Genomic DNA, 57,671 nt, shown 5'->3' with positions numbered 1-57,671 from the left:
TTCCTACAGCATTATCTAATCTATTATCTATCCAATTAGAGCTCATCTGTTTCCCATCATTTGTCATGCCAAGCTTTGAACTACCATACTTTGCTTCACTAATAACATATGGAGGATGACCATCTGGATTATAATAAACTCCATCTATTCCTTGATGTGTAACATCATCTAACCCAGAGACCTTATCCAAGCTTATTCTTTCATAACCTCGTTGTTTGTAGTAACTATCCATCTTCATTTCTCCGTAGTTACCCTTTTGTATATTATTAGTCAGCTTTATATCACCTTTTTCTACTCCATTAATAATATCATCAACAGAGTTCTTAGCTCCACTAGTTCCTCTAGTAGTAGTACTAGATAAATCATCTATTTTATTACTTGCTTGATTTACAATATCATCAACTACATTTATATTAGATGATTTTTTACTTGATATCAATCCTTTAGTAGCTTTAGTTATTTTATCTATACCTTTAGTACCAGCTACCATACCAACAACATATCCAGTTGAATAGCATACTCCTTTTTGGTCTACTGTATCAGATACTTCTTGAGATATTCCTTCAACAATTATCATAGGGTCATTAAGTATATTCTCTATTAAGTTGTTTGTATTATTAAAATAATCCTTAGCCCAACTTGGTGCATTTCCAAATGGAGCATTTACAAGTAAAACAACCGCACTTCCCAAATAACAAATAGTTCCTTTAACTAATGAAATTACACCTTTTGCTAAATCCAATAGTGAATTTACAAGTCCACTTACCGTATCACCAGCAAACTCTCCAAGGTTAGAAAAGAAATCTCCTACAATCTCGCCAAAACCAGCAATTTTAAAATAAGTTTCTTTTGCTTTTCCTCTAAATGCGTCATCAGTATTTTCAAAAGGTACAATCTTATTATTATAAATATTCCAAAGTTCATCAATCTTACTATTTAATTTATTTAACGTGTTGTTTACATCTGAATTAATTTCTTCAATAATTTCATAATTTGCTCTTTCATTTTTAACTTTATCTTCATCAAAAGTAAAACTACCTGCACAATTATTTCTACTATGTGCTATTGATTGAACAAATCCCATTACTGAATTTTCTATACTATGTAAGTTAGCCCAAACATCATTTCTGTCTACTTGCATTATACTACTTCTATAAACTGGTTGTATATATGAACCCATTTCATTTAAGTAATTTGACAATAATTGTCTAACTTCACTTAATTCAGATTTACAATCTTCTATATCATCTGTTAACTCATCGTAATTGGATGTTAAAGAATCTATTGATTTTCCCGTATTTTCTCCTAATATACGCTTTATATTCCTAAGAGAGGTATCAATATCAGAGAGAGCGTCATAATAATCAGATATATTCTTTATAACATCATCTATTACTCCAAAATTAATTTTTATATCCCTTTTCATATATTACCCTTTCAGCCTATTTTTTTTACTAATTATTCGCTCTTCTAATCTATTACACTCTGACTTCATTTGATCTATAATTTCTTTTATATCTTCATGAGCATAATTATTCTCTAAATCCATATCAGAAAAGTTTTTTGATATTTTATATTTAATATTTTCTATATCTTGTTGAAAATTATTAATTATCATTCTACCTTGTGATTCCGTACATCTTCCCATAACGCTCCCCCTATTTATTTATGCTACTTTTTATTTCATTATCAAGCTCTTTGAAGGAATCCGATATAACTTTTGTATCATTACAAATTGATTCTGTCTTTTTAATAATATTTTTAGCAGTATCATCACCTAAATGTTTAATAACACTATCAACTTTGCTAATAAAGTCAGAATTAAACCCTTCAAAACTTTCTCTCGTGTTTGAAATAAATGAATTAGTATAAGGACTTAACTTATCTATAGATGCTCTTAAATTACTTATTTGTGTTTCTAATTCGGTTATTTTAATTTTTATTTCATTCCCCAATATATCTAACCTCCTTCAATAATGAATTTAAGTTATCTCTATCAGTTTTAGACGCATAGCCAATAGAACAATAATTTTTGTCTATAATCAATTCTTTTTTCATCATGTAAATAAAGGCATCTTCTTTATCATCAGAATACCCTAAATGCACTACCTTATCTATTAATTCAGTTGTAAAATATAAATTTTTTGAAAATCCTAAACTTCCAACAGGATATGGAATACCTGTATATTGAAAATATGTTTTTATACCATCTACATATATAAATCTATTTATTATTACAAAAGTAGCTTCATTAATTTTATTGCCTTTACTTAGATTATTTAAATATTTAGTTTTCAAATTAACAACAGTTCCTAAAGGATAGATAGGTTCAATTAAATCAATTATATTAATAATAAGTAGACTAAAGTTTTTTAATGAAATATCGAAAGAACTTTCATTTAAATTTAATGTAACTGTATCTTTATTAAAAGCTATTATTAAATTACAGCTAGAGTTTTTATATAGTTTTTGTGCATTTACATGTTCTAGTATAAATTTTAAAGTAGATAAATTTCTTTCTGCTAACTCAATAAAGAAACTAATAATTTCTTGTCTAATTTTTAATTCTCTAGATTTTTTATCTTTAAAAGATAACTTTAATTGATTCTTAAAAATATTATCCATAATATCCCCCTTATTATATTTAACTTATTTTACATGTGTCTATCATTAAAGTTTTTTGTCATATATTCACCTCGCTTCATAGTTTTATGTAAATTATACCATATTAAATATAAAAACTTTGCCAATAAGAATTAAAATAATACAAATTATAGTCTTAAAATAAATTAAAAAAGAGAAAAAATAAATGTGAAAATTTATTTATTTTTATTAATCTATATATTTTTATATTTATCTGAGAATAGAATGTAAATCAATCTATAACATTCCATATTTTATTTCTGATATTAATTATAATTACATGATTTTTTTGAAATTTTACGGAATCTCGAGTACTATGTTCGTAATAATAATAGAAGGGTAAAAAGGAGTATTTTAATTTTACTTTAAAGTGAAAATTTTGTTAAAACTGTCCTAAAGGAGTATTTCTAACTGTAGTGGTGTATGAAAGGATGAATAATATTAAACTGAAAATTGTACTTTCCAAATGTGCCAAACTGGACGGACACGTCCCCAAGACGTGGAACGGACAGGTTGGTATATTTGGAAAGGGAACGCCGTTAGGCGTTCCATAGGGCGTATATGTAACACCGCCCTGCGCATACATGTAACACCGCCCTGCGCATACATGTCATAATTATTGAAAACCGCATGAATACTGGATAAAAAGCTATTTTTACCCCGCACAAAAATTGCATATAGAAAGGAGAAATATATTATCGCAAAACATGAATATTTAACCGTTAAAATTGATTATATAAGTATTGTATTTGATACAGCTAAGACAGAAGATGTTATCCGACATGTCTTGAATCTTCCTCCAGATATTTTTATTAGTTATCCTGCAAAAGTTAAATATAAAAGCTATCAGACACGTTGGCAAGTAGGAGATATTTATATATCTGGCAATGCACAAAAGACAGAGAACAACCCTTTAGGACTTGGATGTTACCTTGTTATTACGGGTAGAGGATGTGATGATATTTTCCGTATACTTGACAGTACAGGAAATACATTTGGAGATATGTTTAAAAAGTGTGAACGATACTTTAGTACAGAATTTCACTTTACAAGAATAGATATAGCCATTGATGATAGAAATGAAGTTCCATTCTTCACACCTGCACATATACGTAAGAAATGTGAAAAGGGAGAATATATATCAACTAGTGATTTTCATCGTTTCAATGATAGTAAATATGATGAACAGGAGTTAGCAAGAACGGTCTATATTGGTGCTGGAAAATCAGCTATATCCTATCGCTTTTATGATAAAGATAAAGAAGTGAGTGTAAAGTACAACAAGCCTATTGATGAGATTGGAAGTTGGAAACGTACAGAAATCCAACTACGTGGTGAAAAGGCTCATGCTTTTGCCATGTTATTTAAAGATAATCCGCTAGAATTAGGAAAACTTGCTTTTGGTCTACTATCTGACAATCTACGTTTTGTTATAGCCGATAAGAACGAAAGCAATAAAAGTCGTTGGAAAACTTGTTGCTTTTGGGAACGTTTTTTAGGTGCTGTAGAGCCTTTGAAATTGCATATCCAACGTACTCAAAACTCACTTGTAGGAACACAACAATGGCTCAAGGACGGTGGTGTACTATCAGCAGTCAAAGGATTTTACTTTTTAGAAGAACATAATGCTCTTGGCGAATTAGAATGTATTGATGATATGCTTTCTAAAGTACATTACAGTCCTTCTCTTGCAAGTAAACTTACGGCTCATTTACAACGTATAGAACGTGAAGAGCTAATACCTTATGTTCATTATAATGTGAAAAGATGATACAGGGAGGGATTCTATGAGTATTAAAAATGAAATTCCTGTATGGGAAAAATATACCCTTACCATTGAAGAAGCTTCAAAGTATTTTAATATCGGACAGAACAAACTTCGTAAATTGGTAGAAAGTAATAAACATGCCAACTGGTTTATTATGAATGGAAATCGTGTTCAGATTAAACGAAAACAATTTGAAGAAGTAATAAATAAATTAGATACAATTTAGTGAAAATGAGTCTTGTATATGATATTATTTTAATATGTCATATCAAGGCTCTTTCTATTGAAAGGAGCAGATATAATGTCGGAAAAAAGACGAGATAACAAAGGTCGTATTTTAAAAAATGGTGAGAGCCAAAGAAATGATGGAAGATACTTATATAAATATGTAGACGCATTAGGAGAAACACAGTGTGTATATTCTTGGAAGCTTGTTACAACAGATAGTGTTCCAAAAGGTAAACGTGATTGTTTATCTCTTAGAGAAAAAGAACAAGATATAAGAAAAGATATAGAAGATGGTATAGATACGATAGGTAAGAAGATGACACTTTGTCAACTTTATGCTAAACAAAACTCTCATAGAGCTAATGTAAAGAAAAGTACTCAATATCAACGCAAACAGCTCATGGAGCTACTAAAAGAAGATAAGCTAGGTTCAAGGAGTATTGATAGTATTAAGCCCTCAGACGCCAAAGAATGGGCTTTACGCATGAAAGAAAAGGATTATGCGTATAAAACTATCAATAACTATAAACGTTCTCTAAAAGCTTCATTTTATATTGCAATAGCAGATGATTATGTAAGGAAGAATCCTTTTGATTTTGTATTGAATACAGTTATAGAGGATAATTCTAATTCAAAACAAGCACTTACAGAAGAGCATGAAGAACAACTTTTATCTTTTGCGAAAACTGATAGAACATATCGTAAATATTATGATGAACTTGTGATACTGTTAAAGACGGGACTTCGTATTTCGGAATTATGTGGATTGACTAAGAATGATATAGATTTTGAAAATCAGCTTATCCATGTTAATCATCAGTTGTTGAGAAATAAGGAAGTTGGGTATTACATCGAAACTCCTAAGACAAAAAGTGGGATACGTGATATTCCTATGAGTGATGAGGTTTGTAAGGCGTTTGAACGTGTTATAGCAAGAGAGAAGAAAGTCAATTATATAGAGATTGATGGCTATAGCAATTTCTTATTTCTTAATGAAAAAGGATATCCTATGACTAACGCTTATTATACATCAACTTTTTCTAGCCTTACAAAGAAATATAACAAATACCATGAAAATAAAATACCCAAAATAACACCTCATATTTTACGTCATACATTCTGTACTAGATTGGCAAGTAAAAATATGAATCCCAAAAGCTTACAGTACATTATGGGACACTCAAATATTAATATTACTTTAAATCTATATACTCATGCTTCTATAGATGGAATAAAGAAAGAAATGAGAAATTTGATTATATAATTTTACTACGATTTATACCACGTTTGACAGTGAAAATATGAAAAGAAATATAAAAATATATAAGTATTAGCGGATAATATAAATGTCTGTAATCATTGAAAATAAAGGATGTACAGACATTTAAAAAGATATATAAAGATAATCAAAAATCTATATTTTATTTATGTTAAATAAAAAACAAAGAATATGATACAATATTTGCATCATATTCTTATTTAGCATTACATATGTTTTTTTGCTTCTATTAACATTTCATTAGCTTTTTGCATATATTCTATAGCTTTTTCTATATGATTAGCTGTTTCTTCTTTCCCTATTTCTCTAGCTTTTTCTACCCACTCTCTAAATCCTTCTTCATGAGTTTCATTATGGTTTACCCAGTGAAGTAATAATATTTTTAAAGTTTTCTCATCTTTATTTTCAACTTCTACTCCACGAGTGTGAGTATGTTCATGGCAATGATCGTGGTCATGGTCATGACCATGGTGATATCTTACAATATCTTTACTAAACATTATTTTAATCCCCCCATTATTTTATATTAAATTCCTTTTTTATAACCTTAACTGCATCCTTTATCAGTAAAGCTAATGGCTTATTTTCTAAGCCTACTAATTCAATATTTTCAGGCATTATTGGAAGTAATATCTTTAAAGCTTCGCTATCAACTATAGCTTCACTTATTTTACAGGTTACTTCTCCCATCATAGAATTTGGCATAGCCATAGATATTGGCGATACTACTATATTTGCCTTTTTTACGGATGTCACAATTGCATTTTCCCCAGTTGCCCCTTTATTGGCGTGAGCTTTCATCATTGCACTAGTTGCAATAGAGTTTGTACCTAGTGCATATATATCTATATATGTAGGTAATTCGTCTCTAAGAGTGGATACTATCTGAGATCCTATTCCTCCACCCATTCCATCTATAACTGCTATTATCATATGTTTATCCCCTAATATCTTGTTTTAGTTACTCTCTTTTATTATTATCTTATGATCCATTAATTTTATTTCTTTTATTTCACCATCGATTATCTTTTGTTCTCCTAATAAATCTGTTAAATAAACTTTACCTTCATATGGATCTACACTTACTACATTATCCATTACTCTTTCTAATCTTTCATTTCTTAACACATAAGCTGCTGATTCACACATATAAACCCCTCCCCAAAATGATTTTTTATTTGAACCAAAAAAAGTTTCTTCAGGTATTTCAATACACCGAAGAAACCTTCATGATTTCAAAATTTATATTATATTTTACTATTTTTTACTATATTTTGAGTATAGCACTTTGTTTTATATAAAGTCAATTAAATTTATCTCTTTTTATTGTGTTCATCTGAGTTATACTTTTCATATAACTTATTAGCTAAACTTAACTCATATTCGCTTAGTTCTTCTTCTAAAAATTCTACATTTAAATGACTTTCCATAGCCTTTATTAAATTTTCTTCCAATTCATTTATATCTATTTTTAATTTAGATTCATTTTCTATTCCACTAGCTTTTCTAGATGTAAATTTAATTAATCTCTCTTTTTTATCCTGATTTTCTGTTTTAATTAATTCAAATAATTTATCTACATCAAAATCTAATACTATAGACCCGTGTTGAAGTATTACACCGTGTTTTCTACTTTGAGCACTTCCTACTACCTTTTTATTATTCATTGTTATTTCATAAGAAGCGTGAGCATTAAAACATGCTGCTGATAAATTATCTCTACCTATTCTTTCTCCCTTACTTAAATTATCAGTATGTATATTACATAAGTTTAGACCTTTTACTAACCCTTCACTTATAAATTTGTAAGATAAGTTTATACTTTTATCCATTAATGAATTGTCCTCACCTACAATAACACTATAAGTTAGTTCATCCTCATGAAGAACTGCTCTTCCACCAGTAATCCTTCTAACACAGTCTACATTTAATTTTTTACAAGCTTCTAAGTCTATTTCATCTTCAAGCTTTTGGAAATATCCTATAGTTAAACATGCTGGTTCCCAAGTATAAAATCTTAATGTAGGTTTTACTTTTCCCTCTTTATAAGCAATTGTAATAGCCTCATCAATCGCCATATTCATAGCACCATTGTATGTTTTATTTCTTATTACTCTCCACTGATTCATAAAATTCTCCCCTAAGCTAAATTTATTTCTTTTGCAGCCAATTTTATCTCTTCTTCATTTAAACTTCTTGAGTAATTATAAATAGTACTTCCTGGCCTTTCATTATAATAAGGTCTATTACAATTTTTACAGCCTCTTATTTCAAAAGGATAACCTTTATTTATATCTTCTTTTATAACATCATCTAATTCAATATAAGTTACATACCCATTTTCAAATTTAAAACATTCTTTACTATATCCTCTATCTATCATATAAGTCATAAGTTGAACTCTTCTATAACTTTCAATATTAGGTTGACTTATATTTTCCATTTTAGTTCCTTTTACAGGTGTAAATGCAAATAAACTTACAGTTACCTTATTATCTCTTAAATATGTATATAAGTCATGTATATCTTTATGAGTTTCACCTAATCCAACTATAATATGAGTGCTTATTTTATCTTCGTACTTATTTGCCATATTAGTTATCAATTCTAACTTTTCTTTGTAGTTATTTCCCTTTATACTTTCATATAACTCTTCGTTACAAGCATCTATTGCTATTCCTATTTTATCTACTCCACATCTAAAAAATCTCTCTATATCTTTATCAGATTCAAGTTTTGCAGATAGAGAAATCGGATAATCAATTTCATCTTTTATATAAGATATAAATTCTTCAACTTCTTTATGAGCCTCATTACTTGCCATTGATTGAATACAAATTCTCTTTATATGCTCTCCGTTGTATGACTTTAGAGCTCTTAGTATATCTTCTTTTGAATACTCTGGCCAAATAACCCTTGATAGTTTGTCTTTTCTTGTACTACTTTCTGCTGATTGAGAACAAAATGTACATTTATTGCTACATTTATCACCAATCATTATATAAGCGGTTGTAGGGGGGATATCGCTAGCTTTATTTAATAATCCAAGCTCTATAGCACTGCCTAAGGATAATCTAATCATAATACGCAACACTCCCTACTCTCTAATATAGTCATATTCATTTGATTTGCTTTGTTTTTAGCATCTCTGGCTGGTAGAACTATTTTATTAACTCCACACATTAAGGCTAAACTATCTAATTCTTTTCTATACATTCCCCTAGGTCTCATACAACCTAAATTTATATGTGTATTTGGCATTTGAATTCTTGCCTCGCAAAGTACATCACAAACTTCATCTAAATTAGGTGGATTTACATTTTCATATTCGGTGTTTTTTGTTGGTATTAAAACTATGAATGTTAGTTTTTGGGGAGGATTTTTAGCTAGATAATTTATGATTTCATATTCTCCTTTTACTATACCACCTTTTAACCCTATACATATATGTGGTGATACTTCAGCATTTTGCTTTATTATTTCATATACATTTATATAATCTTTTTTATCTTTATCTATTTTATATACCTCTTTTATTGTTTCTTTATCAAATACTAAATCAAAAGAAACTACATCTAGATATTTACAAACATTTTCTATACTTTCTTTATCCATAAGGCCTAAATGGGCATTTAATTTATATCTATCTTTTTTTAGCTTCTTCAATGTGTCTATATGATTATTTATAGGAACATCTCCTTCAAAACTACATCCACCACTTAACAAGAAGCTGCTTACATTTTTACCTTTTATTTTAGATTTATACTCTTTTATAGGTGTCATATTCTTTAGATAGTGACCATTACAATGGGCACAACTTAGATTACAACTGTTATTAGTTGTACTAACAGCCAATGTTTCATTTGGATATGCAAATTCTATCTTATCACCAAAGTTTTCCTTTTTTATATTAAATGCTTTATTCATTTTATCTGATAAGTTCATAGTCTAATCCTCCAATAATCTTTTAACACTTGGGAATTGTTCTATATTTGTATGTGGTAAAAAGCATGCTGAAATAAATTCATCCATATATGTCGGATAAACACTTAATTCAACATAAGTCATTTCATCTCCTATTTCAATTAGCTTTTTCTTTGCATCTTTGCTTATTAGTGCTAGATATGAACCTACTAAGGAACTATTTCCTATATACTCAAATTTCTCTCTTTCTATATCTGGAAGTAATCCTATAAGAATTGAGTTTTCTATATTTAAGTTATTTCCTATTCCACCAGCTATATAAACTTTGTCTATTACACTAAAGTCCATGCCTAAACTTTCTATAAGAGTAGCCGCTCCTGAATATATAGCACCTTTGGCTCTAATAAAGTTATCTATATCAACCTCAGTTACCGTTATATCATTTTCTAAATTGTATTCTTCTTTAAAAGCTAATACATATTCTCCTATTTCATGTTCATTAAATCTAATTCTATCATTATTTATATCTCTATGTATTTTACCTCTTCTATCAATAACACCTTTAAGTAGCATCTGGCAAATTAAATCAATTATACCTGAACCACATATTCCTATTGGTTCACATTCACCTATTATTGATAAATTTGGATTTAAGCTTTCTTTATCTATACTAACTTTATCTATAGCACCATTTGACGCTCTCATTCCACAACTTATACCTCCACCTTCAAATGCAGGTCCAGCAGAGCAAGCACAACTCATCATATAATCTTTATTTCCAAATACTATCTCTCCGTTAGTTCCTAAATCTATAAATAATACATTGTCTTCACTTGCCCATACACCTGCTGATAATACCCCTGCTGTAATATCTCCTCCAACATAACTAGCTACAGATGGAGCAAGATAAACATAAGCACTATGATTTATATTTAGGCAAACATCTTCTCCCATAAGCCTTGGTGATTTTAAAAACGGAGGAATATATGGCTCTTGTCTTAAGTAGTCTGTATATACTCCTAAAAATAAACTAGACATCGTTGTATTTCCTGCCACGACAAGAGAAACTACATTATCCTTACTTATATTATTTTTTATATATATAGATTCTAATAATGGATTTATAGTTTCATCTATTATAGCTTTATTTAATTCTTCTAATCCATTTTTCTTTGTCGAATATATTATTCTGTTTATAACATCTGCTCCATATTTTATTTGAGCATTTCCTGATGATGCTTTATCTATTACTTCTTTAGTATATAAATCAACTAGACAAACTACTACAGATGTTGTTCCTATATCAATAGCTGCTCCGTATAATTGGTTTTGATTATTCCCTTTTTCTATATTTATTATAGTTATTTTATTTTTCTTTTTAACATAAGTTATTGTTACCTTAAAATCACTTTCTCTAAATACTATAGGCATTTTTCTAAGTAAGTCTAACTTAAAATCTATTTCACTAAACCCTAAGTGATTTCTAACATGTCTTTCTAGTCTATCTACATCACTTATGTTATCATCTAGATTTGGTTCTTCCATTTCTATATATGTTTTTTCTATATTAGTTTTAAAATCTAAATTATGAGTCTCTATTATATTTTTAGCTCTATCAAATATTTCTTTATCTTTCTTTTTATCGCTACCTTCTATCTTCATGCCATGCATAGATGATGATAGTTTAGAAGGAACTTCTATTTCTATATTATCAATTACTTTAGTGTTACAAGCTAATATGTACCCTTGTTCCCATTCCTCATCTTTTATATGTATTGTCTTTTCGCTATCAACATTCCCTTTTAATAACTTTACTTTACACTTTCCACAAGATACATTTCCACCACAAGGAGCATCTATAAATATATCCGCATTTCGTAAAACTTCTAATAGATTATCCCCTTTATTACAATATACCTCTTTGTTATGTGACTTAAAAATTACCTTTATCATAGCTCTCCCCCTTAATGCCTTTATCTAATATAATTTTAGCACATGTTAAGTTCCCAAGTTGTTTATTGTTAAAAAAAGAGTATAGATAGATTTGCGTGCACTCAAATCTATCTATACTCTTTCTAATGCTATTCTATTTCACTTTCATACATTTCAGCATCTAATAAACTATCAAGCTCATCAGTATCTGCTATTTTTATTTTTACAATCCATGCATCATATGGATCTTCATTTATATATTCAGGTTCATCTTCTAATTTTTCATTTATTTCAACAACTTCTCCAGATAAAGGAGCGACTAAGTCAGATGCAACTTTAGAAGATTCTACTACTCCGTAATCTTCATCTTTAGTTAATTCATCTTCAACTTCTGGCATCTCAACAAATAATACTTCTCCTAATTGATCTTGTGCAAAATCTGTTATTCCTATATAAGCATATTCACCTTCAACTCTTACCCACTCATGCTTACTAGTGTACTTCAAACTTGGTATAACTTTCATACTATTCCTCCTAATATGATAATTTACATTACACATTCCATAGATAATGCTGGATGACCTTTTTCCTCTAAGAATGCTAATACACCCTCAGAATCACTAGATATTGTTTCATCACAAATCATATCTGTAAAGTTTTCTATACCTGTTATTTCTTTTACTGTAGCATTTAATCTATCAGCTACATATTCTTTTAATTCTTTTGGCATCCAAACTATTCTCTCTGGCCCGCCTTCAGCAAAAGCAAACTTTTTAGAAGATATGAAGTGTCTTCCATGTCCCATGAATCCTGGAGTTTGAACCCCTCCTCCTGTCATAGAAGCAAGTTCTCCAAATGTCATACCAACTGGAGTTATATCCGAGAATTCTCTGTTTACTATAACAAATCCATTAGCTTCTGGCATTATACCGCATATACACTCGAAGCATCCGCAAGAAGTCATTGGGTCTTCAAGTATAGAGTATAATGTAACACTTTCAACAGCACCTTGAGATATTTCTCCTACTGTATTATCTACTGATTGCCATTTACCTAATCTATCATCTAAACATTCACCCTTTACTATTGGTTGACATGGTCCTGTTGGATCTAATTCTTTAGTAGCCTTAGCATCTAACCAACTAACTGCCCCACAAAGTCCAAGTCTTTCAGGAGTAACAACACAAACGTGAGCTGGTGCAAATGATTGACAAAGATTACAAGAATAGAATTCTTCAACACTTTCGTCAACTAATGAAGCTAATCTCTCATCTCTAGAATTGTATCTTACTTGTGCCTGAGATTTTAATTCTGAAACCTTTTCAGCGTCAGTTATTATAGTTATTTCACACTTATCAACAACAGATTCAAACTCATCTAACATTTTAGCATATAAAACTTCTCCAATATGTTCTAGTCTAAATCCTTTTTCAAATGCATCTTTAGATATTCTTATCCAAGACATATCTCTTTGACCAACATGCATTATACCTTCTATATAGTTTAAGAAGTAATGCAGACGTCTCTCTAAAACTGGTTCAAAGTCATCTTGCATTGCTTTACCAGCTATATTAACTATAATAGCAAGTGGTAATCTAACAACTCCATCTGTTTCTATTTCATCTATATTAGGACCTATAACCTCAATCTTATGGTCTTCAACTTCACTTAATTCTCTTTTTATAACAAGTTCCCAAGCTTCAGTTTTATTTCCACCAAACTCAGCAAACATGTCATTCTTTCTTATTCTTTCACCCTCAAATGCTGCTGCAAATGATACAGGTATTGGTATTTCAGTAATTTTTATCTTTATACCTCTAGCTTCTAATGAAGTAGCTACTATTTTATCATAATCTTTTTGAGTTAAAAGGTTCATTGGAACTTCAAGTACAGTTTGATCTGTTATAACTGGGAATCCTAGAGCTATTGCTCCTGCTCCAGCAGATACAACTAATTCACTAAGTGGTCCAAATGCATTAACAAACGCTGGAACTCTCTTAGCAGTGTACTCTAATAGACCGTTTAAATCTCCTGGAGTTAAACCTCCAAATATTAATGCTGCTCTTATTGCAACAGAGACTACATGTATAACAGAAGTTACATCATATCCTAAAGGTATAACCCTTAATTCAAGCCCCATCTTAACTCCAGCTTCTATAGCTTGGTCTATGACATTTCCAACTAAGAAAGTTAATAAACCTTTAGATTGGTAATCTTTTATAACTTTAGCAGCAGTTTCAGCATCTGGGCATTCTCCAAGTACAACTGCAACACCTGGTATATCTCCTGTTACTAATGGAACTCCTAGAGATCTTATTATTGGGTCAGTTATATGACCTGCACACGGCTCACTATACGGTGCATCCATAGTTGAATATTTTATAGCTTCAATTACTTCAGCAGCTAAAGCTGTAGCTAAACCAGAATTTAATGCATGTTCTAATAAATGAGTTCTATTTATTAAGCTCTCAACTATACCTAATGCTGCTTCTAAATCAGCAAGTGAGTTCATCTTTTGGCCTGTTGCTGCATAAATACATGGTAGCGAGTATGCAGTATCAGGAAATGCAACTTTATGTTCTCTTCCATTTTTCTCTATTGCCTCTGATAACATACCTTTAGCAACACTTAAAGCTTGCTCTGAACCTGTAAAAATTATATTATATAAATTCACTCTACTTCCCCCTTTTTAGCTTCTTATATATATTTTTATTTATCCGTTAAATGCAAATCCACCTTCACTTAACTCTAAGAAAGAATCTGCATATAAAGAAGCTCCATTTATTATGTCACAAGACTTTATAGTTCTCATTAACTCTTCATCACATGGATTTATTATAGCTGAGCTAAATCCATTTGCCATTGCCATAGCTAAGAAAGCACTATCAAGTATTGGTCTTATATGTTTAGGGCATCCATTAGATACGTTAGACAGTCCACCTGTAGTTAATAATCCCATCTCAGTCATCATTCTTATAGCTTCTAATACCTCTACTTGCTTTTCTTGCATTCCTTTTATAACTAAGCATAATGGGTCAAATAATATATCTGTTGGCTCCATCCCTAACATTAAGCCTTTTTCTAATATTTCTTGGCAGTATCCCATACGTTCATCATTATCTCTTGGTATACCTTCTTTAGCACATAAGCCTATAACCTTAGCTTCATATTCAGCTGCTAAATCTATTAATCCTATTCTAGATCCTGCATCTGCAGAGTTAATTATTGGCTTTGCATGTTCTCTATTATATACTTTAAGTCCTGCTTCTATAGCTTTTTGGTTAGCAGTATCTAAAGCTATTGGAACATTGTTAAATTCGTTTTGAAGTAATTGAACCCCCCAAGTCATTAACTCCTCTCCATCTCTTTCTGCTGGACCTATGTTAAAATCTATATAATGAGCCCCTGCTTCTAATTGTTCTTTTGCTCTTTTTAATATTGGAGCTGGGTCTTTTTCCGCTAAAGCTTTTCTTATTACTGGCGATATACAGTGTATTCTTTCACCTATAATCATAAATTTTTCCATTTAATTTATCCCCCTTAGTTTTAACTTTTAGGCATTCGCTAAAGTTTGATCATGTTTTTCTTTGTATTCTCTTAAGAATTTCGGTAATTCCATAGATTCTTCTGTACCTATAATTACATTCCATCCTGGTAAACTATCTTCTATATCTCCTTTAAGGACAGCTACCTTACCTGGTATTATTAAATCTCTATTCTTAGTTTTATCAGCTACACCGCACTCATTTATAAATTTAGCTATAGAATTTCCTCCAAATTTACCTGCAGCCCACGCTGTAAGAACTGAGTATCCACCAGCATCTGGTATAACTAGCCAAGTCGGTACTTTAGATCTTTCTATTTCTCCAGCTATTATAAAGTAAGTTAATGCGAAGTCAACAGTAACTAATACTGGTGAATTTTCATCTGGATTATTTATTGGATATACCTTAGTTTCAACTCTCATTGGTCTTTGTGGGTCAGTAAATATATTTTGTCTTAGAGCAAATAATGGTAATGCTTTTGAATAATTTATATCATCTAATACTATTATTGATCCGTATTTTATAGTAAACATTGATGATAATGCAACTTCCATATTTGGATTTTTATCTGATAATTTATTTGCAAATACTATTGAAGGGTATCCAAATGTTCTATCTTGTTCTTTAAGTGCTATTCTTCTAACTTGAACAGCATTAGCAAATGTATCTTTTATACTATCTCCAGTTACATCTAATATTAATTCTTTATATCCTGCCTTTTGAACTAATTCAACTGTAGAGTATAATTCTTCTAGGCTAGATGCTTTAACACCTAGAGGAAATTTATTTCCTTTAACTACTTCTATCATTTCTTTGTAGTTATCTTTATTTGCACCATATAATACTGGCTTTTTATCCTTTAATATTTCAACAGCTTCTTTAGCTACATCTGGGTCTTCACAATCTATTATGTATGCTAACTCTAATCCACTATCTTTAACTTTATTTATTAACTTTAAGAATCCATCTTTATTTTCGAAGTATTCTAAAAGGGCCATTTCAACTTTCATTTCTTCGCCTATTCTTATATAGTTAACATTTCTTATATTGTTTAGTTTTGCATCTATTTCTTCATCAGTCATACACTCACAGAAAGCTACTGCGTATCTGTTTCTGTTTACTAAAGTTTTTTCATGTCTAAATAATACAGTTTCCGCTCCTACTTCGTATTCAGCAGCTCCTGTTCCTATTTTTAAACCTTTCATTAAAGGTGCTGTTGCCTCTGATAATTGTGCTATAGCATCATCTGACATATGTGGACACTTGCTAACTTCTATCGCTCCTGAAGCAACCTTCATACTGAAGGCCATACAAGTTGGAAATCCACAATCCTTACAGTTTTTCTTTGGTGTTAATTTAAATATATCTAAAGCTTTTAGTGCCATTATTTTATCCCCCTAACCCTACAATTTATTAAGCTAACGCATTAACTAATTCTTTTACAGTTTCTATTGATTTTGGATGACGAAGTATAACTGCATTTGCTCCTCCAGCTAATGAACTTACAGCAGTTGAAATTTCCATGTTTATACCTCTTTCTTCTACACATCCCCAAGCTGGTTCATCTTCCTCGCTTGCTATAGATTCCTTAACATGCCATACTTCAGATGATACTGGAGTTATTATTGGCATTTGTAATGTTTTATCATTTTGACCAAATGCAGCAAGTCTAATTCTATCCATAGTAGATGCAACATATTCATATCCATAACCAACAGCAGAACATCCAACGTTCATAACTATACTTTCAGACTTAACGCCTAATTGAGTTAATAATACGTTTAATTGTTTAGCTAGGTTTATATCAACAGAAGATTCAGCTGAAACCTTATGACTATATGCCATAGCTGCTGCTGCCCCTACTGCTTTATAGTTTTCTTCAGTAGCTGATAAGAATAGACAGTTATGTCCATCTACCGCTTGAGCTACTTTTTCAAATAATTTTCCATCTTTATCGTGGTTTCCACATCCTGCTATAACTACAGGTATACTAACTGATTCAACTACTTTTTTAGCAGTTTCAGCACATTCTTCTACAGATTTATCTAATCCATTTGGATCTGCACTTTCTAATTTTAAACATATGAAATCTGCATCTGTATTTTCTTCTACATACTTAGCCCACTTAACAGGACAATCACAAACATCTTTATACATATCTTTAATTGAAGATATCCATGATTCTGGATAAGTATCAGATATTTCAATTCCTACTTTTTGAATATTTCCAGTATCTCCATCAAAACTATAAAATGGAAGAGTACTTTCTCCACCTATTTTTATTGCTTTTTCTCCTGTCCCTATTTCTACTTCTGATATCTTACCAGAATACTTTTGAACAGACATCTTGAATGCCATATGTTTTTCCCCCTTAAACCTATTTTAATTCTAACTTAGACATTATATCTCTTACTGCTGTTTTAGCTTCTGAATCTTCAGGTAATTTAACTAACGGTATTCCTGTAGAATCATATTCATATATTAAATTATCTAAAGGCACAACGCCTATAAGATTTAATTTATGCTTTTCAATTTCTTCGCATACACCTTCATTTAGTACTCCATTTGGTACTTTGTTAACTATTAATAGTATTTCTCCTACGCTTAATTTAAGTTCTCTAGCTAGATCCCTAATTCTAGCTACTGCCTGAATACTACGTCTTGAGCAATCACTAACTAATAGTAATTTATCTATATGTTTAGTTGTTTTTCTACTTAAGTGCTCCATTCCAGCTTCATTATCTATAACTAAGTATTCGTATGCATCTGATAGTTTATCAGTTTGTTCTCTTAGTATTCCATTTACATAACAGTAACATCCTTCACCTTCAGATCTTCCCATTACCATTAAGTCATATCCATCCCCTTCAGCTAAACAAGTATTTAATCTATATTGTAAATACTGAGCTTTAGTCATACCTCCAGGAAATGCATTACCTTGCTTTTCTCTTTGGCTAACTTCTTCTCTTATTTCACCGATAGTTGATTCTACCTCTATACCTAATACTTCATTTATGTTAGCATTAGCATCTGCATCTACAACTAATACTGATCCTTTATTATTCTTTGTAAGATTATTAATTAAAAGCCCTGTAAGACTTGTCTTACCAGTTCCACCTTTTCCTGCAACAGCTATATTATATCCCATATTAAGATTTCCCCCTTTGTTTAGTCAAAACAGAGCTTTAAAAGTTCACTCTGCTTTTTTCTATGCTTTTGCTAGTTTAGGAGCTGCATGAACACATTCTCCATGAACATCATGAAGAGCCTCCATTATACCCTCAGATAATGTTGGGTGTGCATGTATTACATCTCCTACTTGTTCTACTGTTAATCCTAAGTGAACAGCAAGTGATAATTCTGTTAATAAATCTGTCGCATGAGGTCCAACTATTGAAGCCCCTATTATTTTGTCGTTTTTGTCTGCTAATATTTTGATAAATCCTTGGAAATGTCCTATGGCTTGAGCCTTACCTAGTGCTCTAAAATCGAATTGTCCTATATGATACTCTTGTGCTTGAGCTTGAAGTTCTTTTTCTGTTTTACCTACTGCTGCCACTTCTGGTTCAGTATATACACATCTTGGTATAGCAGTGTAGTTAACTGTTTTAGATGTACCTAAAGCATTTTCTACTGCTACTATCCCTTCTTTTGAAGCAACATGTGCTAAGAATGGAGTATTTATTAAGTCTCCAATTGCATATATTCCTTCTATATTTGTTTCAAGATTTTCATTAACTACTATTTTGCCTCTTTCCAAATCTATTCCTAGTTCTTCTACCCCAGAATTTGAAAGGTTTGGCTTTCTACCAACGGCAACTAACCCGTATTGCGCTTTAATTTGTTTTCCATTTGAAAGTGTTGCAACTACTGCATTATCAACAACTTCACAAGTTTGAACACCAATACCTGTTAATACTTTAATTTTATCCTTTTTAAATTGTCTCTGCAACTGTTTTGCTACATCTTTATCTTCGAAAGGTAATAATTGTTCATTCATTTCAACTATCGTTACTTCAGTTCCTAAAGTTCTTAAAAATTGACCAATTTCACAGCCTATAACTCCTCCACCAACTATTAAAACTGACTCAGGAAGTTCTTTTAATCCTAGAACCTCATCACTAGTAATTACAATTTTTCCATCATATGGAAACATCGGTGGTACTATTGGAACTGAACCATTAGCTAAAATTATTTTATCAGCATTTATAATCTCTTTAGTTCCATTTTCCTTAGTAACTTCTATATTATTTTTGTCTAATAGTTTTCCAAATCCATTAACTAAACTTATTCCTCTTTTTTCAAATAAGAACTCTATTCCTGTTATTAGTTGATTAACTATTTTATCTTTTCTATTCATTATAGATGAAAAGTCAGCTTTAACTTCTCCATCTATACTTATTCCAAAATCTTTTGCTTCTTTTATATTCATCAACATTGAAGAAGACGCAAGTAGTGCTTTAGTTGGAATACATCCTACGTTTAAGCAAGTACCTCCTACCCTTCTTTTTTCTATAACTGTTACATCTGCTCCAAGCATTGCTGCTTTTAAAGCTGCAACATATCCTCCTGGACCTCCACCTATAACTGCTATTTTCATTTAGTTTCCCCCATATACATTAATAAATTATCGGAACAACGTGTAGACTAACTACTTGAACGGCATGAAGATTAACGTCCACGCAGCGGCTTAAACAAAGCAAATTTTTTATAACTGTGCAACATCTAATATTGATGGAACATTTTCTTCTGCTCCTATCGCCATTATATGTACACCATCACATAAATCCTCATCTATTAATTGTCTTATAAATTCTCCTGCCATCTTTATACCTTCAGATACCCAGTTTTCTTTTCCAGCTGCTCTTAATCTTTCTATTTGATCATCTGGAACAAATATACCAGGTACATTTGCAGTCATAAATTTAGCCATTCCTGGAGATTTTAAAGGAACTATACCAGCTAATACTTTACAATCCATATCTTTTGTTGCTTTTCTAAATGATCTCATTGTTTCTATATCATAAACCGCTTGAGTTTGGAAGAACTTAGCTCCAGCATTTATTTTCTTTTGCATTTTCATTAATTGTATTTCTATTGGAGCATATTCTGGAGTTACTGATGCTCCTAAATAAAAATCAGGTGATCCTTTTAATTCATTACCAACTAAATCTTTTCCTGACTTTAGTGTTTCAGCTGTTTGAAGTATCCCTATGCAATCTAAATCAAATACACCTTTAGCTTGTGGATGGTCTCCTACAACTGTATGATCTCCTGTTAAAGCTAACATATTACTTATTCCAAATACACCTGCTGATAACATTTCACCTTGTATTGCTATTCTATTTCTATCTCTACCAGTCATTTGTAAAACTGGCTCTAATCCAACATCTTTTAATAATTTACATGTAGCAAGAGAAGTTGTTCTCATTACCGCAGATTGGAAATCTGTTACATTTGCCGCATGTACCCTTCCTACTAATGGTTTGGCACACTCTAATAAATGAGAAAGGTCCGTTCCCTTTGGAGGTGCCATTTCTGTAGTAACTGCAAATTTTCCACTTTCTAATGTTTGTTTTAGTAAGCTCATAAAAAAATCCCCCTTTTTAACCTTTTAAAAGCTCTTAAGCATTAGTTGCTTCTTCTTTTTTCTTTAAACTTAAAGTTCTTGGATTATTTTGTTTAGAATAATCTTTCATCGGTCTTATTTCTAATAAATTTTCTAATTGGTCTATATCATTTAATCTTTCATATATCTTTATCCAAGCACATTCATTTTCTGGACTTACTTCACACTTACCATTTTTAGCTCCACCACATGCACCATTTATTAATCCTTTAGCACACATAGTTACTGGACATATTCCTCCTGTCCATCCAAGTTCACATTCCCCGCAAGCTTTACAAGCTTCTTCAAATTCTCCAACTCTCTTTGTTTCCCCGATAAACATAGTGTTGTTTCCTGGATATACAGGTGTCTTCTTTAAATTTTTAACTATAGTTTGTGTTCCGTCTCCACATGCTAAAGATAAAACAGCATCAGCTTCTTTTAATTCTTCTTTTAGAGCTTTTAGATCTTTTTTAGATTTTAATAGGTTACATGCTGGATCTAATATTGTATACCCTAAAACTTTTTTACCTTCAGATTCTAAATCTTCTTTCATCTTAACAACTTCTTCTTCTCCACCACTTTTACATGTAGCCGCACATTGATTACATCCAACTAAAACTACTTTCTCAGCATTTTTCAAAAATCCTAATACTTCTTCCATTGGTTTCTTTTCAGAAATTATCATCTCTATTCCCCCCTATAGCATCTATCTATTATTTATTATTTTGTAACTTACATGCTTTAACTATATGTTTTGCAAGTATTGATGTAGTTACAGAACCTACACCAGCAGGAACTGGAGTTATCATAGACGCTTTTTCAACTACTGCATTAGTATCAACATCACCACATAGCTTACCTTCTTCATCAACATTTATACCAACATCTATAACTACTGCGCCTTGTTTTACAAAGTCAGCTTTTACCATTTTAGCTCTACCTACAGCTGCTACTAATACATCAGCTTCAGATGTTATCTTTGCTAAATCTTTTGTTTTAGAGTGACATATAGTAACTGTAGCATTTTCATTTAATAAAAGCATTGCAGCTGGCTTTCCTACTACCATACTTCTTCCTAAAACTGCAACCTTAGCTCCATTTAAATTAACATCATAATGCTTTAATATTTCAACTACTGCTGTTGGTGTACATGGAGGGAATCCTGTAGTGTCTCCTTCCATAACCTTAGCAGTATTTATTGGACTAAAGCTATCTACATCTTTTTCTGGAGATATAACATATTTTATTTTTTCTTCGTTTAATTGTTTAGGAAGAGGTCTAAAACATAATATTCCGTGAACATTTTTATCATTATTTAATTTAGTTAATTCATTTATGTATTCTTCCTCCGTTATATCCTCTTTAAGCTCTAAAACTTCAGTTTGTATTCCTATAGTTTCGCATCTTTTTAATGCTCCTCTTTCATAAGCTAAGTCGTCTCCTCTAGCTCCAACTCTAACTATAGTTAACTTAGGATTTATACCCTCATTTACTAATTCATTAACTTCTTTTATTAAATTTTCACTTATTTTATCAGCCACTGGCTTACCTTTTATTATTTGACCGTTAGTTGCAACTACTTCCATATTCAATTGCCCCCCTGTATATATTTTTATTTTGTATTTATTTTCCTAGTGCTATTTCAACCTTAGCATATACTTCATCGCATATTCTAACGCCTTCTTTAACTAGTTCATCTACTTCATTTTTTACTTTATTAACATATTCTTCATCTTTTATAGAATTTATATTGATAACTACATTTAATTGACCGCTAAGTATAGCAGCTCTTAAACATTGGACTCCTACTCCTACATCACTTATAGCAAGCTTCGATCCTTTATCAACTAAATCTTCATGAAGCTTTATAGCCTCAAAACATACTCTAACTATATTTATAGGTACTTCACAAGCTACTTTTAAAGCTTTTTCCATAGTCTCTTCTTTTATTCTTAGTTCTTCCTCTGTGCTTTTAGGAAGTCCATAAGCTTTTGAAAGAGGCAAGAAGCACTCTGCATCTTTATCTATCATTTCTAGTAAATCTTTTTCTATTTTTCCCGCTTTATTTAATATATCTTTTACGCTTTCTTCATATTCAGCATACTTTTTCTTTCCTATAGTTAAGTTACATACCATGCTTCCTAGAGCCATTCCTATAGCACCTACTAGTGCCGCTGCTCCACCTCCACCTGGTACTGCTGATTTAGAAGCTAGAACATCTACAAATTCTATACATGTTTTCTCTGCTATTTTCATTATTTTCCCCCTAGTTTATATAAGGTTAATTATGTATCAGATAGTGTGCAAATACTACACACTATCTGTTTATATTCTGTTTTTACATTCTTTACTTTCTAGAATAATCCTGCTATTACTCCATTTTCATCAACATCTATTTTTTCAGCTGCTGGAACTTTTGGAAGCCCTGGCATCTTCATTATTTCTCCAGTAAGAGCAACTATAAATCCAGCACCTGCTGAAACTGTTGCCTGTCTTACAGTTATTCTAAATCCTGTTGGTCTTCCTAATTTAGTTTGGTCGTCAGTTAAAGAATATTGAGTTTTAGCCATACAGATTGGCATATTTCCAAATCCTAATTGCTCTAATTTATCAATTTCTTTTGCTGCTTGAGGCGTAAAATCTACACCATCAGCTCCATATATCTTAGTAGCTATAGCTTCTATTTTTTCTCTTATAGTTAAATCATCTTCATAACAGAATCTAAAGTTATTTTCTTCTTCATCTATTAGTCTTATAACTTCTTTAGCTACTGCTATTCCACCTTCTCCACCTTTTGCCCAAACTTCAGAAAGTGCAACGTTAACTCCTAATGCCTTACACTTATCTTCAACAAGTTTAAGCTCAGCTTCTGTATCAAGTGGGAATCTATTTATAGCAACAACTGCTGGTAATCCAAATACTTTAGTTATATTTTCAACATGCTTTAGTAAGTTTGGAAGTCCTGCTTCTAAGGCTTCTAGGTTTTCTTCATTTAAATCATTTTTAGCTACTCCACCGTTATATTTTAATGCTCTTACAGTAGCAACTATTATAACTGCATCTGGTTTTAAATCAGCCATTCTACATTTAATATCTAAGAATTTTTCAGCTCCTAAGTCAGCTCCAAATCCTCCTTCAGTTACTACATAGTCAGCAAAATGCATTGCCATTCTTGTAGCTATTACAGAGTTACATCCATGAGCTATATTTGCAAATGGTCCACCATGAACAAATGATGGAGTTCCCTCTAATGTTTGAACTAAGTTTGGCTTTAATGCATCTTTAAGTAAAGCTGCCATAGCTCCATTAGCTTTTAACTGAGCTGCTGTTACAGGCTCTCCGTTAAAGTTATATGCAACTATTATTCTTCCTAATCTATTTTTTAAATCTGAGATATCACTAGCTAAGCAAAATGCTGCCATTACTTCAGATGCAACTGTTATATCAAATCCATCTTCTCTCACAACACCATCTGCTCTTTTACCTAATCCATCAACAACATTTCTTAATTGTCTGTCGTTCATGTCTACACATCTTCTCCAAGTTACTTGTCTTGTATCTATTTGAAGTTCATTACCTTGGTGAATATGGTTATCTAACATTGCTGCTAGTAAGTTATTTGCCGCACCTATTGCATGGAAGTCACCTGTAAAGTGTAAGTTTATATCTTCCATAGGAACAACCTGAGCATATCCTCCACCAGCTGCTCCACCTTTAACACCGAATACCGGTCCTAATGATGGCTCCCTTAAAGCAACTAATACATTTTTACCTAGTTTCGCTAATCCATCTGCAACTCCTATTGTAGTAGTTGTTTTACCTTCTCCTGCTGGAGTTGGGTTTATAGCTGTAGTTAATATTAGCTTAGATTTTTTATCACTATTATCTCTTTTTAATAGGTTATAATCTACTTTAGCTTTATACTTACCATATAGCTCTATATCATCTTCGCCTAAACCTAATTTTTTTGCTATCTCTCTTATATCTTGAGGTTTTGCCTCTTGAGCTATTTCTATATCAGATTTGAATCCCATAACTAAATCTCCTCCAAAAATAAAATATTTTTTGCAAAATTATGTATATCTAAATTATTTTGCTAACAAAGAACATAGATATCTAATCTTGCAATAGCTAATATTATGCATTGCAAGTTTGCAGTTCCATTAACTTATCTTTTATTACTTTAACCTGCTTTCTTGTCTCTTCACTTACGTCATATGGAGATTGGTTAGATCTATCTGAATTTATAACGTCTTGATTGTAATAGATAAATCCTAATGATTCTCCATCTTCTAAATTACTCATTATAAATTCTTCATCTTCTTTGTTTCTTATCTTATTACCCACAACAAATACCCTTTTAACACCTATGTCTTTTCCTAATTTCTTGACTTTCCTATAGGTTTGTAGACTTCTTTCTCCTGGTTCTACAACTACTACAAAAGCGTCTACACCTTGAGCAGTACCTCTTCCTAAGTGTTCTATCCCTGCTTCCATATCCATAATAACTACATCTTTATTTTGTAGTATTAAATGAGAACATAATCTTTTTAGTAATACATGCTCTGGACAAACACATCCAGATCCACCTGAATCTACTGTTCCTAAAGTAAGTAGTCTTACTCCGTTATATTCCTTGCAGTAATTTTCAGGTATATCATCTACCTTAGGATTTAGTTTGAACATTTTATTAAATGATCCCGTATCTGCAGATGTTCTATCTGAAATTAAATTTTTCATTTCAGATATAGGAACTATTGAGTCATATGTGTCTTTAGGGAATCCTAATGCCAATGCTAGATTGGCATCTGGATCAGCATCCACAGCAACAACCCTATATCCGTCTTGGGAAAACATTCTAGACAACATTGAAGAAAAAGTTGTTTTACCTACTCCACCTTTACCTGTTATTGCTATTTTCATTATTATACCACCTTTTGTTATGCATAACTTAAAATACAGTTATTTATTTTATTTTTTAATGATTTTATTTGTTATTTTAGAAACTTTTTTAAATATTTGTATTGAAATCGTTTGCTTTATTCTTAACTATAGCTTTATTTTTACATCAAAATAAAACTATAGCGAGTTCTTCTATTGAACTAATTAAATCTAATACTAACTTTTCAAAGTTGTATGCTTAGTTTTCCTATATATATATTAATTTTGTTTTAAGCTTCTGCTGGTACGCTCATTTTTTCTTCTACTAAGTTTTCAAAATGAACACGTTTCTTTTCTATATCTGCTATTATTGTAGCTGCTAATTCTTGCGGATTATCATTAACTGTGAATTTAGCTCCTACCATATCTTGTAATTCTCCACATAGTATTTCTACAGCTCTTGATGAACCTGTAACTGGAGGCATTATACCTAAGTATGTGTCTATACCAGATGCTACAACATAAGTTCCTATAGCTACTGCTTTTTCAGACATCCATTCTGGTGCTACACCTGCTACCGGAAGGTCAGACATATCCATGTCTAAGAATTTAGCAGTTTCACCTACTACTTCTAATATACGGCTACAGTCAACACAAGAACCTAAGTGTAGTACTGGCGGTATATCTACTAATTCACAAACAGTTGCAAGACCTTTACCTGCAAGTTTTCTAGCTTCCTTAGTCATTAATCCAAATTTAGCTGCTGCTGATGCACCGCATCCTGTAGTAACTACAAGTATGTCATTTTTGATAAGTTCTTTCATTACTGTTACATGTGCTAAGTTTGAAACTCCTTTAGCATTATTACATCCAACTACACCTACTGCTCCTCTTAATACTCCTGATTTTAAGCAATCAGCTAAAGGCTTAAGTGTTCCTGCTGGATCTATGTGAGAGTTTACAACTCTATCTAATTGACCTAGTATTGCATCTGTACTAAATCCAACTGTTGCTTTTGATTTTAATTCCGGTATAAGTACTTTTGATTTATCTCTATTTTTAAAGTTTAATACAGCTTCTTTAACTATTCTGTATCCATCTTCGTATGCAGTTTCTTCTGAGAATTCCATATATGTTGAGTCTGCTATCTTAGCTTTTGGAGATGTTGTTATGAATTTTGTGTGATAGCAATTAGCTACTTTTGCTAATGCTGGGAATATACATTGAACGTCAACTATCATAGCCTCAACTGCACCTGTAACTATTGCAAGTTCCTGTTGGTGGAAGTCTCCAGCTGTTTTAACTCCATGTCTCATTGTAACTTCATTACCTGTGCAACACATACCTGCTAAGTTTATTCCATCTGCACCCATTTCTTTAGCTAATGCTACTAACTCTGGATCTTCTGATGCTAAAACTATCATTTCTGATAATGAAGGTTCATGACCATGTAAAATTATATTTACTTTATTTTCTTCTAAAACTCCTAAGTTAGCTTCAGTTTCTCTTATTGTTGGCGTTCCAAATAAGATATCACTAAATCTAGTACCTATCATAGATCCAACCCATCCATCTGCTAATGCAGTTCTTAATGACATGTGGATTAAACTATCTATATCTCCAGTACATCCTATATGAGTTGAATGCATTATTGTTGCTATCTCTCTATCTATTGCTCTTGGTTCTATTCCAAGATCTTTCCATATCTTTTGTCTTGGTCCTGGAGCGTTTTTTAAAAATCTTGCTACTCCATAAGGTTTACCGAATTCCATTAACGCAATATCAGCAACTTCATGAGCTATATCATATATATCTTTACCTTCAGTTTCTACGTCCCATTCTTTTGCTAATATTATTAATTTTTCTTCGTCTTTGATTTTATAGTTACCATCTCTGCTTGTTAAAGCCATCGTATGAGCTATATCTCTGGCATGATCTGAATGCGAAGCAGTTCCACCAGCTACCATTCTTGCATAGTTTCTACCTACTATAACATGTTCATCAGCACCACATAAACCTCTTGGTGTTTTTGGTGTTATTCTACATGGACCCATACCACATATTCTACAGCAGTTTCCTTGAAGACCAAATCCACATTGAGCTTTCATAGCTAATTTTCTGTCATACATAGTCTCTACGCCGTCTTTTTCAGCCTTATCTAGTAATACCTGGCTGTTTAGGTCAATGGTTAACATTTTTTTATCCATATCTCTATCCCCTTTTTTTGATTTTTAATCCCAGGTGATAAAAAATTATGTCTATTTAAAAGTAAAAATTATACAATCTCTACTTTGATTATATACTAAATTTTATTAATTTGGTGTTTTTTTAAATATATTTTTAACAAAATAATGTTACTATAAAATTATATATTAGATGTTAATATTCCTTCATACTTTTAGCTATTAAAGCTCCATATGCAATAGAATACAACTTTGATTCATGGTTATCTGCTCTTGATACTAATACTATTGGAGCTTTAGCTCCCATAACTATTCCTGCTGATTTCGCATTTGCCATATATGTAAACGACTTACCTATTCCATTTCCTACTTCAATAGTTGGAACTAGTAGTATATCTGCATCTCCTGATACGTTACTATTTAACCCTTTTACTTCACTTGCTTCTTTAGAAACTGCAATGTCAAATGCTAAAGGACCCTCAACAATTACATTTTTTCCAAATACTCCTTCATTAGATGCTTTTACCAATAAGTCTGCATCTACAGTTGCTTGCATTTTAGGATTCACTTTTTCTTTGGCTGCTAGACATGCTACTTTAATAATTTCCATACCTAGAGACCTAGCTGCTTGTACAGAATTTTTAAGTATTTTTTCCTTTTGGTTATAATCTGGAGATATATTCATTCCTCCATCAGTTAATAATAGTAATTTGTGATAATTATTTAACTCATATATCATCACATGGCTTAATAAACTATCGGTTCTAAGACCATAGTCTTTATTTAAAACTGACTTTAAAAGTACTGAAGTGTCTAATAATCCTTTCATTATGAAGTCTGCTTCTTTATTAGATACTAACTGTACTGCAATTTCAGAACTTTCTTCTATGTCATTGGAGTTTATTATTTTTACATCATCTAAATTAAAATCTATTTTACTAGATATATAATTTATTTTTTCCTCATCTCCAACTAATATAGGTTTTATTATACCTTTTTCAACGGCATCTTTTACTGCAATTAAAACTTCCTCGTCATGTGCTGCTGCAACAGAAAGTACAACCTTTTCACTGCCCTTAAGATTCTCTAATATATCGTCTAGTTTTTTTATCATATTAAGCCCCCCTTTATTTTAATACTTATTTAAATCATAGCATAAATATACTAAGATTTTCATATTACTTATATATAAAAAGAGCATCTCTTATCCCAGTATTCAAATACCGTAAGAGATACTCTTTTTATATGTTATTTAAAATGCAGCTCTACGTCCATAGGGATATTATAGAACTCTTTGAAAAATGACTCCCAATGTTCATTTGGTGGTACAGTTGTCCAATAATAATCTTCATATGGTAACCTATAAAGAGTTATGGATTTATCACCATTAGCAATCGCATCACTTATAATTTGTACTCGCCATTTCTCACCAATACCTACATCCACAAATATGCTTCCATAAAATATGCAAATTATAACCAAAATACTAGATACAACAACACTAAAATTACTAAGTTCAAAATTAGAATTATTAATAATATTAATTAATAATTGAAGAGCAGTTATAACCATAAATATATAAGATGCAAAAAAACAACGAGGACCTATAGGATTTGCAATTATTAAAGGCATAGCTAATGCTAGAGAAGACCCATATATCATAAACATTTTCATTTTTAATCCATTACTTTCAATATATAAAAGTATTACACTTAAAATACATGCAAAAAATACTAAAGAATAGGTTGCATTGAAATAAGATGTTTTTTGAGGATCAGTGAATATGTTCCATGCAGGGTATGCCTTATTTAGAACTCCATAAATCATATAAGTAGATAATATAAATATTTGGACATTACCAACAAATACTTTATTTTTAGTATGATTATTGCTTAAATGTCTTAAAATTATTGTAATACATAGTACAGTTAACATAGTGTTTAATAACCAGTTATTTAAAAATAATGTATCAGACATTTGATTAGTGTATAAATCAACAATACTTGCAATTGAGAAAGATAATTTCTTATACCCATCAGTATTATTAGCAGCATTAAAATATGCTCCATTAGAAAACATTATAAATGCACCTATTATAGTAGCTAATAAATAAGTAATCTGAAGGTAAGAAAACTCACGGTATTTAACAAAAGTATAAAATACTATAAAACCTGCTAAAAATATAGTATATACAGTAGTATGCTCACTAAATAACTGAGTAGATATTCCCAAAGGAATCATAAGTAAAATTAACCATAGAGGATGCTTTGATTTAATAGCATTTAAAGGCTTATCCTCAAATATGTTATTTACAATAATAATATATAATATCATCAATATAACAGGTGGTATAAAGTTAATAAAAGCAGCTATCCAAGAATAAGTTTGTCTAAAAAGCTCCCTTGGTATTGCTAAGCATAAAACAGATGCTAATAAAAATAAAACCGTTTTATCTTTAGACTTAGCCTCTTTAATAACTAATTTATAAACCGACCAAATAACAAATAATATTCCCACTGCTAAGATAATATTCTTTGCTAAGACATTTCTTGTAATAAGTATTTCAAATAAATTACCTAGATATCTTCCATTATAATTTTCAAATCCATTAAGCATTAATATCCAATTTGAATGGCTACCCCATTGCCAATCATCATGACTATATGGAACTTGAGCAGCAAAAAAGAAGAAAAATAAAAGTAATAATATAGAAATATAGAATCTAGGATTCTTTAATATATTGTTTTTCATCTTAAACCCCCTAAAATAAGTACAAAATTATGAACTTAGATAATATTACTTTTTAAATATAATTAATTTACTAAAAACATAATTTAATATAACGACAATAACTTGAGTGAAAAGTTTTGCATATAAATCATTAATAATTAGAACGTCTACAAGTAAAAACATAACAACCATATCTATAACACCTGAAAGTAGTCTGCAGTTTACAAAAGTAAACATCTCTTTCAACATTGAAGTTAGGTTATTACTTTTACTTTTGAAGACCCAAATACGATTAGTTGCATATGCAAATGCTACAGCCAATACCCATGATATGATATTGCTTATAAGATAATGAATCTGTAAAACCTCACTACAAAAATAATAACTTACAAAACTAACTATAGTTGTAAGCACACCAAAAAATAAATATAATATAACTTCCTTATATTTATTATAAAGACTTAATAAACTATTCATAATTATAACAGTTCCTTTTTATAAGTAGATTCTTCGTAATTTTCGAATTCAGAAACGATAAATCTTGGACGACTTTGAGTTTCTTCATAAATTTTTGAAATGTAATATCCTATAATACCTAAACTTAACATTATAATACTTCCGATTATAAGTAATAATAATATAACTGTTGTAAATCCTTCTGATGATCTTCCTGTGAAATTCATATAAAGAGACTGTAGTCCTAAGACAACCGAAAATATTGCAAATATAACTCCTGTTAAGGTAACTATTTGCATAGGTGCAGTTGAGAACGATGTTATATTTGTAATAGCATACTTTATAAGAGATGCAGTAGACCATTTTGAATCTCCAGCTTCTCTTTCTTGAACGTGAAATTCAATTGAAGTAGTCTTAAAACCAACCCATGAAGATAAAGCTCTAAAGAATATATGCTTTTCTGGCATAGATCTAAGTATATCAACTGCTTTTCTATCTAATAACTTAAAATCAGAAGCTCTAGACATATCAATTTTTATTGATGAGCTAATAAGCGAATAAAATGATTTTGCAGCAAATTTGTGTAGGAATGACTCTTTTCCTCTTGAAGCTTTTATACCTTCTACAACTTCATATCCATCTTGCCACTTCTTGTACATCTGTACTAATACCTCAGGTGGATGTTGAAGATCACAATCTATAACAGCAGAGCAATCGCCTGTTGAATACGTAAGGCCAGCAAAAATAGCAGCCTCTTTACCAAAGTTTCTCGAAAAATTAAATCCCTTTATATTATTATTTTTCTCACAAACTTGAGTAATATTTTCCCAAGTTTTATCTTTAGAACCATCATTTATAAAGATTATTTCATATGGGATATTCTCAGCCTCTAAAAGGTCCGATACTCTATCCGAAATATTATAAATCATATTCTCTTCATTATACGAAGGTATAATTACTGATAGTTTCCCCACACTATCCCCCCCTTTAATTTATTTAAGAAAATCAGACTAAGTATATCATATTTACTACTAAATTAAAACTGAAATATAAAAGGAAAAAGTCGCTTGATATCGAAAATACAAAAATATTATGGTATACTTAGTAGGTTAAAAAAGTACATATCATAGGAGGCAAAATTGGAATATATAAAGATAATGATTTTATCAATGATACCGATAACAGAGCTAAGGGGTGCCATACCTATAGGAATAGCATTAAATCTAAATCCAATAGGTGTATATATAGCAAGTGTAATAGGATCGACGCTAGTATCGATTCCATTAATATTAACTTTTAGGCATATAATACATTTCTTAAGAGAAATAAGTATGTTTGAAGGTTTAGTAAAAAAGGTTGATAGAAAAATAGACTCAGGAATGAGAAAACTTAAGAATATATCAATAGTAGGAATAATATTATTTGTTGGAGTTCCACTACCAACTACAGGTACATGGACAGCCTCAGCAATAGCATCTATTTTAAAACTGAGACTTAAGAATGCATTATTTGGAGTATTAATAGGAAATATGATGTCCGGAATAATAGTATCAGCAATATCACTTCATTTAATATAAATAAAAGGGACCTCCAATTTAGTTATGCCCCTGTCAAGTAGACACTCATAAAAAGGTACTTTAAGCGGCATGTGTTCGGCATTCAACTGGACTCATGCCTTTTTTTATTTGTACACGTTCATAATTATATAAAATGGTAAAACTTTATTCAAGTATATACAAATTCTTTTCCTACCGTAGAAACCCCTATATTTTTTATGTAACTCTAAAATATGTTGTTTTATAATATTATTTTCTTAATCCCTATAGATAATTTATAAAGGTCTTTTAGGCCATTTATAATAGACGCTTCGTGATAAATTGCAAAGACTTGATAATCAAAAACCTATCACTTATTTTTGCTTGTCCGATAGGTTAAATAATTTAATTCTTCTTCGGTAAAGTTGAACCTGAGTTTTGTTCTTTATATTTAAAGATTGTGTAACACTAATTGAACTCATCCTTTCGTCTATATACATATAAAGCTTTTAATTTTACTTCGTTAATATATTTATTATATTTTTTAGACATAGAAAAAACCCTTATCTTAGTCACATTTAGCATTATTATATACTGCCTTTTTAATGTGTCTACTATAAGGGTATTATACTATATAAGTAAGTCTTCTTTATTATCTATATTTATCTAATTCTCTTAAACAAGCCACTGTTATTTCATCTTGTGGGTCTAATTCATATGCTCTTTCTATATAATATATAGCATCATCTAGTTCATTGTTATTTAAATATGCCATACCTAAGTTACATAATATTTCTGGATCTTCTTTTATTTTAGCTGCCGTTTCAAAATGCTCTATTGCTTTTTCTATATTGAAAGTTTCAGCTTCGCAAAGACCTAATTCAACCATAGCATCTACTTGATGTGGTTTTATTAGTAGTATCTTTTCAAAATATTTTTTAGCTTGTTCTATCTCATTCATATTTTTATAAGCTAATCCTATCATAAATAGTAAATTCCACCAATCTGAATGGTCTTCTTCAAGAGGTAATAATTTTTCTAAGCCTTCTTCATTTTTTCCTTGGAATACTAAACTATATCCTTCTTCATACTGAACCTTAAAATCCATTTTACCTATATTTTCTTGTACTTCACTAACTAATTCTGGGTCTAACCCTAGTTTTAAAGATTCTTCCCATATTACCTTAGCTTTTACGTATTGACCTTGATTATAATAATGATATCCTAGATGGTAATATCCAAGTGAGAATCCTTCATCTAATTGAATTACACGTTCTAACTTAGATAGTGCTTCAAGTAAAAACATATTCATCGCATCATTTTCCATATCCTTTTGATATTTTTGAGCTACTTCTTGACAAACTATAGCATAGTGATATAATCCCTCTATATCATCAGGGTACATAGTTATAAGAGATTTTAAATATATTAAAGAATCTGTGTATTCTCCAATATCAAAATATTTTCTAGACATATATCCCATATAAGCTCTTAAATCTAAGTTTATTTTTTCCTTGAAAGCATTTAGGAACTTTACATATTCTTCGTTATGTTTAAACTTGCTGTCTATACCCATTATAAATATCATTGCGTCAGCTATAGACATTGCATTTATATTATCTTGTGCAGTTTTTTCTTTTATACCCTTTACTAATACTTCATTTTTTATAGGTACATCTAAACCACCCTTTGGTATCTCATACCCTTCTACTTGGAACTCTCCATCATGTTTAATAGTTATAAATGCTAATTCTTCTGCTTTTTTTAATAAGTATTTTTCTATTTTAAAGTTCATGCTATTCTCCTTCTTATAAATCTATACTATATGCTTTTGATTTTTCAAATATCTTTTTATCATCATATACAAACAGTATTACATTATCATTTTTCTCTATGTTAGCTTTGATGTCATTTTTTAATTTTAATATATCAAAGTTAAAAGGTTCAAAATGAACGTATTTTATTATATGTTTTGCTGGTTTATTCTCAAACTTAGGTATATATTTTAATATATTATCTTCATTTTGTAAGAATAAGTGACATCTATTTTTAAAATCTTCTAATTCTAGTTTATTAAAGAATTGTGGAATGTTAGATGTCTTTCCTAGTGATATATAGTCATACTTTAATATATCATTAAACATATCATTATTTATATTTATTTTATCATTATAAAAATCTAATAATATTTTATATAACTGATTTTTACCTTGTGCCATATCAAAGTATCCATTTTTATCAAAGTATGTGGCAAATTCTTCAAAGAATTTAAATGGACTCTCACTATAATAATTAAATATTATATATCTCATAGATAACACAAAGTTTTTAGAGTTATAATACCTTTCTAGTATTTCCTCTATATCTTTTAGCTTTAACATTTGTGAATAACTTATATAGTCATTATATAAAACTTCATATGGAGGATAATCTTTATATCTATATCCATGTTTTTCTGCTCTATCTCTTACACCGGTCCCTTTTATCATTTTTAAGAAACCTAATTGTAGGTGCTCTATACCTAAATTAAATACATCATTAAATGATTTTTCAAAACTCGAATAATCTTCATATGGAAGCCCTGCTATTAAATCTAAGTGTTGGTGTATATTTCTATATGAAGCTACCTTTTGAACTACATACGATAACTTTTTAAAATCGTCTCTTCTTCCTACTTCTTCTAAAACTTTTTCATTAGTAGTTTGAACACCTATTTCAAATTGGAAAAGACCTTCCTTACAATCTGCTAGGAAATCTAGTACATCATCATCTAATAAATGAGCTGTAACTTCAAAGTGATATGTAGTATAGTCATTATCATTTTCCATAAGGAAGTTCATAATTTCTTTTGCAAATTTTTTATTTGCATTGAAAGTTCTATCTATAAACTTTATTTGAGATACTTTTGCATCTATTAAAGCTTTTAAATCTTTTTTTACTCTCTCTATACTAAAATATCTTAATCCTTTTAAAGTTGAAGATAAACAGTATTGGCAGTTAAATGGACATCCTCTTGATGTTTCATAATAAACTATTCTATTTTCATATTCACTTGGATCTAAATTTTCATAAGGACTAGGTATTTCGTCTAAATTTTCAAGTAGTGCTTTAGGTCTATTAGTTATTATATTATTACCGTCTCTATAAACTACACCTTCTACATTACCTATATCTAGGTTTCCTTGTAAATGCATTACTAAATCTCTAAATACAAGTTCACCTTCACCACATAGTATATAATCTACAAAAGGGAAGTTTCTCATAGAACATTCACTATCGTAGCTTACTTCCGGTCCACCTAAAGCTATTTTAGTATTTGGTTTAACTTTTTTTATGTTATCACAAAGTTTTACTATATCATTTACATTCCATATATATGTGGAAAATAATATTATATCATAATCATTCTTGTGTATATCCTTTAAGATATAATCTAAATCATTATTTATTGTATATTCTTTTAAATCTACTTCTACTAAGTCTTTTACAAATTCTTTTAGATATCTTATAGCTAAATTTGTATGTATAAATTTAGAGTTAAGCGTTGTTAATAATATTTTCAATTATTTCACCTCTTTTTTATATTGTTATATATTTTTGTATGCTTCTTAGGTTAAAATAGTATATGTAATATCTTATCAATTTATTTTTTAATAGAAGGTTTTTACATATTTTTTGTAGAATATTAGTATTAAGTATATATGATTAGAAAGGAAGTTTTTTATGGGATTAATTGACCAAGTGTCTATCAACGCTTTATCTAAAAGAGATTTATTACTTATTGTAAAGGCATTAGAATATACTAATGAAAACACAGGCCTTAAAGATTTTCTAGAGCTTAGAAATAGTATTGTAAAAGAACTATGTTTTTTAACTGATACTACTGAAGAAGAATTCGTAAATTATTTAGAATCTACTAACAAATAACTTAAGATTTTTTGAATTTTAGATAGTATATACCCGATTTAGATTTGACATCTATCTTTAGTATATTATTACTAAATTCTTTTGATATAACTGTTATTTGGTTAAGTACAGGATCTATTACTGTATCTCCTTCATTAAGGCTGATTAAGTTGCGTGGATCTACATTTTTATCATACATTTTTTTATTGATTTTATAATTTCTCAATTTGTAAATGTACTCTGACATCGATAAAATAAAATCTATATTGTCTATATTATTATTTGAATTTTCACCTAATATAGATAGTATAGATTTTTTTATACTTTTAATTCCATCGTTAGGTACTTCTCTATCTTCTATATAAATATCATATAATATGTTTAATAAACTACCTACTATCTTTTCATCATTATAGTTTTTAGCTTTTAAGTCTATATACTTATCAATTTCTTGTATAATCTTAATTCTTTCCATTTGAAATTTAATTGTATTAACCTTATCTAACTCTATTGAAAATTCTATAATTCTTTCCTTCATAATCTGAAGTAAATCAATATATTCTATATTTTTATTTTCTACAATTTTTTGAACAATTATATTATATAATACTGAACCTAGTATATAATCAAATGTAAAATCTTCTTTTTTAAGGTACTTTATGTACTTTTGAATTAGATTAACTACCTCATCTTCACTTTTATTTATATTCGTATTTGAAAGTATAACTGGCAATAGTATATTTAATATATTATTATACTCTAATTTTTCTCCATAAAATCTAAAATAAATTAATTCGTCTTTTAACCTTTTATTATCTATATAAACATATCTTTGTTTTTCATCATCAACTAAGCATTTTGTATTTATTATGATTAAATCTTTTAAGTTTTTATCTCCTATATCAAATGCAAATGTATAAGAATCTTTTATTATGTTATCTTTCATTAATATTACCTTCCTCGTGTAATACTCTATAATAATTATTTTTATCAACTACCATATTTAATATACTTGTATTTAAGTAGCTTGTCTATAATTATAACTCCTTTTAAAAAAAAAAGAGACAGCATTAAGCTGTCATTTATTCAGGGGAATAGTAGTGTACAAGATATCTGTATGCTACTATATACTATCATTATACGATATTACATTTTTAGATGTAAAGTATCAGTTTTCGACATTCCCCATATTTTTTATATTATTACATTCTTTCTGGTGCATGCATTCCTAATAATTTTAGACCATTTTCTAAAGATTGTCTAGTTGCTTCAACTAAAGCAAGTCTTGCTTTTCTTACCTCTACATCGTCAACTAATATAGGATTGTCATGATAGAATTTATTGAATGCTTGAGCTAAATCTAATACAAATCTAGTTATTACATGAGGCTCATTCTTTCTTAATCCTGCAACTATACACTTATTGAAAGATGCTATAACTTTTAAAACTTCTGCACTATCTACATCATTTAATAACTCATAGTTTATATTTGTTGTAGCCTCTTCATTAGCTTTTCTAAGTACTGCACAACATCTAGCATGAGTATATTGAACATATGGACCTGTTTCTCCATCAAAGCTTAATGTTCTATCCCATGAGAATGTATAATCCTTTATTCTACTGTTAGATAACTCTTGGAATACTACTGCTCCAACCCCTACCTGCTTAGCTATTGTATCAACATTTAAAGCATTTGGATTTTTAGCAAGTATTGTTTCTTTAGTCTTATCTATTGCTTGATTTAATACATCTTCTAAGAAGACTACTCTACCTTTTCTTGTAGACATAGTTCCATTTTCAAGTGCAACCATACCGAATCCAACGTGTACTAAATCTTTAGCCCACTCAAATCCCATAAGTTCTATAACCTTAAACCATTGTTCAAAGTGTAAGTTTTGTTGGCTACCAACTACGTACACACATTTATCAAAGTTATAAGTTTCATATCTATATATAGCCGCTGCTAAATCTCTTGTCATATATAATGTTGATCCATCATTTTTAGTTATAAGTGCTGGTGGCATCTTATATTCTTCTAAATCAACTATTCTTGCACCTTTAGATTCTTTTAAAAGATTTTTTTCTTCTAGCATTTCTATTACCCTAGGCATTTTATCTGAATAGAAACTTTCTCCTGCTAAAGAATCAAACTCTATATCTAATAAATCATATACTCTGTTAAATTCTTTTAAACTTTCATCTCTAAACCATTGCCATAACTGAGTTGCTTCTTCATCATGGTTTTCTAGTTTAGTGAACCATGCTCTTGCTTCATCTTCCATTTCCGGATGAGCTTCAGCTTCATCATGGAATTGTATGTATAGTTTTAATAATTCTGGGATCGGACTAGCCTCTACTGCTTTTTTATCTCCCCATTTTTTGAAAGCTACTATTAGCTTACCAAATTGAGTTCCATAGTCTCCTAAATGGTTTATTCTTGTAGTATTATATCCTTGAGATTCATACATTTTGTATAAAGCATTCCCTATTACTGTAGTTCTTATATGACCTATATGGAAAGGCTTAGCTATATTTGGAGATGAGAATTCAACTATAACATTTTCTCCTTTTCCTATTTCACTACGCCCATATTTTTCTTTTTGAGTTAATACATCCTTTATAACGCTTTCTGCTAATTGAGATTTATTAACGAAGAAATTAACATATCCGCCTAATGGTATTATCTTTGATATAGCACCTTGAGCATTTAATGTTTCACATAACTCAGCTGCTATCATATTAGGAGCTTTTCTAAATACTTTTGCTAATTTGAAACAAGGAAAAGCATAGTCTCCCATATCTTTATTTGGTGGTATTTCTACTAGTGCTATTATTTCTTCTACAGATAAATCTTCTATTTTTTCTTTTAGGCAATTTGCTATTGCTATTTTAAAATCTTGCATGTTATTTCTCCTCTCTTATTCTTATTATTTTATGGTAAATCAATTTCTGAGTTTTTTCAAGTTATTTGGCATTTTTCATAGCTATATTTTGAAATCTAAGTATATTCATTTAAATTACTTAATTATATACATGATAAAATCAAATTGTAATTATAATTTTGTCTCACTAATTACTTTTATTCCATTTTTTCTAAAAAGTGCCGCAGTAGCACCTACACCACTTATTTTTTTTCCTGAAAAAGTTCCATCATATATAAAGTTACTTCCGCAAGATGGACTTCCCTCCTTTAAAATAGCTTCTCTACATTCATACATTTTAGCTATTTTTAAAGATTCATTAGCACCTTTTATAAATTCAATACTTACATCTTTATTATTTTTATCAACTATTTTAGATTCATTATTTATTACACTATATCCATCACCATTTATTATTTCCGCTGGATTCCTAGGGGTTGAAAGTCCTCCTAATTGTTCTGGACAAATTAATATAAATTCTTTATCTTTTAAATAATTGACTACTTTTTCGTTCTCATTATTATTGCCGTTGTACTTACAATTTATTCCAAGCAAGCATGCAGATACTGCTATCATAATAATAACCTCTTATATTTATTTTAATTTAACTATTGTAACACCTGCTCCACCTTCACCGTATTCTCCGGCCCTTTGTGACTTAACGTGTCTATTTCTTTTTAATACATCTTGAAGCCCTGATTTTAATACTCCTGTACCTATCCCATGTATAACAGTAACACTTTCAAGACCTGCTACGTATGCATCATCTAGATACTTTTCAACTTCCATTCTAGCTTCTTCTAAATTTAACCCTCTTAAATCTACTTCACTTCTTACATTTCCAGATTTAGATTTAATTATTTTTCTTGTTTGTTTTGTAACAGTTGTTTTAGGGTCTTGTTTTGCTCTTTGTAATGATTTAAATGGAAGGGTCATTTTCATTATTCCAATTTGAACTACTGCTTCTTTTTTATTATTATCAACAGATACAACACTACCTTGTTGATTTAGTGTTATTACTTTGACTTCTTCACCAGGTCTTAAATCTTTTATTTCTTTTGTAACAACTTTTGGTTCTATCATACTCTTAATAGTTGGCTGAAGACTTCCCATAGAATTTGTTAATTCTTTTCTAAGTTCTTCTATTCTTTGGTTCTTTTCTTTTGAAGCTCTTTCTTCTTCTAGCTTTCTAAGTTCTTTAATTATATTATCAACATCTTCTTTTGCTTGTCTTGTAACCCTAAATGCTTCACTTCTTGCTTGTTCCATAAGCTTTTCTCTTTTAGCTGATAATTTTGAAATCTTTTCTTCATATTCATTTTTAAGTCTTTCAATTTGAGATTTTAATTTTTCCGCTTCTTCTCTTTCTTTTACAGCCTTTATTCTATTTTTCTCAACATTTTGAAGAACATCTTCTATTGCTATGTTATCAGAATTTATAAATTCCTTAGCTCTAGTTATTACATGTGAACTAAGACCTAGCTTTGTTGATATTTCAAATGCATTTGATTTTCCTGGCACTCCTAATAAAAGTTTATATGTTGGACTTAATGTTTCTAAATCAAATTCTACTGCTGCATTTTCTACACCCTCTGTAGTTAATGCATAGTTTTTAAGTTCACTGTAGTGCGTTGTAGCTATACAGTTAGCCCCAGCCATATGTACATCCTCTAATATTGCTATTGCAAGGGCAGCCCCTTCTACTGGATCTGTTCCGGCACCTAGTTCATCAAATATTGCTAAAGAATTTTCACTTACTTCCTCTAATATAGAAACTATATTTGTCATATGAGATGAGAAGGTTGATAAGCTTTGTTCTATACTTTGTTCATCTCCAATGTCAGCAAAAATATTATCATATACACACATACTACTCCCAAAATCAGCTGGTATATGTAACCCACTTTGAGTCATAAGTGCAAATAACCCTACTGTTTTTATAGTAACTGTTTTACCACCTGTATTTGGACCAGTTATAAGTAATGTATGGAATTCTCTACCTAAATAAACACTATTTGGTACAACCTTGTCTTTATCTAGTAATGGATGTCTACCATTTCTTATATTTATATACTTATCTTCGCTTAATGTAGGCTCCACACCTCTCATCCCCACAGATAATTTTCCTTTTGCAAATGCAAAATCAAGCCTTCCTAAAATCTCTTGATTCGAAATTAAATCTTGTGATATTTCTCCAATCATAGCTGATAGTTCAGCTAAAATTCTTTCTATCTCTTCTTTTTCTAAAAGCCTTAATTGTCTTAATTCATTATTCATATCAACTATACTCATAGGCTCTATAAATAAAGTGGCTCCTGATGATGATTGGTCATGTACTATACCTGATACTTGCGATCTATATTCTGCTTTTACAGGCACTACAAATCTATCTCCTCTTACAGATATAATTGCATCTTGAAGATATTTTTGATAAGTGGTAGAGCTTATTATTGAATTTAATTTAGATCTTATAGATTGATTTTTTTGTACTATTCTTCGCCTTAAATCTCTTAATGTGCTTGATGCATTATCAGATATTTCTATTTCACTTATTATTGCATTATATATAGCATCTTCTATATCTCTATATGCATATAAAGAATTTGATAGAGATTGTATTATTGGATAGTTAAAATCTTCTTCATCACTACCAGAAAAATTATTTTTTAATGTTCTAGCCGCTCTTAAAGTATCTGCTATCATAATTAAGCTTCCTGGATCCAGTGATGCCCCTATATCAGCTCTTTTAGCCTTATCTTCTATATCATGTATTCCTTGTAATCCAATACTTCCTCTTTTTATATATATAGCTTGTGCTTCGCTAGTTTCCTTAAGCATATACTTAACGTCTTCAAAATTAGAGCTTGGTGTTAAATTTTCTATATATTTTAAACCTAGAGAAGATGAAGCTTTTTCTTTCAATATGTCGATTACTTTATTGAATTCTAAAACTCTTAGTGATTTCTCGTTCATGCTTCCTCCTTAATGTATATATTTATTTTAATGTGTATTTTATGTGAATTTGTATTATACTATTTATATATTATACATAATCATAGTTTATTTGTACTATAAAAATCTAGTTTAAGTGGTTTAAATTAGGTTTTTTGGTATATTATTTACCTAATATGTATATATTAATCTAGTTTATATTAGAATTTATTTAAAATAAAGCATTTACTAGATACTTTGTTCATGTAACTTGCACGACCGCACAAATACAGATGACAGAAATTATATTAAAAGGAGTGTTATTTATGGAAAACGTATTAAAAGGTTTACAACCAGAAATTGTGTTTAATTATTTTGAAGAGATATCTCAAATTCCTCGTGGTTCTGGAAATGAAAAAGCTATAAGTGACTATCTTAAAAGTTTTGGTGAAAAATTAGGTCTTGAAACTATACAAGATGACGCACTAAACATAATAATAAGAAAACCTGCTACAAAAGGTTTTGAAAACTGTCCTGGTGTAATACTTCAAGGACATATGGATATGGTATGTGAAAAAAATAAAGATACAGATCATGATTTTACAAAAGATCCTATAAAATTAAGAACTGAAGATGATTTTATATATGCAACTGGAACTACTTTAGGAGCAGATAATGGTATAGCTGTTGCTATGGGTATGGCAGTGTTAGCATCTAATGATTTAGATCATCCTACAATTGAGTTATTAGTTACTTCTGATGAGGAAGCTGGTATGACTGGTGCTATGGCACTTGATGGTAGCTTACTTAAAGGAAAATACATAATAAACCTTGACTCTGAAGAAGAAGGTCATTTATTAGTAAGTTGCGCTGGTGGTACTACAGCTACATCTAAACTTCCTTTAATTTTTGAAAACGTTGACTCTAACAAGCAAGCTTTATTAATTGAAATCAAAGGTTTACTTGGTGGCCACTCTGGTATGGATATAATAAAACAAAGAGCAAACTCTAATAAATTAATGGGTAGATTATTAAATTTACTAAATGTAAATTACGATTTAGCTAAAGTTGAGGGTGGTTCTAAAAATAATGCAATACCTCGTGAATCTGACTGTGTAATAGTTGTTGATAAAAATGAAGTTGAAAATGTTAAATCAAAAATAAGTGAAATAACTAATATATTAAAAAATGAATTCTCTACATCAGATCCAGGATTAGCTATAGAATGTTCTGATGCTAATGTAGATAAAGTATTCTCATGTGATTCTAAAGACAAAGTTATAAAATTAATGAATGTAATACCTAATGGAATCCAAACTATGAGTATGGATATAGAAGGATTAGTTGAAAGTTCAACTAACTTAGGAGTTGTTAGAACTCTAGAAAACGAAATTACATTTGAATGTGCTGTTAGAAGTTCAGTTAAAACATTAAAAGAAGATATAACTAATAGAATGGATTTATTAGCTAATGCTTTAGGCGGTAAATTAGAATTAGATAGTGATTACCCAGCTTGGGAATACACTAAGGGTTCTAAATTAGAAGAGATATGTTTTAATACTTATAAAGAATTAACAGGTAAAGAACCTATAATAATGGCTTTACATGCTGGTCTTGAGTGTGGATTATTACTTGATAAGATGCCACATGCTGAGGCTATATCTCTAGGACCTAATATGTTTGAGGTTCATACTCCTAATGAACATTTAAGTATAAGCTCTACTAAAAATACTTGGGATTATTTAGTTGCAATACTTAAATCTATGAATATTCAATAAAATAAATAAAAAGGTGTCTCAATTTAAATTTTAATGAGACACCTTTTTTATTAATTATTGATATCTAATTTTATACCATCATCTTCAAATAATATTGCAGTATTTCCTTCATCGTCTACCATATATGGTATAAGTGTTAATTCTTCATATTTACTTGATGTATTTTTATATCTAAATTGAATTTCTCCTTTATCTACATCATAACCAATACCATAACTAGGTAATTCTTTATTTTCTTGGTCTAATATTTTTAATTCTAAGCTATCTATATTTTCCTTATCAATTCCATAGTATTTACAGTTTATCGTCATATAGATTGGAGATACTTTTAATTCTTCTATCTCTATTTTGCTGTTTTTGCCATTAATGTTTAAATCAGTACTTTTATTAAATTTGTATGACTTTGACATATCAATTAACTCAGATCCTTTTATATCAAAGTTAACTTCCCAGTTTCCTCTTATAACTCCTGCATGAGGTCCTCCATCTTTTTTAGCATCTTCATATGAGTTATAATATTGTTTATAGTTTTCCGCAAGATGCAATTTTTTTATTTTTATTTTAAAGTTATAGGTTTTATTTCCATCTACTACATAAGGAAATTTATCTTTATTTATTTCTTCATAAAAAGACTCTTCTGATTCATTTTCTATTGCATTTATACCTTGTTCCATAATATCATCTATTACTTTTTTATTTTCATCCTCCCTTTCATGTTCTCCTATGCCCCCTGATATTCCCACAAACTTGACTCCGTCAATATATATTTCATTTAATTCTGCTACTGATAAAGTAGTATCTCTATTTCCCCATTTTTCAACTTCCCAGTCTTCTTGCTGTTTTTTAGTAAATCCTTTAAATAGATTAAATTTACTATAATCTATATTTACATCTATAAGAAGTTTTCCATCATCAAGTAGAATATTTCTAAATAATATTTTTACATCTTTATCTTCTGCCACTTTATTTATATTGTACTTATATGTACTAACTTCATCTTCTTTCATCTTTACTATATCACTTACTGAATACCATATATCTTCAATATATGCCAATACATTTTCATTAAACAAAATTCCACTTCCAACTATGGCTACTAATGATGCTACCACTAAACCTTTCTTATACTTACTTTTTCTATTTCTTAATGTACTTTTCATCTTACTTTTAAATTCATCATTATTATCAAATTTTATTTCTTTATATTCATCAACATCTATTTTAACATCGTTTAAAATTTCAAATTTATCTTTCATTTAATCCCCTCCTATTTACATAATTTTTCTCTGATTCTTTTTCTACCCCTAGATAATCTATTATATAAATTAGAAACCTTTGTATTAGTTTTTATAGCTATTTCTTCTAAATTTTTGCCTTGTATATAGTAATTAATAAAGAGCTCTTTATCTTTTTCATTTAGATGATTTAATATTTCATTTATCTCTTCTTCCATCTCCGATTTTAGAAGTTCTTTGTCTATATAGTAAATTTCTTCGCTAATATCTAAAGTCTCTATTTTAGATAAATACTTTCTTTTATAATCTATAGCTTTATACTTTGATATTGCACATATCCAATTTTTGAAGTTATTTTTATTTCTATCAAAACTTTTTATATTGTCCCAAATAGATAAAAACACATCGCTAACACACTCTTCCTCATAGTTAATAAGAACCCCTAAATGCTTTCTAACTACTGATGTTATAATCCCTCTATAATTGTCTATAAGCATCTCCATTCCTTTTTCCTTTCTCCTTTTTATATATTTAATTATTAATTCGTCCTCCAAATTATTTCCTCCCTCTGTAAAAGCTTTTACAATATCTAATACGAGTTTCAAATTGAAATTCTATCACTTTATTTAAAATTTATTTTTTTCATATTAAAAAGCAGAGTTTAAATATTTAAACTCTGCTTATTTATTGTAACTTATTTAGGTTTTATTCATTAATTATTTTCTTTAAATTTATTTTTAAATTTTTACTATTTTATATTTATTTTTTAGATTATTTTTATATAAAGACCTTAAATTTTCAATGGTTTTATTCTCCATATCCTTTTTTCTTATTAAAGCTGCTTGGTCTATATTAAAATAAGTAATAAAATACTCTTTAGTTTCGAATACTTTATAAAAGTTATCATACTTAAGTTTCCATTCACCTTCAATTGCTGTACTTTTAGCAATTAAAAAACTTTCATAAAAATCTAGTATACCTTGTGAGTTAAATGTTCCCATCTTATCAGTTTTTACTCTTTGTTTAATTTTAGTTTCAACTTTATATATAATTGTTAATATAAATATAATAATTAACATACTAAAATAAATAAAAAAATCTTTTATATAAAATTGATCTTCACTATAAGCAAGAAGTGTAGACAAAAATGCTATAAATAAAAACATTAACGGAATTTTTATTTTACTTTTTAAAAGTATTGCTATATATAAGAAATTACGATAGTCTTCCTTTTCCATAGAGGTCATTACTGTAAATAGTTTATTGTCATTCATTTTTTACCGCCTTAAATTAATATAGTAATCTACAATCTACTTATTTTACTATACCTTGAATTTATTTTTTTAAATTATGTTTTCTAATAATCCCTGTAATAGAATAACATTTAATTCTATTTAATTCTATATATTAGGCTTGAATAGTCATTATTTGGGCTTAAATAGATATCTAATAAATTTTATTTTTCTATAATTTAAATTAATAATATTTTTTAATAAAAAATACACTTAATAATAAATTAAGTGTATTTAAGGTATTAGTTATTTAATATATTTTAGTAATTTATTATATGTTTTTTCTGTATCATCACTATTTTTTTCATTATAATAAATAATTTTATCATTTTTAAGTCTAATCTTTATATAAGGCTTTTTATTTTTGTAAATGTATACTATTGCTTCTTCACCTTCAACATTACATACACCTCTAGAATAAATAAAAGTACCAGACCCAGTTATTTTACTTGAAATATTTATATCCTCTAAAAGTTCAATATTTTTAATATCTTCTATCTTAAAAGATGTCATTTGCATCCTAATTTTATCATCTTTTATAGTTAATTCATGCCCACCTGTTACATCAACAGTAGCTAAAATTAAACAAAAAACTAGGCATGGTATAGTTATAAATCCCACTGCAAGCAACATGTATTTTTTATCTTGCTTAGTTTGTTCTTTTTTATAACCTGTTTTATATTTATTATAAATACGATTATAGCAAAGAATTAAAGCAATAACTCCAGGTAATGCTAATAATCCCATTAATATAGATCCAATTTCTTTAGAAAATACTGAAATTACCCACGATATAAAGTATAATAATCCATAAACAATCCACATTATTCCAACAGCTTTGTTATAGGCTTTTATGTCTGTAATCTCTTTAGCCTCTACTATAGTTCCAGACCAAAAATGCATAGGAATATTATTTTTAAAAGAATAAATTCCAATTCCTAAAAAAATTACTACTACAGGTATAATCGAAACTAAAAGTACTATATTCTCCCCCATAAATTCATCACACCTTCTAAGCTATTTTAAGAAAAGCCCTTCTATTTCCATATTTTCATTGTAATTTGTTATAAACTTAAGCTTTCCATTTTTAAACTTTACAACATCAATAATTGCAGCAATATCTCCTTCTTGTGCTATACCTTCCTTACTAATTTTTTCAAATTCTCCAAGTTTATCCTTTATAGAATCCCAGCCATCTTTTAAAGTTTTTTCAAATTCTGCAGGTGATGCTGATTCCTTCATCTTATCACTCATTTGCCCTGATATCTTATCGTACTCTCCATTGATAATAAAATTTACAACTTCTTTACCTCTCTCTTTTAAAGTTGCCTCATCAAATGCATCACTTAATTTTGAACTACTACACCCTACTAATATAATCCCCGTTAAAAGTGCTACTAATAATAATTTTACTCTCTTCATAATTTTTCTCCCTCACTTATAATTTTTTTAGATAAACTATCTTTTTTATATAATTTTTTAGAATATACTGCAAACCCTGCTAAGGCTAATCCACAGATAAATATATAAATCTCAACTCCGACTATTCCAACGCCGAAAACTTGTGGAAGTATAACTAGCGGTGCATTTACTAATGTATGAACTAGTATTGCAATAAACAAGTATAAAATCTTTTTATTCCTAACTCCATAAAGAACAATCATAGATAAACCTATATGAATTGCCATAGCACTAATTCTTTCAAATCCTGATATAAGCGCAAGTCCTGGAGTTAAACTTATACATTGGCTGTATAGTAAACTTAAAGATTCACTTGAGTGTGCATTTATTGTTCCATTGTTTATCATAATACAAACTATTAACGTAGATAAACAAGATACTCCAGCTAAAAGTATGGCCTCTATTCCTCCATGTCCAAATCCATAAGATATACCGTCATCAAACTCACGATTATTTTTTAATAAATATTTAAAAGCTATAAACCTTCCAACTTCTTCAAATATTCCCGCAGTTAATCCTAAGAATATTCCATATAAATAAGGATTTGTCTGCATTTTTATAAACCACATCATATTAGGAAGTACATAAGTTAGTATTGGCACCCTAATTAACATCTGTGATACAAAAAATATCAACATTCCAACAAGAAAACTTTTTGGTACTTTCTTATGTTTTTTAAAAAAATATACAAAACCTATTGTTGGTATTAAAAAACATACTAAAGTACTTACAATTAAACTCACTATAACACTTGTTTCAATCATACTTACCCCACCTTTATATTGGTATTATAATATTTACTTTGAACTCACTTTCGTCAAAGTTTATTAGCATAGTTCCATCATATTTTTCTAGTGCTTTTTTTATATTTTCAATCCCAAGGCCTTGGTGGTTTTCTTTAGTCGACTTAAACTTTTTATTCTTCTGTATTGGTTTAGTAGTTATAGAGTTAGATATATTTATTACTAATAGTTCATTAAATTTATTTACATCTAAATTTATATATCCACTACCTAAGGTAGCTTCAATTGCATTATCTAGTAAATTTGCAAATATAGTTGTTATATCTATATCTCTTATAAATTCTAAATTTACATCACCTATTCTAAATTCTACATTTATCTCTTTCTTTTTTATCATATCAAATTTATCATTTAATATTATATTTAGCACTCTATTGCTCGTATAATATTTCTGATTTAATTCATTTAACATCTTATGTATATCATCTGTATAAATCTTAGTACTTTCTGTATCGTTAGTTTTATAAAGTTCTTCAATTGTATTTAAATGATTTCTTATATCATGAGCTAGTTTTCTCGAGTCCTGATACTTTTTTTCTAAATTATCATAATACTTATACTGAAGCTTTGATTGTTGTTGATATAGGTTAACTTCATTTTGTAGTATATTATTTTTAGATATATTTTCAAAAGTGTATGTTACATATATGTTCACAATAAATATCATAATTACATTTATAATAAACAGTATTATTTCTTCAACACCTGCAAATATTTGCATATAACTTAAAAGTGTAAATAAATAAATTAAACTAAATATAGGTATAATCATAAAGCTAATAGACTGTTTGAATTTTAAATTTTTTATTTTTATTCTATTCATAAATCCTATTGCTAATCTTGTATAAATAAAGTCTATTAGCCTTAAGGTTATTAAAGACATCGCATAATGATAATAGATAGCTTCAATACTATTTGATATTGGTTTTACTAGGGTTAATGCTATTGTTATTAATGTATCACACATAAATAATCCAATAGGAAATAATAAGTAATGTAGTTTATATGATCTCGAATTGTTATATCCAAAATGGCCTATTAAAACTATCCCTGCTACCATTAATGCTAAATTTATATATCCATTTCCTTTAAGTGATATTATAGTTATTATGGTTGAATATACTAAGTAAGTTATAATATAAAATCTTTTACTTTTATAAATATTTCTCTCAACTTTGCTCATAAAGTAAAAATACATATATGTTAAAAAGTAATTTCCTATAATCGGTAATACTATACCTATAAATATTTCCACAATCTTACCCCCTTCTATTTAGTTCAATTTTATTGCTGAAATAAATATTTAGGCTCTGCCTAAACTGGGTAGATTTTTTTTGCGATAGAGGTATAATGCTTCCATCCATCATATGAATATCATATCCTTTTACTGATTTTACGTTATATAGATTTATAGAAAAGCTTTTATGTGGAGTTACAAAGTTATACTTTTCCATATTTGCACCTATTTCAGATATTTTATCTTTAATAATATAAGAGTAATCCCTGCATTTCATTATTACCTTTCTTAACTTATATTCAAAGTAATATACATCTTTTAAATCTACTCTTATAAGTCCTTCTGTTGTATTAAATTCTAAAATTTCACTTACTTCTTCTATCATATATGATAGTGCTTCGTCTAGCTGATGATGAACTTGCTGTTGTGATACTGGTTTTACTATATATCCAAATGCATGTACACTAAAAGCAGATGAAGTATAATCTGTATAGTTTGTTACATAAATTATTTTTACAAGCTTGTCTTTTTCCCTTATTCTTTTCGCTGTATCTATTCCGTTTATACCTTTCATATCAATATCTAAAAATATAATATCAAAGTTAATATAATCCTTTATTAACTCTTCTCCACTCTCATATGTTGCTATTTCTATATCTGATTTTGAATAGCTTTTTATTATTTCTTTAGTTTTATTTAAAATATTTATCTCATCATCACAAATAGCTATTTTTAGCATTTTATACCTTCCTTTTATTGTCGTTTACTTATTAAGAATTATAAGCTTTAAACCATACTTCTGGCAACAAGTATACACAAGTTACAGTAAATTATGTATAAAGTACATTATGATATTTTATCTAATTAAATAAAAACAAAAGGTATTAAAATAATAAATACTATTTTAATACCTTTTTTAACTACTTTATGCTATTTTCTATTTTTAAAGTTAATCTTAGTTACATTATCTTTTTTATTAGATTTTGGTGCTATCATACCACTTTTTAATCCTAATAAAACTTCTATTTCTTCTGGATATATACTTAATCCACAGTTCTCTAAGTTATCCACTAAAGTTTGTCCATTCATTATCTTATTATCTATTAACATTTCCACAGCTTTTTTCAACAATTGAGGACTTGTAGCTTTTATATTTTCATCTAATGGTTCTGTTTTTAACCATCCCTTTTTATCCATTTCCTTCATTAAGTACATATACTTTTTATAATTTATAGCTCCTAAAGTATACGCTCTTAAAATCATTGCAGATATTGGAACTATCCACTTTTTCTTTAATTCTACGTAATCTTCTAATTCACTAACATTAGCTAAATCAGCCCAGAAAGCTTCCTTTGGTAATAAAAATGCACATGCAAATTCATCTTTTGAGAATTTTTTAGACGGTATGTTAGCTTCTGTTGATACTATATATGCTAGTTCATAAGCTAAATCAAAGTTTCTTATTGTAGCTGATTTTCTATCATTTCCTAAAGATACTAAATATCTGCTTACCTTATCTATACTTTGCTTTTGAGTAAACGACATTGAACCTTTTTTATCCACATTCATAGACGATATTGCTATTCCATTTACTTCTAGTAATGTCGTCATATTCCCTATAGGTCCATCTCCTAATCCCCAATATCTTCTAACTTTAGTAGCTAATTCTTCTATATCATCATACTTACTTAAGTTGTCTGCTAATTTCATTTCTGGGAATTTTATATATCCTTCTATAAAAGATATTATTCTATGAGTCATTACTAATTTTTCTTTATAAGAGATTTCTTCCACTCTTGGTATTGGTGATTCTGGTCTAATATGAGTACTTTCAACTAATACCTTTATACTATCTTTTTGAAAGAAGTACTCTCTTGGGAACTTTAGTGCATTTGATATTTTCATCTCATTTTCTACAACTGGCTTGTACTTCTCTTCTTCAAAAGCTATTAAATCTTTTTTATTTATTTTAGTTTCACTAGCTAATTGATCTATTGTTTTACCTCTATACATTCTTGCAACTTTTAATCTTTTTCCGTTAAATATCTTTTTTTTGCTCATATTTTATCTCACTTTCATAATTTATGATATCCGTCATCTTAAAATTTAAAATGCTCTGGATAAAAGTAATACCCAGAGCATTATTCAAATAATATTATGTCGATAATATTATCATATTTATTATATATAGTCAATTATAAGCCTAATTTATCGCTTATACCCTGCATAGCCTCTAGAGATATTTGTGCAAATTCATTAAACGGTATACCTATTTCTTCAATACTTCTCATAGCCTCTCTAGAAGCCCCTGCTGCAAATTTTAGTTCTTTCATACGCTTAGTTATAGATTTTACCTTTACACTAGATATCTTTTTATCTGGATATATAAGTGCTATTGCTGTAATAAATCCTGTTATAGGATCTGCTGCATATATTGCCTTATCCATAGTACTTATTCTTTCTATTCCATTATCATAGTTATGAGCTTTTATAGCTTGATATATGTATTCATTTCCAAACTTTTCTTTTTGAAGAAGTTCTACAGATTTTATACCATGTAACTTTGACTCATCAGGATTATTTTTATAATCTAGCATGTCTGAATCTAAATCATGTAAAAGTCCTGCTATTGCCCACTCTTCTTCTTTTTCTGGCTCTAACTTTTTTCCTAGTTCTCTCATAACTGCTTCAACTGCATATGAATGTTTAAGTAAATGTTCACTATCTAGATATTTGTTAAGTATTTCTATTGCTTGTTCTCTCATTTCCCTTTACCCTCCTAAACCTTTATACTTTATTTTATTGTTATTCTACACCTCTATAATAATGGCCTGCACATACCCCTCTATCATCTAATTCATTATAAAGTTTTGTAGCTTTTAAACCAAGTTTGTAGTCATTATTTAATACTTCTTGATAAGCTTGTATTACTTTTCTAACCGTTTCTCCATCTTCTAATGTAAAATCTAATCTAAGTATGTTTATACCTATCTCATTTAGTTCTTCTAAATTATCTAACATACAAGTTACCTTTGAATTATATATAGTACTTCTACAGAATATATCTTGAGATACTCTATATTTTTCATCTTTAAAGTCTTTTAAAGCATAAGTACTTTCCTTACATTTAGCAACTCTCTTATCTTTTTTACATTCTCTTACAACTACACCCATTGGACAATACTCTGTTATCATAAGCGGAGTATATCCATATACAACTCCTTCAATATCCATGTCTGTATATTTTAAGGTTTCTTTTATCTCATAAATATTTAACTCTTGAGATAAACATAATGTATTTGCTCCAACTTCTTTAAAGTAATTTACAGTTTCACTATTAAATGCATTTAAGTAATAGTCTATATTTAATTCTTTATCTTTAAAATAATCTATTGGTCCCCAGCTACCAACTTGTACAGAATTTATTCCAGATTCTTTTGCTTTATTTAGTTGTGAGTATTCTTTATATCTTATTATTCTAGGTGTAGAGTAAACTAGTTTAGTATTGTATTTATGCGACATTACTATAGCTTCATCTAACGTTCTTACATCTTCATAATAAATTGTTTCAATACCACATTCTAAAGCTTCTTTTAATTGTTCTAAGTTCTTAACTTTTACAGATAAACTTTCTTTATTATCTCTTCTTACTTTAGTTGGGTTATATTTTACTACTTTATTCTTATAGCTTCTATTTTTTATCTTAACTCTTTCTTCGTCTAAATCCTCAATACAATCTCTTCTCATTTGGTTTAGTATACTTATTGGTAAACTTATATTATCATCTAAATCTATTTCTAAATTTCTTAGTAAATAGGGGGTATTACCCATTTTTTGTAACTGAGTTTCTATCTTTTCTTTACTTAAAGCTACTTTCATGGCTTTTTCTACTATCTTATCTCCAACTACTTTCGCACTATTTCCTTTAATATCATTTAGAATTAATACTGGATTTTCACCTAATTTTATGATTATTTTAGCATCTACATCATTTTTTATAAGCTCTTTATCTTGTTTAAATGTAGCTTGTACTCTATCTATTAATTCACTATCTGAAGTTTTAAATACTACTTGTCCTCTTTTAGCTTCACCAACAAAATCTAGTTCTATTAAATCGCCTTTATAACCTATTGTAGTTATTTCACCATTTTTAATAATTCTACCTATTGTTCCACCGCCTAGGTTTATTCCATCACCCTTTTTAAGAGTATTTTCTAGTATCATTTTTAATCTCTTAGTTTTTTTATTACAATCTAAAACTTTTCCTATATACAGACCTTGGTTATTAGGTATTTCAGAGTTCATTACTTCTTCTCCTACTTCTCCTAATATTAAACCTTTAGTGAACTTTCTATTGAATATAACGTATAAGTCATTTATAGTTTCATTTGATACTTCTAATTTTTTAGTAGTTTGATATTGTTTTATTGCTTCATTATAGCTACCTATAACTGTCGCTACATATTCCGGTTTTTTCATTCTTCCTTCTATCTTTAAAGAATGTACTCCAGCATCCATTATTTTATCTATTTCTTCTATTGTACTTAAATCTCTTTGGCTTAACAGATAATCTCCATTACTATTTATTACTTCTCCAGTATGAACATCTATAAGCTCATATTTTTGTCTACATGGTTGTGCACATCTACCTCTATTACCTGATCTATTACCTATCATCGAACTCATTAAACATTGACCTGAGTAACATACACATAATGCTCCATGAACAAATACTTCTATATCAGCTTTACAGTTATCACATATATATTTTATCTCATCTACGCTTACTTCTCTTGCTAAAACTACTCTATCAAACCCAACTGATTCAAGGTATTTTACATCTTCTAGTGAGTGCGCAACCATTTGAGTACTTGCATGAAGTTCAAAATCTGGCAACATCTTCTTTATAATCCTTGCCATACCTATATCTTGAAGTATTATTGCATCTACATCTATATCATATAAAAACTTTGCATATTCTACAAAGTCATATATTTCATTTTGTTTTATTAAAGTATTCGCAGTTACAAAAACTTGTACGCCTCTTATATGTGCATATCTAACAGCTTCTTTCAATTCATTTCTATCAAAATTATTTGCTGATGCCCTTGCACTAAAATCTTTACCGCCAAGATATACAGCATTAGCTCCATTTTGTACTGCTGCCTTTAAAGCTTCAAATGACCCAACGGGTGCTAACAATTCTATGTCTCTCATATTATCCTCCTTAAAATTCGCTTTACTAAAAATATTATATCTCTATAATATCCCTAATTATAAAAATTAAAACCTTCAGGTTAACTCCTGAAGGCTTAATTTTACTATCTTTTCGCTCTCATGAATTTTACTTCATTTTCAAGCTCTGTTTTTTCTAATTGTACTTTATATGCTTTATTTTGGAACTCTGATGCTAAACTTTCTGCAATTTTTGCTCTTTCGTTCGATTCATCTATAGAAGTTTTTAGCTCTTCTATTTGAGTTTTATAAGACTCTAGTTCTTCCTTTGAAGACTCAGTTTTATTTGATAATATAGCAATTTCTTGTTTTTGAGATTCTATTACTTTATTTAATTCTTCTATCTTTTCTTCATACTTAGCATGTTCTTTTTCTTTGCCTTGTAATTCTAGATGTAGTTTTCTAATCTCTAGTTTAAGTTCTTCGTCTGATGAACCAACTTTTTTCTTTAATTCTTCATTTTCCTTAGCTAATTCGTCGTTTGACTCTGAACATTCAAATAATATATCTGTAATGTTTACTGCTGTTACTATAGCTGAAACAACAGTACTTAGTTTCGGATTTGCACTTATAACCTTACTCATCTCTTTATCGACATATGATGCAACAGCTATCATATGTTGTTCCGACTTATCTCCAACCATCGGATATTCAGCCCCATTAATCTTTACCATTACCTTATTCATACTAACACGCCCCTTAAGTTAGTTAGTTTGATCTTAAGTTTGCATTTAGTTTTTCACTTAGCTCACTTAATATCTTATCATGTACTTTTGCTACATCTTCATCTGTTAAAGTTTTTTCACTACTTCTATATGTTAAAGAATATGCTATTGATTTATATCCATCTTCTATTTGAGACCCTTTGTAAACGTCAAATAATTTATAACTTTCAACTAATCCACCTGAATTAGCCTTTATTATATCTTCTATTTGTTTTACAAATACTTCATCTTTAACTATTAATGCTATATCTCTAGATGTTGATGGATATTTTGGCAATGGAGTGTATATTTTAGTTCCATTACAATTATCAAATACTAAATCAGTATTTATTTCAGCTACATAAACTCTTTGCCCTAGATTGTAGTTTTCATCTACATTTGGGTGTATTTCTCCAAAAGTACCTATACATATATTATTATACACTACTTTTGCACATCTTCCAGGATGGAATGTAGGATTTGTCGTTTCTGGTTCTATTTCGTAACCTTTTAATCCAACATTATTTAATATTATTTCTACAATTCCTTTTAAATTAAAGAAGTCTACTTCTTTACCATACATTCCTACACATAATTTCTTAGTTTCAACTGGTAAACCATCTTGCGGAGTAAATGTATTTCCGCATTCAAATGCTGATACTGATTCTACTTTGTGAGATATATTTGTAGATATTACATCTAACATATTAGGTATTAATGTAGTTCTCATAACAGAAGTCTCTTCACCTAATGGATTTATTATCTTAACAAAATCTCTCTTTGAATCATCTTGAGATAAGTTTATTTTATCTACACCTCTTGGGCTTACAAATGAATATGTTAATATTTCACTTAACCCAGTTGCTATAGCATTATTTTTTATATTGTCCATAAATTTTTGTTTATCAGTTTTTACACCTGCTGTAGCATTTCCTTCTAAATCAGCTGATGGAATATTTTCATAACCATATATTCTAGCTATTTCTTCTAATATATCTGCATCTTCAACTATGTCCAATCTGAAACTTGGAACTTCTAATTCTAATTTATCAGAATTTATTAGGTTACACTTAAACTCTAAACTTTCTAATATACTTAAGAATTGGTCAATTGATACGTTAACACCTAATAATTTATTTATTCTTTGAGGGTTAACTACTACCTTTTGAACTTCTTCTTTCTTTGGATAGTAGTCTAACATTCCGTTTAATACTCTTCCACATTCTAATTCTTCTATTAGTTGGCAAGCTCTATTTACAGCCATTTCTGTTAGGTTAATATCTATACCTTTTTCGAATCTAGAAGACGCTTCAGTTCTAAGACCTAATTTCTTAGACGTAGCTCTTATATTTTCTTTAGCAAAACTAGCTCCCTCTAAGAATATAGATTTTGTTTCATTTTTTATTTCTGAGTTTTCTCCACCCATTATACCAGCTAAGTCTAACGTCTTATC

54 protein-coding genes (2 of these 54 only partly in view) are annotated in these 57,671 nt (G+C 29.3%); 6 read left to right on the top strand and 48 right to left on the bottom strand.

The window, feature by feature from the left end; translation table 11 throughout:
• The 4 genes in view from JNUCC81_RS02355 to JNUCC81_RS02340 are tightly spaced (at most 10 nt apart) and all read right to left on the bottom strand, a layout consistent with a single transcriptional unit that may run on beyond the window.
• Positions 1-1,426: the 5' portion of a hypothetical protein gene (locus JNUCC81_RS02355; protein WP_454095147.1), read on the bottom strand. 134 nt of this gene lie to the left of the window's left edge; only the first 1,426 of its 1,560 coding nucleotides appear in the window; the start codon lies at positions 1,424-1,426; the stop codon falls past the left edge of the window.
• Positions 1,427-1,429: 3 nt separating this feature from the next.
• The gene (locus tag JNUCC81_RS02350; RefSeq protein ID WP_454095146.1) at positions 1,430-1,648 is read right to left on the bottom strand and encodes a hypothetical protein; all 219 of its coding nucleotides are present in this window, start codon (positions 1,646-1,648) and stop codon (positions 1,430-1,432) included.
• A gap of 10 nt (positions 1,649-1,658) precedes the next feature.
• Positions 1,659-1,955 (bottom strand): hypothetical protein, encoded by a 297-nt coding sequence (locus tag JNUCC81_RS02345; RefSeq protein ID WP_454095145.1) that lies wholly within the window; start codon positions 1,953-1,955, stop codon positions 1,659-1,661.
• Positions 1,945-2,625: a DUF4176 domain-containing protein gene (locus JNUCC81_RS02340; protein ID WP_454095144.1), complete on the bottom strand. Its 681-nt coding sequence runs from the start codon at positions 2,623-2,625 to the stop codon at positions 1,945-1,947. The genes JNUCC81_RS02345 and JNUCC81_RS02340 overlap by 11 nt, the downstream gene beginning before the upstream one ends.
• Before the next feature lie 793 nt (positions 2,626-3,418).
• Here JNUCC81_RS02340 and JNUCC81_RS02335 point away from each other — a divergent pair.
• From JNUCC81_RS02335 to JNUCC81_RS02325, 3 genes are all read left to right on the top strand, one after another.
• Positions 3,419-4,414, top strand: coding sequence for a replication initiation factor domain-containing protein (locus JNUCC81_RS02335; protein ID WP_454096364.1), 996 nt, complete (start codon positions 3,419-3,421; stop codon positions 4,412-4,414).
• A gap of 16 nt (positions 4,415-4,430) precedes the next feature.
• Entirely contained in the window at positions 4,431-4,637 is a 207-nt protein-coding gene (locus tag JNUCC81_RS02330; RefSeq protein ID WP_454095143.1) for an excisionase, read from the top strand.
• Positions 4,638-4,712: 75 nt separating this feature from the next.
• On the top strand, positions 4,713-5,903 hold the full coding sequence (locus JNUCC81_RS02325) for a tyrosine-type recombinase/integrase (RefSeq protein WP_454095142.1): 1,191 nt from the start codon (positions 4,713-4,715) through the stop codon (positions 5,901-5,903).
• 221 nt (positions 5,904-6,124) lie between these two features.
• Here JNUCC81_RS02325 and JNUCC81_RS02320 read toward each other — a convergent pair whose 3' ends face one another.
• The 25 genes from JNUCC81_RS02320 to JNUCC81_RS02200 all read right to left on the bottom strand — a co-directional run bounded on the left by JNUCC81_RS02320 (position 6,125) and on the right by JNUCC81_RS02200 (position 32,154).
• Positions 6,125-6,418 carry a zinc transporter gene (locus JNUCC81_RS02320; RefSeq protein WP_454095141.1) on the bottom strand — a complete coding sequence of 98 codons (294 nt, stop codon included), beginning with the start codon at positions 6,416-6,418 and terminating at the stop codon, positions 6,125-6,127.
• 16 nt (positions 6,419-6,434) lie between these two features.
• Positions 6,435-6,851 (bottom strand): DUF3842 family protein, encoded by a 417-nt coding sequence (locus JNUCC81_RS02315; protein ID WP_208332014.1) that lies wholly within the window; start codon positions 6,849-6,851, stop codon positions 6,435-6,437.
• 24 nt (positions 6,852-6,875) lie between these two features.
• Positions 6,876-7,067 carry a CooT family nickel-binding protein gene (locus JNUCC81_RS02310; RefSeq protein WP_454095140.1) on the bottom strand — a complete coding sequence of 64 codons (192 nt, stop codon included), beginning with the start codon at positions 7,065-7,067 and terminating at the stop codon, positions 6,876-6,878.
• Positions 7,068-7,231: 164 nt separating this feature from the next.
• On the bottom strand, positions 7,232-8,047 hold the full coding sequence (locus tag JNUCC81_RS02305; RefSeq protein ID WP_454095139.1) for a lipoate--protein ligase family protein: 816 nt from the start codon (positions 8,045-8,047) through the stop codon (positions 7,232-7,234).
• A gap of 11 nt (positions 8,048-8,058) precedes the next feature.
• Complete coding sequence (locus JNUCC81_RS02300) at positions 8,059-9,000, bottom strand: radical SAM protein (protein ID WP_454095138.1); 942 nt, start codon at positions 8,998-9,000, stop codon at positions 8,059-8,061.
• Positions 8,997-9,863, bottom strand: a complete 867-nt coding sequence (locus JNUCC81_RS02295) for a radical SAM protein (protein ID WP_454095137.1) — start codon at positions 9,861-9,863, stop codon at positions 8,997-8,999. The genes JNUCC81_RS02300 and JNUCC81_RS02295 overlap by 4 nt, the downstream gene beginning before the upstream one ends.
• Positions 9,864-9,866: 3 nt before the next feature.
• The gene (acsV, locus tag JNUCC81_RS02290; RefSeq protein ID WP_454095136.1) at positions 9,867-11,795 is read right to left on the bottom strand and encodes a corrinoid activation/regeneration protein AcsV; all 1,929 of its coding nucleotides are present in this window, start codon (positions 11,793-11,795) and stop codon (positions 9,867-9,869) included.
• A 128-nt stretch (positions 11,796-11,923) separates the two neighbouring features.
• Positions 11,924-12,298 (bottom strand): glycine cleavage system protein GcvH, encoded by a 375-nt coding sequence (gcvH, locus tag JNUCC81_RS02285; RefSeq protein WP_208332020.1) that lies wholly within the window; start codon positions 12,296-12,298, stop codon positions 11,924-11,926.
• A gap of 23 nt (positions 12,299-12,321) precedes the next feature.
• The gene (acsB, locus tag JNUCC81_RS02280; RefSeq protein WP_454095135.1) at positions 12,322-14,448 is read right to left on the bottom strand and encodes an acetyl-CoA decarbonylase/synthase complex subunit alpha/beta; all 2,127 of its coding nucleotides are present in this window, start codon (positions 14,446-14,448) and stop codon (positions 12,322-12,324) included.
• Between the two features lie 39 nt (positions 14,449-14,487).
• On the bottom strand, positions 14,488-15,300 hold the full coding sequence (gene acsE / locus JNUCC81_RS02275) for a carbon monoxide dehydrogenase/acetyl-CoA synthase methytransferase subunit (RefSeq protein ID WP_208332022.1): 813 nt from the start codon (positions 15,298-15,300) through the stop codon (positions 14,488-14,490).
• Between the two features lie 27 nt (positions 15,301-15,327).
• A complete protein-coding gene (acsC, locus tag JNUCC81_RS02270; RefSeq protein WP_454095134.1) occupies positions 15,328-16,704 on the bottom strand; it encodes an acetyl-CoA decarbonylase/synthase complex subunit gamma in 1,377 nt (458 codons plus the stop codon).
• 28 nt (positions 16,705-16,732) lie between these two features.
• Positions 16,733-17,677, bottom strand: coding sequence for an acetyl-CoA decarbonylase/synthase complex subunit delta (gene acsD / locus JNUCC81_RS02265; protein WP_454095133.1), 945 nt, complete (start codon positions 17,675-17,677; stop codon positions 16,733-16,735).
• Positions 17,678-17,696: 19 nt separating this feature from the next.
• Entirely contained in the window at positions 17,697-18,467 is a 771-nt protein-coding gene (locus JNUCC81_RS02260) for an ATP-binding protein (protein WP_208332025.1), read from the bottom strand.
• 60 nt (positions 18,468-18,527) lie between these two features.
• Entirely contained in the window at positions 18,528-19,919 is a 1,392-nt protein-coding gene (gene lpdA / locus JNUCC81_RS02255) for a dihydrolipoyl dehydrogenase (RefSeq protein ID WP_454095132.1), read from the bottom strand.
• 108 nt (positions 19,920-20,027) lie between these two features.
• Positions 20,028-20,909, bottom strand: coding sequence for a methylenetetrahydrofolate reductase (locus JNUCC81_RS02250; protein ID WP_454095131.1), 882 nt, complete (start codon positions 20,907-20,909; stop codon positions 20,028-20,030).
• 34 nt (positions 20,910-20,943) lie between these two features.
• Positions 20,944-21,615 (bottom strand): methylenetetrahydrofolate reductase C-terminal domain-containing protein, encoded by a 672-nt coding sequence (locus tag JNUCC81_RS02245; protein ID WP_454095130.1) that lies wholly within the window; start codon positions 21,613-21,615, stop codon positions 20,944-20,946.
• A 28-nt stretch (positions 21,616-21,643) separates the two neighbouring features.
• Positions 21,644-22,516 (bottom strand): bifunctional 5,10-methylenetetrahydrofolate dehydrogenase/5,10-methenyltetrahydrofolate cyclohydrolase, encoded by an 873-nt coding sequence (locus JNUCC81_RS02240; protein WP_454095129.1) that lies wholly within the window; start codon positions 22,514-22,516, stop codon positions 21,644-21,646.
• 37 nt (positions 22,517-22,553) lie between these two features.
• Positions 22,554-23,186, bottom strand: coding sequence for a cyclodeaminase/cyclohydrolase family protein (locus tag JNUCC81_RS02235; RefSeq protein WP_454095128.1), 633 nt, complete (start codon positions 23,184-23,186; stop codon positions 22,554-22,556).
• Between the two features lie 98 nt (positions 23,187-23,284).
• The gene (locus JNUCC81_RS02230; RefSeq protein ID WP_454095127.1) at positions 23,285-24,964 is read right to left on the bottom strand and encodes a formate--tetrahydrofolate ligase; all 1,680 of its coding nucleotides are present in this window, start codon (positions 24,962-24,964) and stop codon (positions 23,285-23,287) included.
• Positions 24,965-25,067: 103 nt separating this feature from the next.
• Positions 25,068-25,853, bottom strand: coding sequence for an ATP-binding protein (locus tag JNUCC81_RS02225; protein WP_081712285.1), 786 nt, complete (start codon positions 25,851-25,853; stop codon positions 25,068-25,070).
• A gap of 248 nt (positions 25,854-26,101) precedes the next feature.
• Positions 26,102-28,018, bottom strand: coding sequence for an anaerobic carbon-monoxide dehydrogenase catalytic subunit (gene cooS, locus JNUCC81_RS02220; RefSeq protein WP_454095126.1), 1,917 nt, complete (start codon positions 28,016-28,018; stop codon positions 26,102-26,104).
• Between the two features lie 172 nt (positions 28,019-28,190).
• A complete protein-coding gene (locus tag JNUCC81_RS02215; protein WP_454095125.1) occupies positions 28,191-29,108 on the bottom strand; it encodes a bifunctional enoyl-CoA hydratase/phosphate acetyltransferase in 918 nt (305 codons plus the stop codon).
• 134 nt (positions 29,109-29,242) lie between these two features.
• Entirely contained in the window at positions 29,243-30,745 is a 1,503-nt protein-coding gene (locus JNUCC81_RS02210) for a DUF6056 family protein (RefSeq protein ID WP_454095124.1), read from the bottom strand.
• Between the two features lie 45 nt (positions 30,746-30,790).
• A complete protein-coding gene (locus JNUCC81_RS02205) occupies positions 30,791-31,201 on the bottom strand; it encodes a GtrA family protein (RefSeq protein ID WP_454095123.1) in 411 nt (136 codons plus the stop codon).
• Between the two features lie 2 nt (positions 31,202-31,203).
• Positions 31,204-32,154 carry a glycosyltransferase family 2 protein gene (locus JNUCC81_RS02200; RefSeq protein WP_454095122.1) on the bottom strand — a complete coding sequence of 317 codons (951 nt, stop codon included), beginning with the start codon at positions 32,152-32,154 and terminating at the stop codon, positions 31,204-31,206.
• Between the two features lie 165 nt (positions 32,155-32,319).
• Here JNUCC81_RS02200 and JNUCC81_RS02195 point away from each other — a divergent pair, with 165 nt between their 5' ends.
• Complete coding sequence (locus tag JNUCC81_RS02195; protein ID WP_454095121.1) at positions 32,320-32,757, top strand: COG2426 family protein; 438 nt, start codon at positions 32,320-32,322, stop codon at positions 32,755-32,757.
• A gap of 610 nt (positions 32,758-33,367) precedes the next feature.
• On the opposite strand, the gene JNUCC81_RS02190 is transcribed toward JNUCC81_RS02195, so the two are convergent.
• Together JNUCC81_RS02190 and JNUCC81_RS02185 are read right to left on the bottom strand one after the other, a co-directional pair.
• Positions 33,368-34,510, bottom strand: a complete 1,143-nt coding sequence (locus JNUCC81_RS02190; protein ID WP_454095120.1) for a tetratricopeptide repeat protein — start codon at positions 34,508-34,510, stop codon at positions 33,368-33,370.
• A 13-nt stretch (positions 34,511-34,523) separates the two neighbouring features.
• The gene (locus JNUCC81_RS02185; RefSeq protein WP_454095119.1) at positions 34,524-36,278 is read right to left on the bottom strand and encodes a B12-binding domain-containing radical SAM protein; all 1,755 of its coding nucleotides are present in this window, start codon (positions 36,276-36,278) and stop codon (positions 34,524-34,526) included.
• Between the two features lie 160 nt (positions 36,279-36,438).
• On the opposite strand from JNUCC81_RS02185, the gene JNUCC81_RS02180 reads away from it, so the two are divergent.
• Positions 36,439-36,642, top strand: coding sequence for a hypothetical protein (locus tag JNUCC81_RS02180; protein WP_208333071.1), 204 nt, complete (start codon positions 36,439-36,441; stop codon positions 36,640-36,642).
• A gap of 1 nt (position 36,643) precedes the next feature.
• On the opposite strand, the gene JNUCC81_RS02175 is transcribed toward JNUCC81_RS02180, so the two are convergent.
• From JNUCC81_RS02175 to JNUCC81_RS02160, 4 genes are all read right to left on the bottom strand, one after another.
• Entirely contained in the window at positions 36,644-37,567 is a 924-nt protein-coding gene (locus JNUCC81_RS02175; RefSeq protein ID WP_454095118.1) for a hypothetical protein, read from the bottom strand.
• Between the two features lie 256 nt (positions 37,568-37,823).
• The gene (argS, locus tag JNUCC81_RS02170; protein WP_454095117.1) at positions 37,824-39,524 is read right to left on the bottom strand and encodes an arginine--tRNA ligase; all 1,701 of its coding nucleotides are present in this window, start codon (positions 39,522-39,524) and stop codon (positions 37,824-37,826) included.
• Between the two features lie 150 nt (positions 39,525-39,674).
• Positions 39,675-40,118: a DUF523 domain-containing protein gene (locus JNUCC81_RS02165; protein WP_454095116.1), complete on the bottom strand. Its 444-nt coding sequence runs from the start codon at positions 40,116-40,118 to the stop codon at positions 39,675-39,677.
• 18 nt (positions 40,119-40,136) lie between these two features.
• Positions 40,137-42,515, bottom strand: a complete 2,379-nt coding sequence (locus JNUCC81_RS02160; protein ID WP_454095115.1) for an endonuclease MutS2 — start codon at positions 42,513-42,515, stop codon at positions 40,137-40,139.
• 284 nt (positions 42,516-42,799) lie between these two features.
• Between JNUCC81_RS02160 and JNUCC81_RS02155 the strand changes: the two genes are divergently transcribed.
• Positions 42,800-44,251: an aminoacyl-histidine dipeptidase gene (locus JNUCC81_RS02155; protein ID WP_454095114.1), complete on the top strand. Its 1,452-nt coding sequence runs from the start codon at positions 42,800-42,802 to the stop codon at positions 44,249-44,251.
• 50 nt (positions 44,252-44,301) lie between these two features.
• Here the strand turns inward: JNUCC81_RS02155 and JNUCC81_RS02150 are convergent, their stop codons facing one another.
• The 13 genes from JNUCC81_RS02150 to pheT all read right to left on the bottom strand — a co-directional run.
• Positions 44,302-45,507: a DUF4179 domain-containing protein gene (locus JNUCC81_RS02150; RefSeq protein ID WP_454095113.1), complete on the bottom strand. Its 1,206-nt coding sequence runs from the start codon at positions 45,505-45,507 to the stop codon at positions 44,302-44,304.
• An 11-nt stretch (positions 45,508-45,518) separates the two neighbouring features.
• Positions 45,519-46,040 (bottom strand): sigma-70 family RNA polymerase sigma factor, encoded by a 522-nt coding sequence (locus tag JNUCC81_RS02145; protein ID WP_454095112.1) that lies wholly within the window; start codon positions 46,038-46,040, stop codon positions 45,519-45,521.
• Between the two features lie 183 nt (positions 46,041-46,223).
• On the bottom strand, positions 46,224-46,760 hold the full coding sequence (locus tag JNUCC81_RS02140) for a hypothetical protein (RefSeq protein WP_454095111.1): 537 nt from the start codon (positions 46,758-46,760) through the stop codon (positions 46,224-46,226).
• 264 nt (positions 46,761-47,024) lie between these two features.
• Positions 47,025-47,774, bottom strand: coding sequence for a hypothetical protein (locus tag JNUCC81_RS02135; protein ID WP_454095110.1), 750 nt, complete (start codon positions 47,772-47,774; stop codon positions 47,025-47,027).
• A gap of 21 nt (positions 47,775-47,795) precedes the next feature.
• Positions 47,796-48,200: a DUF3887 domain-containing protein gene (locus tag JNUCC81_RS02130; RefSeq protein WP_454095109.1), complete on the bottom strand. Its 405-nt coding sequence runs from the start codon at positions 48,198-48,200 to the stop codon at positions 47,796-47,798.
• Positions 48,197-49,003: a YhfC family intramembrane metalloprotease gene (locus tag JNUCC81_RS02125; RefSeq protein WP_454095108.1), complete on the bottom strand. Its 807-nt coding sequence runs from the start codon at positions 49,001-49,003 to the stop codon at positions 48,197-48,199. Before JNUCC81_RS02125 ends, JNUCC81_RS02130 begins: the two co-directional genes overlap by 4 nt.
• Positions 49,004-49,016: 13 nt before the next feature.
• On the bottom strand, positions 49,017-50,297 hold the full coding sequence (locus JNUCC81_RS02120) for a sensor histidine kinase (protein ID WP_454095107.1): 1,281 nt from the start codon (positions 50,295-50,297) through the stop codon (positions 49,017-49,019).
• 4 nt (positions 50,298-50,301) lie between these two features.
• The gene (locus tag JNUCC81_RS02115; RefSeq protein ID WP_454095106.1) at positions 50,302-51,018 is read right to left on the bottom strand and encodes a LytR/AlgR family response regulator transcription factor; all 717 of its coding nucleotides are present in this window, start codon (positions 51,016-51,018) and stop codon (positions 50,302-50,304) included.
• 191 nt (positions 51,019-51,209) lie between these two features.
• Complete coding sequence (locus JNUCC81_RS02110) at positions 51,210-52,340, bottom strand: XRE family transcriptional regulator (RefSeq protein WP_454095105.1); 1,131 nt, start codon at positions 52,338-52,340, stop codon at positions 51,210-51,212.
• 134 nt (positions 52,341-52,474) lie between these two features.
• Positions 52,475-53,044 (bottom strand): HD domain-containing protein, encoded by a 570-nt coding sequence (locus JNUCC81_RS02105; protein WP_454095104.1) that lies wholly within the window; start codon positions 53,042-53,044, stop codon positions 52,475-52,477.
• Positions 53,045-53,084: 40 nt separating this feature from the next.
• A complete protein-coding gene (locus tag JNUCC81_RS02100) occupies positions 53,085-55,496 on the bottom strand; it encodes a DUF3656 domain-containing U32 family peptidase (RefSeq protein WP_454095103.1) in 2,412 nt (803 codons plus the stop codon).
• Between the two features lie 104 nt (positions 55,497-55,600).
• Positions 55,601-56,200 carry a cell division protein ZapA gene (gene zapA / locus JNUCC81_RS02095; protein ID WP_454095102.1) on the bottom strand — a complete coding sequence of 200 codons (600 nt, stop codon included), beginning with the start codon at positions 56,198-56,200 and terminating at the stop codon, positions 55,601-55,603.
• Positions 56,201-56,222: 22 nt separating this feature from the next.
• On the bottom strand, positions 56,223-57,671 hold the 3' portion of the coding sequence (pheT, locus tag JNUCC81_RS02090) for a phenylalanine--tRNA ligase subunit beta (RefSeq protein ID WP_454095101.1). Its footprint extends 942 nt past the window's final position; the window shows 1,449 of its 2,391 coding nt (coding positions 943-2,391); the start codon falls outside the window, past its right edge — the gene reads right to left on this strand; the stop codon is at positions 56,223-56,225.

This window comes from Faecalimicrobium sp. JNUCC 81 (assembly GCF_053667625.1).
The sequence above is the reverse complement of the archived record's forward strand: the minus strand, read 5'-3'. Positions and strand labels throughout refer to the sequence as shown.

Excerpts from the sequence above, each read along its gene's own strand:
- JNUCC81_RS02350 (WP_454095146.1), bottom strand. The coding sequence starts at position 1,648 with ATGGGAAGATGTACGGAATCACAAGGTAGAATGATAATTAATAATTTT.
- JNUCC81_RS02340 (WP_454095144.1), bottom strand. The coding sequence starts at position 2,625 with ATGGATAATATTTTTAAGAATCAATTAAAGTTATCTTTTAAAGATAAA.
- JNUCC81_RS02330 (WP_454095143.1), top strand. The coding sequence starts at position 4,431 with ATGAGTATTAAAAATGAAATTCCTGTATGGGAAAAATATACCCTTACC.
- JNUCC81_RS02325 (WP_454095142.1), top strand. The coding sequence starts at position 4,713 with ATGTCGGAAAAAAGACGAGATAACAAAGGTCGTATTTTAAAAAATGGT.
- JNUCC81_RS02320 (WP_454095141.1), bottom strand. The coding sequence starts at position 6,418 with ATGTTTAGTAAAGATATTGTAAGATATCACCATGGTCATGACCATGAC.
- JNUCC81_RS02315 (WP_208332014.1), bottom strand. The coding sequence starts at position 6,851 with ATGATAATAGCAGTTATAGATGGAATGGGTGGAGGAATAGGATCTCAG.
- JNUCC81_RS02310 (WP_454095140.1), bottom strand. The coding sequence starts at position 7,067 with ATGTGTGAATCAGCAGCTTATGTGTTAAGAAATGAAAGATTAGAAAGA.
- JNUCC81_RS02305 (WP_454095139.1), bottom strand. The coding sequence starts at position 8,047 with ATGAATCAGTGGAGAGTAATAAGAAATAAAACATACAATGGTGCTATG.
- JNUCC81_RS02300 (WP_454095138.1), bottom strand. The coding sequence starts at position 9,000 with ATGATTAGATTATCCTTAGGCAGTGCTATAGAGCTTGGATTATTAAAT.
- JNUCC81_RS02295 (WP_454095137.1), bottom strand. The coding sequence starts at position 9,863 with ATGAACTTATCAGATAAAATGAATAAAGCATTTAATATAAAAAAGGAA.
- acsV (WP_454095136.1), bottom strand. The coding sequence starts at position 11,795 with ATGATAAAGGTAATTTTTAAGTCACATAACAAAGAGGTATATTGTAAT.
- gcvH (WP_208332020.1), bottom strand. The coding sequence starts at position 12,298 with ATGAAAGTTATACCAAGTTTGAAGTACACTAGTAAGCATGAGTGGGTA.
- acsE (WP_208332022.1), bottom strand. The coding sequence starts at position 15,300 with ATGGAAAAATTTATGATTATAGGTGAAAGAATACACTGTATATCGCCA.
- acsC (WP_454095134.1), bottom strand. The coding sequence starts at position 16,704 with ATGGCACTAAAAGCTTTAGATATATTTAAATTAACACCAAAGAAAAAC.
- acsD (WP_454095133.1), bottom strand. The coding sequence starts at position 17,677 with ATGGCATTCAAGATGTCTGTTCAAAAGTATTCTGGTAAGATATCAGAA.
- JNUCC81_RS02260 (WP_208332025.1), bottom strand. The coding sequence starts at position 18,467 with ATGGGATATAATATAGCTGTTGCAGGAAAAGGTGGAACTGGTAAGACA.
- lpdA (WP_454095132.1), bottom strand. The coding sequence starts at position 19,919 with ATGAAAATAGCAGTTATAGGTGGAGGTCCAGGAGGATATGTTGCAGCT.
- JNUCC81_RS02250 (WP_454095131.1), bottom strand. The coding sequence starts at position 20,909 with ATGAGCTTACTAAAACAAACATTAGAAAGTGGAAAATTTGCAGTTACT.
- JNUCC81_RS02245 (WP_454095130.1), bottom strand. The coding sequence starts at position 21,615 with ATGATAATTTCTGAAAAGAAACCAATGGAAGAAGTATTAGGATTTTTG.
- JNUCC81_RS02240 (WP_454095129.1), bottom strand. The coding sequence starts at position 22,516 with ATGGAAGTAGTTGCAACTAACGGTCAAATAATAAAAGGTAAGCCAGTG.
- JNUCC81_RS02235 (WP_454095128.1), bottom strand. The coding sequence starts at position 23,186 with ATGAAAATAGCAGAGAAAACATGTATAGAATTTGTAGATGTTCTAGCT.
- JNUCC81_RS02230 (WP_454095127.1), bottom strand. The coding sequence starts at position 24,964 with ATGGGATTCAAATCTGATATAGAAATAGCTCAAGAGGCAAAACCTCAA.
- JNUCC81_RS02225 (WP_081712285.1), bottom strand. The coding sequence starts at position 25,853 with ATGAAAATAGCAATAACAGGTAAAGGTGGAGTAGGTAAAACAACTTTT.
- cooS (WP_454095126.1), bottom strand. The coding sequence starts at position 28,018 with ATGGATAAAAAAATGTTAACCATTGACCTAAACAGCCAGGTATTACTA.
- JNUCC81_RS02215 (WP_454095125.1), bottom strand. The coding sequence starts at position 29,108 with ATGATAAAAAAACTAGACGATATATTAGAGAATCTTAAGGGCAGTGAA.
- JNUCC81_RS02210 (WP_454095124.1), bottom strand. The coding sequence starts at position 30,745 with ATGAAAAACAATATATTAAAGAATCCTAGATTCTATATTTCTATATTA.
- JNUCC81_RS02205 (WP_454095123.1), bottom strand. The coding sequence starts at position 31,201 with ATGAATAGTTTATTAAGTCTTTATAATAAATATAAGGAAGTTATATTA.
- JNUCC81_RS02190 (WP_454095120.1), bottom strand. The coding sequence starts at position 34,510 with ATGAACTTTAAAATAGAAAAATACTTATTAAAAAAAGCAGAAGAATTA.
- JNUCC81_RS02180 (WP_208333071.1), top strand. The coding sequence starts at position 36,439 with ATGGGATTAATTGACCAAGTGTCTATCAACGCTTTATCTAAAAGAGAT.
- JNUCC81_RS02175 (WP_454095118.1), bottom strand. The coding sequence starts at position 37,567 with ATGAAAGATAACATAATAAAAGATTCTTATACATTTGCATTTGATATA.
- argS (WP_454095117.1), bottom strand. The coding sequence starts at position 39,524 with ATGCAAGATTTTAAAATAGCAATAGCAAATTGCCTAAAAGAAAAAATA.
- JNUCC81_RS02165 (WP_454095116.1), bottom strand. The coding sequence starts at position 40,118 with ATGATAGCAGTATCTGCATGCTTGCTTGGAATAAATTGTAAGTACAAC.
- JNUCC81_RS02160 (WP_454095115.1), bottom strand. The coding sequence starts at position 42,515 with ATGAACGAGAAATCACTAAGAGTTTTAGAATTCAATAAAGTAATCGAC.
- JNUCC81_RS02155 (WP_454095114.1), top strand. The coding sequence starts at position 42,800 with ATGGAAAACGTATTAAAAGGTTTACAACCAGAAATTGTGTTTAATTAT.
- JNUCC81_RS02150 (WP_454095113.1), bottom strand. The coding sequence starts at position 45,507 with ATGAAAGATAAATTTGAAATTTTAAACGATGTTAAAATAGATGTTGAT.
- JNUCC81_RS02140 (WP_454095111.1), bottom strand. The coding sequence starts at position 46,760 with ATGAATGACAATAAACTATTTACAGTAATGACCTCTATGGAAAAGGAA.
- JNUCC81_RS02135 (WP_454095110.1), bottom strand. The coding sequence starts at position 47,774 with ATGGGGGAGAATATAGTACTTTTAGTTTCGATTATACCTGTAGTAGTA.
- JNUCC81_RS02130 (WP_454095109.1), bottom strand. The coding sequence starts at position 48,200 with ATGAAGAGAGTAAAATTATTATTAGTAGCACTTTTAACGGGGATTATA.
- JNUCC81_RS02125 (WP_454095108.1), bottom strand. The coding sequence starts at position 49,003 with ATGATTGAAACAAGTGTTATAGTGAGTTTAATTGTAAGTACTTTAGTA.
- JNUCC81_RS02115 (WP_454095106.1), bottom strand. The coding sequence starts at position 51,018 with ATGCTAAAAATAGCTATTTGTGATGATGAGATAAATATTTTAAATAAA.
- JNUCC81_RS02110 (WP_454095105.1), bottom strand. The coding sequence starts at position 52,340 with ATGAGCAAAAAAAAGATATTTAACGGAAAAAGATTAAAAGTTGCAAGA.
- JNUCC81_RS02105 (WP_454095104.1), bottom strand. The coding sequence starts at position 53,044 with ATGAGAGAACAAGCAATAGAAATACTTAACAAATATCTAGATAGTGAA.
- JNUCC81_RS02100 (WP_454095103.1), bottom strand. The coding sequence starts at position 55,496 with ATGAGAGACATAGAATTGTTAGCACCCGTTGGGTCATTTGAAGCTTTA.
- zapA (WP_454095102.1), bottom strand. The coding sequence starts at position 56,200 with ATGAATAAGGTAATGGTAAAGATTAATGGGGCTGAATATCCGATGGTT.